The 41039-nt window shown below is 43.5% G+C and carries 48 protein-coding genes and 4 tRNA genes (1 of these 52 running past the window's edge); 7 read left to right on the top strand and 45 right to left on the bottom strand.

Annotated elements, in window-relative coordinates:
- Positions 1-97: 97 nt before the first annotated feature.
- The 11 genes from DEG18_01495 to DEG18_01445 form a co-directional block, all read right to left on the bottom strand.
- Positions 98-1195 (bottom strand): hypothetical protein, encoded by a 1098-nt coding sequence (locus DEG18_01495; GenBank protein ID HBX58268.1) that lies wholly within the window; start codon positions 1193-1195, stop codon positions 98-100.
- 119 nt (positions 1196-1314) lie between these two features.
- A complete protein-coding gene (locus tag DEG18_01490; protein HBX58267.1) occupies positions 1315-4254 on the bottom strand; it encodes a hypothetical protein in 2940 nt (979 codons plus the stop codon).
- 109 nt (positions 4255-4363) lie between these two features.
- Positions 4364-4434 (bottom strand) — tRNA-Trp (locus DEG18_01485).
- A 17-nt stretch (positions 4435-4451) separates the two neighbouring features.
- Complete coding sequence (gene rpmG, locus DEG18_01480) at positions 4452-4616, bottom strand: 50S ribosomal protein L33 (protein ID HBX58266.1); 165 nt, start codon at positions 4614-4616, stop codon at positions 4452-4454.
- Between the two features lie 25 nt (positions 4617-4641).
- Positions 4642-4714 (bottom strand) — tRNA-Thr (locus DEG18_01475).
- Positions 4715-4737: 23 nt separating this feature from the next.
- Positions 4738-4821, bottom strand: a tRNA-Tyr gene (locus DEG18_01470).
- Positions 4822-5016: 195 nt separating this feature from the next.
- A tRNA-Thr gene (locus tag DEG18_01465) sits at positions 5017-5091 on the bottom strand.
- Between the two features lie 5 nt (positions 5092-5096).
- Positions 5097-5759 carry a hypothetical protein gene (locus DEG18_01460; protein ID HBX58265.1) on the bottom strand — a complete coding sequence of 221 codons (663 nt, stop codon included), beginning with the start codon at positions 5757-5759 and terminating at the stop codon, positions 5097-5099.
- Between the two features lie 9 nt (positions 5760-5768).
- A complete protein-coding gene (gene tsf / locus DEG18_01455; protein ID HBX58264.1) occupies positions 5769-6221 on the bottom strand; it encodes a translation elongation factor Ts in 453 nt (150 codons plus the stop codon).
- Entirely contained in the window at positions 6214-6900 is a 687-nt protein-coding gene (gene rpsB / locus DEG18_01450; protein HBX58263.1) for a 30S ribosomal protein S2, read from the bottom strand. The genes tsf and rpsB overlap by 8 nt, the downstream gene beginning before the upstream one ends.
- Positions 6901-7185: 285 nt before the next feature.
- Positions 7186-7830, bottom strand: coding sequence for a hypothetical protein (locus DEG18_01445; GenBank protein ID HBX58262.1), 645 nt, complete (start codon positions 7828-7830; stop codon positions 7186-7188).
- 278 nt (positions 7831-8108) lie between these two features.
- Between DEG18_01445 and DEG18_01440 the strand changes: the two genes are divergently transcribed.
- The 3 genes from DEG18_01440 (at position 8109) to DEG18_01430 (ending at position 9893) form a co-directional block, all read left to right on the top strand.
- Positions 8109-8375 (top strand): 50S ribosomal protein L31, encoded by a 267-nt coding sequence (locus DEG18_01440; protein ID HBX58261.1) that lies wholly within the window; start codon positions 8109-8111, stop codon positions 8373-8375.
- Positions 8376-8561: 186 nt separating this feature from the next.
- On the top strand, positions 8562-9377 hold the full coding sequence (locus tag DEG18_01435) for a peptide chain release factor 1 (protein HBX58260.1): 816 nt from the start codon (positions 8562-8564) through the stop codon (positions 9375-9377).
- A 9-nt stretch (positions 9378-9386) separates the two neighbouring features.
- Complete coding sequence (locus DEG18_01430; protein ID HBX58259.1) at positions 9387-9893, top strand: hypothetical protein; 507 nt, start codon at positions 9387-9389, stop codon at positions 9891-9893.
- A gap of 44 nt (positions 9894-9937) precedes the next feature.
- On the opposite strand, the gene DEG18_01425 is transcribed toward DEG18_01430, so the two are convergent.
- From DEG18_01425 to DEG18_01395, 7 genes are all read right to left on the bottom strand, one after another.
- Positions 9938-10627 carry a 50S ribosomal protein L25 gene (locus tag DEG18_01425; protein HBX58258.1) on the bottom strand — a complete coding sequence of 230 codons (690 nt, stop codon included), beginning with the start codon at positions 10625-10627 and terminating at the stop codon, positions 9938-9940.
- Between the two features lie 70 nt (positions 10628-10697).
- Positions 10698-11555, bottom strand: a complete 858-nt coding sequence (locus tag DEG18_01420) for a tagatose-bisphosphate aldolase (protein ID HBX58257.1) — start codon at positions 11553-11555, stop codon at positions 10698-10700.
- Between the two features lie 34 nt (positions 11556-11589).
- A complete protein-coding gene (locus DEG18_01415) occupies positions 11590-12831 on the bottom strand; it encodes a hypothetical protein (GenBank protein ID HBX58256.1) in 1242 nt (413 codons plus the stop codon).
- A 6-nt stretch (positions 12832-12837) separates the two neighbouring features.
- The gene (locus DEG18_01410; GenBank protein ID HBX58255.1) at positions 12838-13818 is read right to left on the bottom strand and encodes a hypothetical protein; all 981 of its coding nucleotides are present in this window, start codon (positions 13816-13818) and stop codon (positions 12838-12840) included.
- Complete coding sequence (locus DEG18_01405) at positions 13811-14464, bottom strand: hypothetical protein (protein HBX58254.1); 654 nt, start codon at positions 14462-14464, stop codon at positions 13811-13813. The genes DEG18_01410 and DEG18_01405 overlap by 8 nt, the downstream gene beginning before the upstream one ends.
- Entirely contained in the window at positions 14457-14894 is a 438-nt protein-coding gene (locus DEG18_01400) for a ribose-5-phosphate isomerase (protein ID HBX58253.1), read from the bottom strand. Before DEG18_01400 ends, DEG18_01405 begins: the two co-directional genes overlap by 8 nt.
- A gap of 124 nt (positions 14895-15018) precedes the next feature.
- Complete coding sequence (locus DEG18_01395; protein HBX58252.1) at positions 15019-15942, bottom strand: alkyl hydroperoxide reductase; 924 nt, start codon at positions 15940-15942, stop codon at positions 15019-15021.
- A 66-nt stretch (positions 15943-16008) separates the two neighbouring features.
- Here DEG18_01395 and DEG18_01390 point away from each other — a divergent pair, with 66 nt between their 5' ends.
- Positions 16009-17373, top strand: a complete 1365-nt coding sequence (locus DEG18_01390; GenBank protein HBX58251.1) for a hypothetical protein — start codon at positions 16009-16011, stop codon at positions 17371-17373.
- A gap of 111 nt (positions 17374-17484) precedes the next feature.
- Here the strand turns inward: DEG18_01390 and DEG18_01385 are convergent, their stop codons facing one another.
- Together DEG18_01385 and DEG18_01380 are read right to left on the bottom strand one after the other, a co-directional pair.
- Positions 17485-18099, bottom strand: a complete 615-nt coding sequence (locus DEG18_01385) for a superoxide dismutase (GenBank protein ID HBX58250.1) — start codon at positions 18097-18099, stop codon at positions 17485-17487.
- A gap of 191 nt (positions 18100-18290) precedes the next feature.
- Positions 18291-18521, bottom strand: a complete 231-nt coding sequence (locus tag DEG18_01380) for an NrdH-redoxin (protein ID HBX58249.1) — start codon at positions 18519-18521, stop codon at positions 18291-18293.
- A 117-nt stretch (positions 18522-18638) separates the two neighbouring features.
- On the opposite strand from DEG18_01380, the gene tgt reads away from it, so the two are divergent.
- On the top strand, positions 18639-19829 hold the full coding sequence (gene tgt / locus DEG18_01375; protein ID HBX58248.1) for a tRNA guanosine(34) transglycosylase Tgt: 1191 nt from the start codon (positions 18639-18641) through the stop codon (positions 19827-19829).
- Between the two features lie 259 nt (positions 19830-20088).
- On the opposite strand, the gene DEG18_01370 is transcribed toward tgt, so the two are convergent.
- From DEG18_01370 to DEG18_01290, 17 genes are all read right to left on the bottom strand, one after another.
- Complete coding sequence (locus DEG18_01370; GenBank protein ID HBX58247.1) at positions 20089-20268, bottom strand: hypothetical protein; 180 nt, start codon at positions 20266-20268, stop codon at positions 20089-20091.
- 59 nt (positions 20269-20327) lie between these two features.
- Positions 20328-20711 carry a hypothetical protein gene (locus DEG18_01365; GenBank protein HBX58246.1) on the bottom strand — a complete coding sequence of 128 codons (384 nt, stop codon included), beginning with the start codon at positions 20709-20711 and terminating at the stop codon, positions 20328-20330.
- Positions 20712-21158: 447 nt separating this feature from the next.
- The gene (locus tag DEG18_01360) at positions 21159-22226 is read right to left on the bottom strand and encodes a hypothetical protein (protein HBX58245.1); all 1068 of its coding nucleotides are present in this window, start codon (positions 22224-22226) and stop codon (positions 21159-21161) included.
- 122 nt (positions 22227-22348) lie between these two features.
- Positions 22349-22537 (bottom strand): hypothetical protein, encoded by a 189-nt coding sequence (locus DEG18_01355; protein HBX58244.1) that lies wholly within the window; start codon positions 22535-22537, stop codon positions 22349-22351.
- A gap of 289 nt (positions 22538-22826) precedes the next feature.
- The gene (locus DEG18_01350) at positions 22827-23651 is read right to left on the bottom strand and encodes a hypothetical protein (GenBank protein ID HBX58243.1); all 825 of its coding nucleotides are present in this window, start codon (positions 23649-23651) and stop codon (positions 22827-22829) included.
- Positions 23651-23995: a hypothetical protein gene (locus DEG18_01345; protein HBX58242.1), complete on the bottom strand. Its 345-nt coding sequence runs from the start codon at positions 23993-23995 to the stop codon at positions 23651-23653. Before DEG18_01345 ends, DEG18_01350 begins: the two co-directional genes overlap by 1 nt.
- Before the next feature lie 125 nt (positions 23996-24120).
- Positions 24121-24690 carry a thymidine kinase gene (locus DEG18_01340; protein HBX58241.1) on the bottom strand — a complete coding sequence of 190 codons (570 nt, stop codon included), beginning with the start codon at positions 24688-24690 and terminating at the stop codon, positions 24121-24123.
- A 97-nt stretch (positions 24691-24787) separates the two neighbouring features.
- Positions 24788-25126, bottom strand: coding sequence for an RNA-binding protein (locus tag DEG18_01335; protein HBX58240.1), 339 nt, complete (start codon positions 25124-25126; stop codon positions 24788-24790).
- Positions 25127-25315: 189 nt separating this feature from the next.
- On the bottom strand, positions 25316-25864 hold the full coding sequence (locus DEG18_01330; GenBank protein HBX58239.1) for a phosphohydrolase: 549 nt from the start codon (positions 25862-25864) through the stop codon (positions 25316-25318).
- A gap of 356 nt (positions 25865-26220) precedes the next feature.
- Positions 26221-26991: a disulfide bond formation protein DsbA gene (locus tag DEG18_01325; GenBank protein ID HBX58238.1), complete on the bottom strand. Its 771-nt coding sequence runs from the start codon at positions 26989-26991 to the stop codon at positions 26221-26223.
- Between the two features lie 315 nt (positions 26992-27306).
- Positions 27307-27855 (bottom strand): hypothetical protein, encoded by a 549-nt coding sequence (locus DEG18_01320; GenBank protein HBX58237.1) that lies wholly within the window; start codon positions 27853-27855, stop codon positions 27307-27309.
- 47 nt (positions 27856-27902) lie between these two features.
- Entirely contained in the window at positions 27903-29630 is a 1728-nt protein-coding gene (locus DEG18_01315; protein HBX58236.1) for a hypothetical protein, read from the bottom strand.
- 99 nt (positions 29631-29729) lie between these two features.
- Complete coding sequence (locus DEG18_01310) at positions 29730-30053, bottom strand: nucleotide pyrophosphohydrolase (GenBank protein HBX58235.1); 324 nt, start codon at positions 30051-30053, stop codon at positions 29730-29732.
- Positions 30054-32336 carry a hypothetical protein gene (locus tag DEG18_01305; GenBank protein ID HBX58234.1) on the bottom strand — a complete coding sequence of 761 codons (2283 nt, stop codon included), beginning with the start codon at positions 32334-32336 and terminating at the stop codon, positions 30054-30056.
- A 56-nt stretch (positions 32337-32392) separates the two neighbouring features.
- Positions 32393-33094, bottom strand: a complete 702-nt coding sequence (locus tag DEG18_01300; GenBank protein HBX58233.1) for a DNA alkylation repair protein — start codon at positions 33092-33094, stop codon at positions 32393-32395.
- A 63-nt stretch (positions 33095-33157) separates the two neighbouring features.
- On the bottom strand, positions 33158-33811 hold the full coding sequence (locus DEG18_01295) for a hypothetical protein (GenBank protein HBX58232.1): 654 nt from the start codon (positions 33809-33811) through the stop codon (positions 33158-33160).
- A gap of 68 nt (positions 33812-33879) precedes the next feature.
- Entirely contained in the window at positions 33880-34167 is a 288-nt protein-coding gene (locus DEG18_01290; protein ID HBX58231.1) for a hypothetical protein, read from the bottom strand.
- A 106-nt stretch (positions 34168-34273) separates the two neighbouring features.
- Between DEG18_01290 and trpS the strand changes: the two genes are divergently transcribed.
- Positions 34274-35272: a tryptophan--tRNA ligase gene (gene trpS / locus DEG18_01285; protein HBX58230.1), complete on the top strand. Its 999-nt coding sequence runs from the start codon at positions 34274-34276 to the stop codon at positions 35270-35272.
- 28 nt (positions 35273-35300) lie between these two features.
- Here trpS and DEG18_01280 read toward each other — a convergent pair whose 3' ends face one another.
- The gene (locus DEG18_01280; protein ID HBX58229.1) at positions 35301-35810 is read right to left on the bottom strand and encodes a hypothetical protein; all 510 of its coding nucleotides are present in this window, start codon (positions 35808-35810) and stop codon (positions 35301-35303) included.
- Between the two features lie 130 nt (positions 35811-35940).
- Between DEG18_01280 and DEG18_01275 the strand changes: the two genes are divergently transcribed.
- A complete protein-coding gene (locus tag DEG18_01275) occupies positions 35941-36192 on the top strand; it encodes a hypothetical protein (GenBank protein HBX58228.1) in 252 nt (83 codons plus the stop codon).
- 39 nt (positions 36193-36231) lie between these two features.
- On the opposite strand, the gene DEG18_01270 is transcribed toward DEG18_01275, so the two are convergent.
- The 7 genes from DEG18_01270 to DEG18_01240 form a co-directional block, all read right to left on the bottom strand.
- Positions 36232-36816 (bottom strand): hypothetical protein, encoded by a 585-nt coding sequence (locus DEG18_01270; protein ID HBX58227.1) that lies wholly within the window; start codon positions 36814-36816, stop codon positions 36232-36234.
- Between the two features lie 122 nt (positions 36817-36938).
- Positions 36939-38261, bottom strand: coding sequence for a hypothetical protein (locus DEG18_01265; GenBank protein ID HBX58226.1), 1323 nt, complete (start codon positions 38259-38261; stop codon positions 36939-36941).
- A 148-nt stretch (positions 38262-38409) separates the two neighbouring features.
- Complete coding sequence (locus DEG18_01260; GenBank protein HBX58225.1) at positions 38410-38925, bottom strand: hypothetical protein; 516 nt, start codon at positions 38923-38925, stop codon at positions 38410-38412.
- A 191-nt stretch (positions 38926-39116) separates the two neighbouring features.
- On the bottom strand, positions 39117-39398 hold the full coding sequence (locus DEG18_01255; protein HBX58224.1) for a hypothetical protein: 282 nt from the start codon (positions 39396-39398) through the stop codon (positions 39117-39119).
- 176 nt (positions 39399-39574) lie between these two features.
- The gene (locus DEG18_01250) at positions 39575-39775 is read right to left on the bottom strand and encodes a cold-shock protein (GenBank protein ID HBX58223.1); all 201 of its coding nucleotides are present in this window, start codon (positions 39773-39775) and stop codon (positions 39575-39577) included.
- A gap of 578 nt (positions 39776-40353) precedes the next feature.
- A complete protein-coding gene (locus DEG18_01245; GenBank protein HBX58222.1) occupies positions 40354-40683 on the bottom strand; it encodes a hypothetical protein in 330 nt (109 codons plus the stop codon).
- Positions 40684-40818: 135 nt separating this feature from the next.
- On the bottom strand, positions 40819-41039 hold the 3' portion of the coding sequence (locus tag DEG18_01240; GenBank protein HBX58221.1) for a hypothetical protein. The gene runs 118 nt beyond the window's last position; the window shows 221 of its 339 coding nt (coding positions 119-339); its start codon lies beyond the right edge, outside the window; the stop codon is at positions 40819-40821.

The following is a 41039-nucleotide window of genomic DNA, read 5'->3' as shown; positions in this document are numbered from 1 at the left end:
CTGCCCTAGGGCAGTTTTGTTTTTTAATCGCTTAATTATCAATGCAGCTTCCTCAGTATCATTAATTAAAAACCGAGCGTTAGCTCGGCGTTGTTTTTTATTCAGTTTTAATTTTGAACATTCTTTCGATTTGCATGGAAACAAACTGTCCGATCATCCCACCGTACAGAGTACCCATCGTATACGGAATAAGCATATACATCGGCAAAACTTTTACCACCAACAAGTGGGCCGTTAGGTACCACACACCGTTGGAGAATATAGATGCCCAGAGCAAATAATTTTCATTCTTTCTTTGTCTAGCACGACTCACGTTAGTGAACGATATGCTTTGGGCAGTAGCCGCAAACAGTAGTACCGCTACTGGGGCGATAGTTTCGAATCCAAAGAAATAGAATTGAGGAAGAATGAATAATGTCGTGAAAAGAATTTCGGGAAGAGCAATATATATTTTTCCCGCCTTATTGAGGTGCCCATCAAACGAAGCACCAAACTTCTTTACGATGCCTTTAGCCATCTCAGCGCCGACTATACTGCCGATCGCTCCCCCACCCATCTGTGGCAATAACAGGTACCACGTCATCTGTTGCTCGACTAATATTTTCAGGCTGATGAACTTCACCAAGACCTGAATGAAAGTTGCAACGTAGTGTATAGTATAATTGTTTGCGTTGCGGGTGATGGTGGTGATTGAGAATCCTAAGCTATCAATTAGTGATAGTCCCGCAATTATCAAAACGATCTTCAGGCTGTAATCCCCTACCAGAGACTGACCAATAATTAGTAAGACTAGAAAAATTAGAGATGGCCAAAATCTGACTAGCTGACTAGAACCTTTGTCGGCGATACTACCAACCTTAGCTCCAATTTTATTCTCAATGTATTGAGATAAATTATTACCCTTAAGAGTTCCGTAGCAAGTGCCAACAAGATACGCCGGTAGAAGGACGAGTGGCAGATTATTGATTGTTAGATATCTGAAGGTCGCGAAGAATACGCCACTAGCCAGGAACATCGCGATGATGTGATATAGATTGCTGTCCCTCATCCTAGCCCGAGACTGTAGACCATAGGCAACGTTTTGGAAGAAAGCCATCGCCGCAATAAAAATAATTACTTCGAGCGATGCGCCATACATATAAGCACCCGCTACAGAGGCTAGACCCAAAAGACCCAATACTCGTTTCTGTTCCATACAATCCTCTTTTTCAAATAACCGCTATAAAACTACAGAAATTGTTAAACGGAGTCAATCCTACCATAGAAGCCCACCCAATAGAGTAAACAAAAAGTCCCCATAATGGGGACTATAACTTATACTGGATTCGGGAGGAACGAATCCCAATCGAATTTACGTACTTCTCCATAATACTTATTGAGATGATCCAGCCTGATCGTCCTCGTCAATATGGGTCCTTTATCTGGACCAAAAGCCGGTAAACCGACGAACGATACTCCAGCGTTATTAGGGGCGAAACCATTCTCGCCGTATTGGTCAGTGTGAGTACCCGCACCACCCATGTGGTATATGGTATCAGCAGTATTAACCTGGGCAAGGAAGTGCTTATCACCGTAAATCTTAAGCGTGACTCTACCGGTAGCAATATTAGAGTAGTCACCCCTCTGCTTGTCGTTTCTAACCGCACCCAGGAGAGGATCATTCCAGCTTCCCATGCGCGGCGGAGTCGAACTAAAGGCCAAACCATATTCATATCCATTGCCAGGAGCCTGCACAGTTCCCCAAGCAAAGTATTCGTTACTATATAGCGGCGATCTTACGTATCTTTCGACAAACTCGTGATTAGTCATCCAGAAACTGTTCTGGAGAAGCATCGTACGAAGCTTATCAGCGAATATGAAGCCTTCGGTGAGTCTCTTCTCTACGGTTCGAGCGAAGTGATTGCCCGTTCCAAAGTTGATTATGGCCACATCACGCGAATCGTAAGTGATATCATCTTGGAATTGACTAACGCCCTTTACGAGAATGCCCGAATTTTTTGCTCTTCGAAGCAAGGCATCATAGAAATCGATATTCGGCTCTATCTGCCTCTTGAATACTGCCAAGATCTGATTCTCAGGATAATCGATACCCCTAATTTGGTACTGACTTAGAGTGAACTTCTGCATCTCTTCCATTATCTTGAGCACTTCCTTAATATCTGCTCTCGCTCTGGCATCAGCCAAGGCCTTTTCCCATTTTTTGTGAATCATCAGATAGTCTTGCTCGTGTGGGTCTGGCTGGAATTGAGTCTCGTAGTGATTGCCTTGAGTGAAATCGTCATTAACCGTTAACATGTGTATGGGCATCCTGCCGTTGAACAGTCCGGCTTCGCGCATCATATTGGCTGCAGCTTCAGCTACGCCAAGATGAATCTTGCGGTCATTGTCCCACAGATAGACCTTAGAACGCGATCCCCAGTGAGGATCGGTCGCAGTCTCAACCCATATGTATCTCGTATTTAGATACGGGATCTTGTTTATGGCGGGAGCACTGCCTTTAGCCAGCTTGATATCTGGATCAAGGGCTCCGACAGAAGTAACGTCTGGATCAATTAGGCCATTTATCAATCTAAGTCTGAGTACGCCAGATTTAAACTGTGGATCAAAAATTGCATTCTGAATCGGGTGAGCACTCGAAACAGTGTTGCGCAATCTTCCACGCAAGAAATCGTCGTCAACTGCGATTGGAGCAACCATCATTTGAACAGTATTGCTATTAGTGCGTCCAGAAACTTGCCTAGCCGTAAATCGATAATTGGTAGCATAGGGATGGCACACGACCGATGTTGGCGCCAACTGCTTTCTCAAAAGCTTCGGTCCGTGGGCACCAACGAAGCTCGAAAGAAGCATGTCAGTTACCCGACCATGGCCGGGAACCACAATTTCAATTACCTGATTTCGGAACTTGATAAACGTATTGTTTTTTCCTATTACCTTACAATTGGGAATAGATTCTTCGAACTTCTTCACCACCATCGCAGTGATTATCTTGGCAAACCTGTTCCTATCTTCGGGCCGAACATTGGTGACAATTGTTCTCTGATATTCTCTTCGTAGCTCAGCAATCTTTTTGGCCAGAGCCTTAAGCGTCTTGACGCTTGGCTTAGCCTTGCGTTTCTCGCTTATGAAAGCTCTCTCGGCAATTTTCTTCTCAGCCATTATCTTATCTTGCTTTACAAGGGTAAGATATCTGATTTCCTGATAAGCGGCGCTATCAATTAGATCTGCTTCTTTTTTGCCCAATACTACAAAAACTGGGCCATCAAACTCCGGTTCACCGTTTGGTCGATGCGACACCTTCACCCAACCGTCCATAACATTTGCGTATATTTCAGCAATCGTTTCGTAGACCACTGAATCACGCGGCATGCTTTGGATGATATCCTTGGCTTGCGGCCGATAAGATGGATCCAAAACTGCCAAACTAGTATTAATACCAGAGATAACGGCCCTCCTAATAAAGTTCGGCCCAGCTGAGGCCTTAGTCGTTGATACGTCGATTGTATTCACCAAGATAACGGCCACATCTCCATTTTTTCTGGCGTCGGCCAGAGCGCGCCTCGGAACGTTGTCTTTTATGACTCGGCTATAGGCAATGCCTAGGTTCGCACCATTCAATATGGAGATGGACGGACTTTCGATGCCATCGGCTACAGATATTTCAAACGGATTGTTAATACTCGTCGCTGGAAGTTCGTACGCTTCATCTTTTGCAGACATCCCCCTAATATCCAATCTACCCATTCCAGGCACAAACATAACCGGGTGCTTACTGATAGTAACGCCCGATATTAGCTTAGCCCTTTCTCTGACGAAAGATATCGGAATATTGGGATTGTACTCTGCAAATTTTTCCGGAGTCAGACCATCTCGAATTGAGCTAGTCAAGAGAACTACTAGATTATCAGTCCAGATAAGCTCTTTAGCTCGCTTCTTGAGCTGTGCCTGAGTCAAGCCCTTAAGCTTATCCGGCATCTCTGACTTAAGAATATCCAGGATTTTCGATATCCCCTTCCTAGCCAACTCTCCAGAAGCTATTAGATCTACGAGACGGACATCGTAAGGCTTCGATTTGTCACTTCTCTCGTCCTGCCTCACACGTTTAATATCTCTATTGGTAATAAAATTCCAAGCCTGCTTTATGCCTACACCAAATTCTCTGGCCGTCTCGAAGACTGGCTTATCTTTATCAGAAAGCTTTGCCTCAAAGTCTGAGATCCTTTGCGGATCCCAAGTAGCGAAGAATTTACTCATATATCCTCCAAGTTGTGAACGTTCTGAGCTCATGGTAACAAAGCAAAACAAAAAAACCATATTGACGTCATGGTTTTTTGTATCGGACTAGTAGCTTACTCAGTTTATGCGGGGGCACGAGGACTCGAACCTCGAAATCTTCTTTTGGAGAGAAGCAGTTTACCGTTAGCCTATGCCCCCACCAAAACCGGATAGATTTATCCGGTCATTTTAGCTTCTTTGTGAGGAGTACTTTTCTTACACCATTTGCAGAATTTCTTGTACTCTAACTTTCTCTCGACTTTTTTCTTGTTTCGATTGGCATAATAGTTTGCTCGCTTACAAACCGTACACTTCAATCTAATTAGATTATCTTGCGACATATTTTTTTATTTTAAATTAATAATGAGCCGTTGCGCGGATTTGAACCGCGGACCTACTCCTTACCATGGAGTTGCTCTACCAACTGAGCTACAACGGCAGAGATAACAATTATCACTACTGTGGGGGCGGTAGGATTCGAACCTACGTAGGCCTAAGGCCGACAGATTTACAGTCTGTTGTGATTGACCACTCCACCACACCCCCGTTTTTTTTCAAAAACCCTCTCCTCGCTAATCTTCTGGAGCCGGCAGAGGGATTTGGCTTCGCCTCTCAATCGCTTCCGCTTATTTCGGACTAGCCACCGCCTCGCGGTCTCGCTCGCCCACTGCTCACAAGACATCGCTCCGGCGTTCAAATCTTACCGGAGCAAATAAATTTGCTCCTCACTTACCAACATCCTGGAGCCGGCAGAGGGATTTGAACCCCCGACCTTCGCTTTACAAAAGCGTTGCTCTACCACTGAGCTATGCCGGCACTATTTATTTCTCGGCCGACTCATCTTCCGTAGATTCGTCATGCTTCTTCTTGATCTCATCTGCTCTCTCTAGCAACTTAGCCAGCTTTATTCTAGTTACATCGTCATCTGGATCTAGCTCGGCTGCAGTCTTGTATGATTCTACCGCATCCTCCATATTGCCCATTCTTTCATATAATCCAGCCAATAATTTGTAATTACTCGCCTCTTTCGGATTTTTGGCTATTTCAACTATGAAATCCTGCTCTTCTTTTCTCATTAGATCCATTACGTCAATCGGCTCTAGCCTTTGATCTTCAATCTTCTCCTTTCTACCTTCAGAAGTAGAAGCATTAGTCTCCACTACGACCCCTGCATCTTCGTTATCTACGTATATATCTCTGATCTTTTTTATTGTTGTGTCCATTGCCCGATCAATTCTCATAGATATAACTCTTAACTTTCTGAGAAACTTCTCAGCTTCTATCAGCCACACTTCTTTATACTCCGCCCAATTAATACTTTTGGCACCATTAACTATTTCCGGAAAATAGAGATAAAATAAACTGCCACCGATATCTTGATGCTCGGCTGTCAATTTTTTTAGATAAGTCATTTTACGCCAAACTACGATCGCTATCCCAATGATAGCGACTAGAGCCAAAGATAGTGGGATTATAATGAACATGGGCTTGGATTAAATCTCAAACACTTCAAACCTGCCAACTTGGATATTTTCTCCTATTTTCGCAATATTTGAATTAACTAAATCTCTTATCTTCATTGCCGGATCTTTTATAAACTCCTGCTCCATTAATTCTTCCACATTAGCCGGCTTTGTGGCGGCCACTTGCATAGCGATATCGTGGGCCAGCTCTTTAAAGCCTGCATTCCTAGCTACAAAATCGCTTTCGCACAATAACTCAATCATCGCTCCTTTGTTGAAGCCATGAATGTATGCCTCGACTATCCCAGACTTGAGTTCTCGATCAGATTTCTTATCGGCCATCTTTGAGCCAAGATTCTTTAGTATCTCCATGGTTTTGGCCTCATCGCCACCAGATTCCTCCAAGGCCTTTTTAATCTCGCCAAAAGATAGGCCCGTCGACTCTCTTAATTCTTTTACCTTATTTACGTCGATATTACTCATTTTTTAGTTCTTTTTTTATTGCGCTTATGATCATGTCTACCGACTTCTTCGATCTGTCATTGGCCGGTATCACATAATCTACGGAATCTGGGTCAGAATCGGTATTGGTTATACCGACTATTTTCACACTCATTTTCTTGGCTTCAGCGATAGGCAATGAGCTTTCCTTGAGGGAAGCCACAAAAACTACATCTGGCATCCTCGTAAGCTTCTTTAGCCCTTCAAATTTTACCTTCATCTTAGCTAACTCTCGATTAAAGAGTAACCTTTCTTTCTTGGTAAGCTTTTCGAACATCTCAGACACGACTTGCTTCTCCATTTCTTCGAGTCGTTTTACTCTCGAGTTTATAATCTTAAAGTTGGTTAAAGTTCCTCCAAGCCATCTATCCATTACGTAGGGCATGCCCAAAGAAACAGCTAAGTCTTTAACAGATTCAGTTGATTGTTTGGTTGGGGCCACAAATAGTATCATGCCCCCATCCTTGACGACCTTTTTTAGATACTCAGTTGTGAACTTCAACTGATTCATGGTCTTCAATAGATCTATTATACAGATACCGTCTCTAACAGTAAAAACGTATCTACCCATATTCGGATCGAAGACTGTCTTCTTGCGACCGAAATGCATACCAGCCTTTAGCATGTCCTCGTAGGACAAAGTTATGTTGTTTTCTGACATGATGATTATGCGCTTACGTGGAGCAAGATTGCCTAGTTTTTTACTGACAATCTTTGACCTTGGCGCTCTTGATTAATATGGTCGCCACAACATAATTGTCGTCGCGAACCAGGCCCGTTAAGGCAATGTACAATATATCAAATAAAGCGAAGGATGACAACTCCCCTTCCTTTCAGAAAGATGGCGGTCTTTTTGGCTTCAAAGACCGCCATCAAATTTTTAAACAAAAAAGCCCCGCGCTACGGAAGCGCGAGGCTAATCCGTGGCCGCGGGGCCAAATGAAATCTACTTCTTCTCTTTCTCTGGATCTGGTCGCTGCCAACTGGCGCCGACCAAGAACATCCAGCTCTTCGTATTGATGTTTCTGGACACGCTACCTGAGACCGAGATGGTCTTGGTAACGTTCTGCTTGTAGGCCACTCCGGGGATCGCATTCCAGGGATCGTCGAGGAAATCGAGAGCTCCGTACGAGAAGCTCAGCGGCCCGATGCTCATCGAGACCGATCCCAGGTATCCGTACTTAATGGCCTCTGGATTGGGCGGCTTTCCGTCGTAGCGCCACCCCGTCGGCTCCCATTGGCCGAAAAAGAAACACGGCCAGTGGAAAGTGCTCACGGAGACCTTCTGGCCGCCAACCTTGCCAATCGGCAAGTCCACGGACACAAGCGGTCCCGCCCAAGGCGCACCCTGCATGTAGCCCACGGATCCAGCCACGAATACTTCAGCCGGCCCGACCTTGACCTTCGGTCCCCAGAGGACCCAGGCCTGTTCCTGCTGGAACACCACCTCCAGCTTTCGCTCCTTCTCATTCTCGAACTGGATGGTACCAGTCAGGCCCGATGCTAGGGCATCCTGGCCAGACGTGACCGACCCGAAGGTCGGTTTGTAACTCTGCGCCGACGCCAGCGCCGGCACGAGAAGAACGATCATCGCGACAAGTACGGACAGCTTTCTCACCACTCACCTCCTGTATCGAGTTGACAAATGACAGTTATATATATTATATCATATTCCGGTAGATTTGCAAGTTCTTCGTTTCTGGAGGAAAATTGCTGATTCTGAGAGGCTCTCAGAGCGCGACTGGCGCGAGAAAGAGGGTGATTTTCAGTAGAAAATACAACCCGTACTCTCAGAATCATTAATTTCCCTCCGAGATTGACTTTCGGCTGATAATGTAATAGACTGTGTATGCTAATTTACTAACTATTATGAGAAAAGAGATACATCCAAAATATTTCCCAAACGCTGAATTTAAGTGCGCCTGTGGCAACAAATGGACCGGCGGATCGACCATGGAAAAAATAGAAACCAACATTTGCTCCAAGTGTCACCCATTCTATACCGGTACCGAGAAAATCGTTGACACCAGAGGAAGAGTCGATAAATATAAAAAGAGGCTCGAGAAATCAGCCCAAAAGTCAGCTGAAAAGGTTACTCACAAATCAGCTGTGCCGAAAAAGAAGAAAGCCAAATAGCCATACACGGTTCGGAATTATCATTTTTTCCGACCGATAGTCGAGCCGCTCCTGCGGCGGCTCGCTGTCTACACGCTCGGCCCTCGGAAGATCCAAGCCCTCGGGCCTGCGCGAGTTCTACAAAAATGACAATTCCAAACCCTTGATGACGGGTCTTTTTATTAGCGCTATAATAAATATATCATCATGTCAGATACACAATACGACTGGAGACAACACGTGCAACCAGCGACGCCCAAGCCAGGCAATCCCAATAACGAAGCTATCATCGAAATACGCGCCGGTGCAGGAGGAGATGAGGCCGGACTTTTTGCCGGAGATCTTTTGAATATGTACAAAAAGTACGCGGCTAGCCAGGGCTGGAAATATGAGCTACTCGATCAAAACATAACCGGAGTTGGCGGATTTAAGTCTGTAGTTTTTGAATTGAGAGGCCAAGCCGTATTTACGAAGATGAAAAATGAATCTGGCGTCCACAGAGTTCAACGAGTGCCAGATACAGAGAAGAGTGGCAGAGTCCACACCTCGACAGCTACAGTTGCCGTTTTACCCAAAGCAAGCGAAACAGATTTACATATAAGACCAGACGAGATAGAAGTCAGTTTTTCTAGAGCCGGTGGTCCAGGTGGACAGAATGTAAACAAGGTTGAATCAGCCGTCAGAGTGCTTCACAAGCCAAGTGGTATTGTCGTTTCGTGCCGAGAAGAAAGAACGCAACACGGCAACAGAGAGAAAGCCATGGCCCTATTAAGAACGAAGCTATTAGCCATTAAAATCGCCGAGTCTACTGGCAATATAACCGAAGAACGAAGAAAACAAATAGGCAGTGGCGATAGATCCGAGAAAATAAGAACATACAACTTCCCTCAAGACAGGATAACCGATCATAGAATAAAAAAGAGCTGGGGCAACATAGCCAAGATATTAAATGGCTACATGGATCAAATAACCGAAGCCCTGGATCGCCTAGACTCAACAGTCGAGACTGAAGTCATTAGATAAAAAAGAAAAATGGAGAATAGCCAAAATATTAAAATAGATTTGAAGAGTCCAATTTTTCAGCCTAGACCAGGCTGGGGCGGGATACTAAAGAATTGGGCCAAGAATAATATCTATTCGTCGTTAATCCCCATCCTCGTCATAGCTGGAGTCTTATCTGGTATACACATCATGTCTCGAAAGTATTCAGAATTCGCTAATAGAGAGATGGGCGCCACGCTAGCCGCGATTTCCAAGCCAACCATTGAATTAACCGCTCAAAAAGGTCAAGGCGTAGCCCATCTAGCTAGACAGGCACTCGATACCTATCTAGCAGACAATCCTGGTCAGCAATTATCAATTGGTCAGAAAATTTTTATAGAAACCTACCTTGCCAATTTATATCAAGATAGGCAAATCCAAATCGGCGACAGAATAACGTTTCAAAAAGACGACATGATCATAGCCATAGAGAAATCTAGATCTCTGACCACGGGCCAATTGGCCGAATGGGAGAAGTATAATAAGAAGAATAACTAGAAACATAAAACCCCCGNNCGGGGGTTTTATGTTTCTAGTTATAGTTATTCTTTAGCTTCCGTCGCCTCTGCTCCTTCTTCGGTCTCGTCAGCCTTCTCTCTCTTTATTTCCTCAACGTCCTCGACTGATACAGTTGTCTGTTCTAATTCTTTTTCAAGTTGTTCCTCAGTCTTCGGAGCTTGGACTATGGCGATCGTATCTTCCATATTAGCGATTATCTTAACACCGGCATCCACCTTGATATCACCTACGGCTAGATGATCTCCGATATTAACCATACTCGATATGTCGATTTTAATCTCGTGTGGTAAGTCTTGAGGTAAAGCTTCGACCTCGATTTCGCTGATATTCTTGACTAATATTCCACCCAGATCTTTTACAGCGGCTGACTCCCCCTCAAACTCAACCGGCACCATGGCTTTAATTTTTTCATCTAAATTAACTTTATAAAAATCTGCATGTACAACCGTATCTTTGATTGGATCAATAACAACATCATTGATAATGGTTGGATAGGACTTGCCTTCGAGGGTCAAATAAACCAAGGTCGATTCTCCAGCCAATTTAAGAGTCCTGTTGAAATCTTTGATTGGAACCTGCAAGGAAATTGATTCCTGTCCCCTGCCATAAAGAACGCCCGGAACCAAACCTTCTTTTCTGAGCTGGCTGACCTTAGCTCCAGTAACTTCTCTTTTCTGAGCTGATAATTCGATTTTGTCTTTTACGTGTTTCATATTTCCTATTTATATATGTATAAAAATTAGCCTATAGATAATAACACACAACCCTGGCTAAATCAATGGCCTATAGGCCAAGAAATAATTTAGTTTTAGCCATCACCACTTTTTTGACTTCTTCGTCGGCGGCGGCAAGATATTTATATGGAGTCACTTCTCCCGGCTGGGCATGTATGGCGTCATCTATACCCTCCTTATAGGCCACTCGCAATTCGGTATTAAAATGAATATTTGATATACCAGCTTCTATCGCAGCTCTGATATCGTCATCATCAAGACCAGACGCGCCATGCAAAACATAAAAGACACTCGGCATTGCGCTAATAATGTTTTTTAGATGAGCAATGTCGAGCCTCTCTTCTTGCTGAGTCACTATTCCATGAATATTCCCGAAAACAATGGCTAGCCTGTCTACTCCTGTTTTCTCTACGAAGTCTTTAGCCTCTTCTGGCTTGGTAAAATCTGCTGGACTTATCTCAATTTTATCTTGGACTTGAGATGAGCCTTTCATGTATCCTATCTCGCCTTCAACCGTTATGGCCATATTTAAAGATTTGGCATAATCGACAACTTTCTTAGTTACATCAATATTGTCAGAGTTAGAAAGATGAGAGCCATCCATAATTATGGAGTCGTATCCGGCATCCATGGCTTCTCTGCATTTTTCGAAGCTTTTAAAATGATCTGCGTTCAGAAACACTGGGAACTCAAGATCAATTCTAAGCGCCCCGACCATGGCTACAGCCTCTCTCAAGCCGATAAAATTGGCTTCCCCCTCAGATGTACCCACCATCACGGCTTCAGCTCCAGATTCCTTGGCTCCAAGTATAATTGTCTTGAGAACATCCTCGGTGACAAAGTTAAAATGGCCGATAGCTTGGCCCTTCTCCCTCGCCCGTTTTAAATAATAATTTAAATTCTCCATATTGTGTCCTAGGAAAGCTCATGCTCACTTTCCTCTATAGTTCAATGAATCCGTTAGTGATATTCTTATTGACTAATTCGTTAAGCTTATCTCGGCCCATATAATCAATAAATATTTTATTCCACAAAGCTTCTTGCTGATGATATGAGTATTTGACCTCACCCTTTTTAACCAAGGACATCACCGAATCTATGAGCTCAAAGCTCACAAGGCGCTCGCTAGCGCCATCTTTGAAGTATGAACTCACGAAATCAAGACCGTGCCAATAGCCCATATTCATTCCTCCGCCTTCGACGCTAAGTCCGCCTAAATCATGACCAACCTTGAACCAATGCTCCGCTTCTGGATTGACGTGCGGCTCAAATAATCTAAAGTCTAGCTCGTTATCTTTCGCTAGATATCTTTGAACGATACGCCAGTTTATATGGCCAGTACTAGGCACTGGATCTGGCGAAATATCACCCCTAAGTAAAGACTTAAATTTATTTATAAAATCTTGGTCCTTAGCATAGCCACGAAAGAGATCTGAGTAAAACGGTACCTCGTGTAAATAATGAAGTAGCAACGTAAACATTCTTGTCGTTTCTCCTGGAGTGTCTATTGGCAAGGGAATCACGAAGATAATACCAAATTCTTTTAAGTGGCTAAGGTTGTGATATTTTTTCTCAAGGAAGCTATTTGCGACTTTTAACCATTCCCCGCCTAGAATTTTTATATCCACTTCCCTCTCTTCAAAATCTTCAGGCGTCAATTCGCCATAGGCCACATCAAAGAAATTATGCATCCACTCCGTACTTTGAGTGAATCTTAATGAGCTAACTACGGAAGCAAAATCCTCTTTGGCCAGCAGCTGAGCCACCGTAGCGTGTCCGAAGTAACTGAGTAATTTATCGGGCTTAAATTTGTCCAATAGCTCAACGGCCTTCTCTTTCTTTATGAAGAAGCCCTTTGGTGGCGTGAATAAATTGAGTGCCGCCTTAGTTAATTTAACATCCGCTTCTTCTGGCTTAGATAAATCAGGCTCGTCTAATAGTTTAAAAAGATGCTGATCGAGGTGCATTAATCTTTCCATCAAGACCTTATAGACCACTTCCGCTTCAGAATCTTTGTGTAGCCCAAGCTCATTAAGCGTTCTCTCGACTAGGGTCTCATTCTCGTTAATTATTTTATCAATGATTCCGGCCTTACCGGTCAACGCTGTCATTCTCTGATCTAAGTCGGATAGTACCTGTGGTGGCGTCCTTAAAATCTTTGATAATTTGTCGTATGAGTCCATTTATTTTTATTTTATTTCAACTTTGACATCAACCAGATCGAATTTACCCGTATCACCAATTCTCAAGATCCCCTCTTTACCACCGTAATGCTGAACGACTGCCGTGGCGTTGGCAGTGCCAAGCTGTATGGCCCTAGGTATGTCGCTAGATCTTATATACTCCGACACAAACCCAGAGAAAAAAGCATCTCCGGCACCAGTTCTTTCAATTACCGGAGAATCTGGAATCCCAGCAGAATATATATTCTTACCATCAGAGACGGAGACTCCGCCCGGACCTTTCGTCATTATAAATATGCCATCTATGATTTCGTCCATAAAATTAAATAGCTTCCTCTCGTCGCTAAATGGTATTCCCGTTAAATTGGCGGCCTCTTCTTGATCCATGGATATGATTCTACAGTTCTTCAGCAGAGGCTTAATCACTTCTAGTCCCAGGGCCAGTTCTTTGGTGCCCGGATTCATCGCTACGCTAATGCCCCTAGATACAGCCCAATCAATACTTTTTTTAAATAAATCGAAGTGCCCACCCAGACTATTTAGCGACAACCATTTAGTATCGAGAAGATTGAAATCTATTTTATCCACATCAAAATGCTGGCCCTCACCCTTGTATGACAATATCGTCCTTTCGCCACCTTCTGAAACCAAAATAACAGAATAAGCAGTATGATCGTCATCATGTTTCTGAAAATATTCAGTATCGATATTCTCCCTATTCAATTCGTCCAGTAGCTCCTGGCCATTGAAATCATTTCCGATCACGCTGACGCAGGCCGTCTTAAATCCTTGGCGAGCAAAAGTAGTTGCGGCATTAGTGCCACCTCCACCAGAAGTGAAAATCATACTATCGATAGCTATCTTTGACCCAAATCCGAAACACAGCGCCTGACCAGTCGTGAACTCGTCACTCTTGGTAGGTTTTATTTTCTTCACGTCTAGAAAGACATCTTTAGTGGCTGAGCCTATGACAACAACGTCATGCATATAGAGTATTATTTATTGATTTATTTAAATCGTCTAGAGATTTTTTGATATCTTCACTCTTTAAAAAATAAGTTCCCATGATAAATATCGAGACTCCCGCTTTGACTAACTTCTCTATATTGCCCAAATTAACTCCGCCGTCAACCGCGATTGTTTTATTCGGATATATTTTTTTTACTTCCCTAATGTTGTCTACCACTTGATCTAGAAATTTATTACCGTAGAAACCAGGATCAACCGTCATCAATTGCACATAGTCTACTTTGTCGATCACTTCCGATAATCTATCGATTGCAGTCGTAGGGTTAACTACGACCCCAACTTGCTTACCGGCTTCATGTATATACCCGATCATTTTTTCACAAGTTGGCAAACCGTTCTCCAAATGAATAAAATATCTATCAACTTTCGTCTCTAGCCACTGCTTTATCGTTTCGCCAGGCATAGATACCATCAAATGGACATCAAAGCTGAGATCAGTTTCGATTCTGGGGATTTCTTCATATCCACTTATGGTCCTGGTTGGCGTGAAGTTTCCATCAGATATGTCTATGCTCACGCGATTAAAGAATGGCTCGTATTTACGGATAAAGCCTTCTAGCTGATCAAACGACTTGGCTATTATCGATGGGATGATCTCAATCATGTATAGTATTCAATTGACTGACTCGATCGTGGTATTTTTCTTCAGAAGAAAAGTCTGTGTTTAAAAAAGTTGAAACAATATCAAGAATCTCCACCTCCGGAGTATGGTCAGCCGCTAAGGCCAAAATGTTAATATCATCATCTTCTCTAGCTGATCGTATTTGGTCCACATCAATCGCTAGACCAGATCTGACATTCTCATGCCTGTTAGCTACAACGTCTACTCCCACCCCAGATCCGCAAATAATAATTCCACGGTCATCAAAATTCACAATTTTCTCAGCAACCAGCTCTGCGAAATCTACAAAACTGTCATCTAGATTTAACTCAAATGCGCCCACGTCCTCATAATCAAATTCATTCTCGGTTAACCAAGTTTTAATTTTTTCCTTAAACTCGAATCCTCTGTGATCTGCTCCAATATAAATCATGTCTTCATCAGATTAGAGCATGACTTTCTCGAGTACGGGTTGTATTTCTCTACTGAGAAATCACCCTCTCTCTCGGCGCCGTCGCGTCTGCGAGGGCCTCTCGAAAGCCACACCCCAATCTGATTCATTTCTCAGTTACTAAGCGGTTAAGATACTCAACTGCTGATAATGCTGCAATACAGCCCTGCCCGCAAGCAATAACAATCTGCTTATAAGCCACATTCGTGACGTCTCCAGCGGCAAATATCCCAGGCACATTGGTTTCGCATCTAGCGTTGACCTTGATCTGCCCATAAGCATCCTTCTCAACATCATCAGGAGCAAGCGATGAGTTCGGAATCTGTCCAATATGAACGAAGACCCCCTCGACGACAAGATCTATAGTATTTCCATTCTTGTCTTTATATCTAATCCCATTAACAAACTTATCACCCACAATCTCCGTGGTCAAAGCTTCGTAAATAATCTCAACGTTGGATCTCTTGGCTAAATTTTCTATGAGAACCTGTTCGCCCTTAAAGCTTACGTTCTTATTTATTACATAAACCTTACTGGCGATATCCGACATCATTAATCCAGACTCCATGGCCGCATTGCCGCCTCCAATTGTTGCCACGACCTTCCCGCCGAATAGCGGCCCGTCGCAAGTCGTACAATAGGTGACGCCCCTCCCTCTGAAATCTTTTTCACCCGGGACATTAAGCTCCCTTGGATGGACACCCGTAGATATAATGACTGCCTTAGCTTTAATCTGGTCGCTATCTATCTCTAATGAAAAAGTCCCATCATCGGCTTTAGTTATTTTCTTAACGTAAACACCTTCTCCAATCTCAGAGCCATAAGATGCTAGATGCTCTTTAAATAATCTCGCTAGCTCTATACCATCAGTCTTGGGCATACCCGGCCAATTGCCAATCTCCCCAGATGTAGCCACTTCGCCACCAAGGTCTTTAGCTATTAGCTTAAACTTCAAGCCGCGTCGCGCCGCATAGATACCAGACGTAATACCAGCCGCCGACCCACCGATAATAATTAAATCATGAATCATATAAATAAATTAATACTTCTCAATCGAAACTTTATATGCTTTGTATTTTAGTATATCATAATCATAATGAGCAATAAATGGCTAATTCTCACAATCTTAAGCCTTAGCGTTGCTACTCGTTTTATATTCTTTGGGCACCCAAGCCAAACAGTTTTTGATGAAGTCCACTTCGGCAAGTTTGTGTCGGCATACTACACCCATGAATATTATTTCGACATTCATCCACCTCTTGGAAAATTAATTATAGCCGGTTTCGGCAAGCTCGCCGGCTTCAGCCCAGAATATAGCTTTTCCCAAATTGGTGAGAAATTTCAAGATAATAGATATATGGCGCTCAGATTCTTGCCGTCTCTGGCTGGAGCCTTGCTACCGTTGATTCTATTCTTTCTAGCCCTAGAGATAGGCTTTTCAAGACGAGCGGCGCTACTGGCTGGCCTTCTTCTGGTTTTTGAGAATGGAATAATCACTCAATCTCGATTTGTATTAATGGATGCTTTTCTCCTCTTGTTTGGATTCTCTTCATTACTATTCTATTTCAGATATCGTAACCACAATAAGTCGATAAATTTATTCTTGGCAGGAATCTTCGCGGCATTCGCGATCTCAATTAAGTGGACCGGGCTAACTTTTTTGGCCATAATAGCTATCCTTGAATTAATAATGCTTCTAAAGAAATACAAAGGGCGCCTTTGTATAAAGGCGCCCTTTGTATTGGTGGCTAAAAATTTAGTGTTTCTGCTTTTCATCCCCTTCCTAATATATTTCTCAGTCTTTGCTATCCACTTCTCGCTTCTGAATAAATCGGGTGATGGTGACGCCTTCATGAGCCCAGAATTCCAAAAAACATTGCTAGGCGATGCAGGTTATGATGATCCGCAGGTTAAGAAGCCCACCATGATAGGAAAGTTTTCTGAGTTAAATTATAGGATGTACACAGCCAATAAGACACTTGCCTCTAGTCACTCGTACAGCAGTAAATGGTATACCTGGCCATTCTTAATTCGGCCCATATATTACTGGGTATCTAGTGAAGCCAGGATATATTTCATGGGCAATCCGATCATTTGGTGGCTATCAACCATGACAATGCTGGCATTAATACTTCGAACCGCACAACACGCGATCACCAACTCAAAGACAATAGTAAGAGATAGGAAAAAAGAGTTACTCCTCATCGGTGCCTTTGCGATCAATTTTCTTCCATTTATATTCATCGGTAGAGTTATGTTTCTGTATCACTATCTTTCGGCAATAATTTTTGCGATCCTAGCTCTCGCCTACACGCTAGACAATGAATCTCCCCGAAAATTAATTATAGCCGTTATTGCTTTGTGCGTAGTCTCATTTGTATATTTCAGTCCCCTCACTTACGGGTTGTCAATGAGTAGGACAATTTACGAGAGTCACATCTGGCTCCCAAGTTGGGAATAGAAACAAGCAAACTAAAAAGAGCCTATCCAGCTCTTTTTAGTTTAAATCTATTCGAGTAATTGCCGCTTCCCTCGACGGCAAGCTAGCTTCATATAATATCCACATACATCGCTAGTCCAGCGTATATTCTTTCGCTTTTTGATATATTTCTTCGATCTTGTCCCAGTTTAGGTTATCAAAAAAGTAATTTATATATGCCTGCCTATCTGAGCCCGTATCTATGAAATAAGAATGCTCATAAACATCTAGCGCTATGATTGGAACTGCACCCCAGATACCACCATGGTTCTGAGCATCGCAAGTAAAGATTCTTAACTCTCTTTCGTGCATATCCCAAGCCAATATGGCCCAGCCCCTTGCGGCCATGCCACACGCTGATAAATATTTTTTAAACTCATCAATTGATCCATATCTACCAACTAAATTCTCTACAATCTCCCCCTTCGGTTTACCATCGCCGCCCAAAATATGGAAATAGTTTTCGTGTAAATAGACGCCATTATTGGCGAAACCTTCGGCAACCTTTAACCCTCTCAATTCCGAAAATGTCTGATTACCATCGGCCTTGCCACTTTTTCTAAGCTCGCCCAGCTTCTCCTTTATTTCATTGGATTTATTCACATAGCCGGCATACAACTTGCCATGATGAATCTCCACGGTCTTTTGAGATATCCCCCGCAGAGTATCTGCGGCATATTCTAATTGTTTTATTTCTTTCTTCGGCATCTTAATATTGGAGGTCGGTCGGGCGTGGATGTGATTTTCAAGAGGCCCGCGCAGGCGAGACGGCGCCGTCTCGGAGGGATGGTGCTTTAGCCCATCCTCCAAGTCTCTGTAGCGAGAGGGTGATTTCTCAGGAGAGAAATACAACCCGTACTCGAGAAAGTCATATCCATGCTCGGCTTTGCTCTTCTTGACTATCCTAGCATCTCGTCGATCTTGGAGCGATCGAAGCCAATGATTAATTTGTTGTCTATATCTATTACTGGTACACCCATTTGCCCGGTCTTATCAATCATCTCCTGTCTCTTGACTATGTCGCTCATTACATCAAATTCTTCGTATTCCAAACCCTTACTTTTAAAATATTCCTTAGCCATATGACAATAAGCGCAGGACGGTGTCGAGTATATTTTTATCTTCGCCATTTGTTTTTATTTAATTGAACCCATGCATTATACCACAAGACGAAAAGAATTATCCACATTATCAGATTACGCATTATCATATGGTGATTTACTCGCAAATAAGCTATACTAAGCGCCATGTTTAAAGTCATAAAGACCGACGATAAAACCAAGGCTAGACTAGGCGTATTAACTACGCCTCACGGCGTAGTTAATACGCCGTCTTATGTTTTTGTTGGCACTTATGGCAGTTTCCGCCACCTAAAGCCTGTAGATCTCAAGGCGACCAACCTTCAGCTTATCATTGCTAATACTTTTCATCTTTGGGAAAAGGCGACTAAGAATAAACTTAAGGAAGGTTTCATTCACAAATCCTTCGGCCAATCTGCCAGCTGGCAAGTGCCAATCATGACCGATAGCGGTGGTTTCCAGGTATTGTCCCTAGCTTTCGGTGATAAGAATAAGGTTAGTAAATTCATGTCCGACGACATTAAAACCGACATGTCCAATGAACGTACAAAAATAAAAATCACCGAGAAGGGTGTTTATTTTTGGTACAACGATAAAAAATTATTCCTTGGCCCCAAACTCTCGATGGATCTCCAAAGAAAGATCGGCGCGGATATCATCTTCGCCTTTGACCATATCACATCACCACACGATAATTTCGCCTATAATAAGAAAGCGGTTGAGCTAACTAACAAGTGGGCCCATATCTGCCTGAAAGAACATGCCAAGAACCAAAAAGATAAAAAAAACAAACAAGCCCTATTCGGCATAGTTCAGGGTGGCATCTATCCAAAACTTAGACAGAAGAGTGCCAAATATATTGGCTCCCTTCCCTTTGAGGGTTTTGGCATCGGTGGCTCATACACTAAAAAACAGATCTCGGAAATACTAAAATGGGTTATCCCCTATTTGCCAGAAGAAAAACCTAGACACCTCTTGGGTGTTGGTAAAATCGCCGATATATTCGAAGCTGTTGAAAACGGCGTCGATACTTTCGACTGCGTCATTCCTACCCGCGAAGCTCGTCACGGCAAGCTCTATATTAAAACTGGCTATATCGACATTCGCAAAGGCAAATACAATGGTGATAAAAAAATTATCGAAAAAGGTTGTGGCTGCTTTACCTGCTCGAAAGTTACTCGAGCTCAGATTAGAGAATTAATCAAAAGCCCTGTCCGCGAAAAAAATGCAGTTGGCCAGCGCTGGTGCCTGATGCATAACATGTGGTTTTTCAATAAACTTCTTGAAGACATTCGTAAATCAATTTCTAAGGGCAGGTTCTCAGAATTTAAAGACAAGACGCTCGCTAGGCTTAGCTAATCACCTGCTCGACATGCGAGAAAATCCCAGCGAGATTTTCTTGCTAATTTCCTCGGCTCGCTCGTCCCACTAGGTGGGACACCTGCCCGCTACAGAGACTTAGAGGATGGGCTAAAGCGCCATCCCTCCGAGACGCCTCCGGATTGTCTCGCAAATGATTAGCCTCACCTTAGTCTCATTAAAATAAAAAACGCCCCGGCACGAGATGCGAGCAGGACGCTCTCTCGTACCGAGGCTAGGCTGGACTGATTCTCGACGATCAGTCGCCACTCAGACGAATATTCACTCGAGCCAGCTCTTCGGCTTTGCCGATCAAGAATCTTGCTCGCCGACGCATCGGTTCGACTTGATAAGTTGACCATCCGCCATCTTCGCTCTCACGAGCCCACTGCAGAAGCAATCGAGCCTCTGCCCTCAGAAGCTCGATTGCTTCTATCATCGGACGTCGAGGCTCCAGTGAATGTGCCATATCCTTCTCCTTGAAAGCCGCGGAACGAACTACTGGACCGGGATCTTGTGGCAGACACGAATAATTGCGCGACCAATTCGATCCGCCTGACCGAAGTTCTGACAGAAGACCGCATCCCCCGCCCTCACGTCATCGACAGCGCCAACTGCCCCGAACATGAAGCCATCCCTGTCGCGTCGGACTTTCAGTCCGACGATCTTGTGTTCTCCGACGAGAGGGATCACTTCGAAGACCTTGCCTTCGAAATCATACTGATCGCCTTCGTCGATGAACCTGACCTCGTCACCGACAGTCTGCTCGCTCACCCCACCCGCCGAATACAACCGATACGAAAGCAAGGCAGCAGCGACCACGCCGATCATCGCGATGACGAGTAGCAACTCGATCACCGTGAATCCCTTATTGCTCTTCATCGTTTCGTCTCCCTAGCGCCACATGGGCGCGAATCGAGTTACCAGATAACGACACTAACCCTGTATCTATATTATACCAAATTCCGAGGATTTTGTAAAGGCGACCCGGGCCGTCAAAATACTGCCTTTTTGCTAATTATAAAAGCCCCACCATCGGGACTTGTGTCGCCAATGATGGGGCTGACCAGGTGAGACCCCGAGGAGGGGGTCTCACCTGGTACCCACGACTACATCGTGTAGCCGCTCTTCTCGCCCTTGCCGCGGCGATTGTGTCGCCGCGCCGCCTGCCGCCGTGCCCAGCTGTTGCCGCGCAGACCGTCGCCGCTGGAAATCCGATGAAGGTGCTTCCGAACACGAACATCACGCTTGCGAGCCATAGGGCCTCTCTTTCCGCGCTTCATGCGCATACTGACTATCTCTATATTATATTACTTATCAGTGCAGACGTCAAGCTGACTTCGCAGAGGCTTGCGATCTCTGTGCCGCCGCCAGCCTAACTCTTTCGTTCAGTTTCCCAGATTGGACGTCTTTCAGAAGCTGGGATTCAACGGACGCCCCACCAACGAGAACCTCGAGTTCGTCCTGAATCTTCCCCTCTCGATCCATCTGACTGAATCTCGTATGGACAGCCTCAATAATGGCAGAGGCCGGAAATACTTTGAACACTGCAACAATCGCCTCGATTTGTGCCTCCACTTTCTTTCTAGCACTCTTGAGGTCGCCGAACTCATTGATCAATTCCTGAATCAAAGGCTCAGCGTATTCCCTTACGTTCGTCTCGGCATATAACGCATCCGCGCTTCTGATAAGATCTTCGTGGCTGGATCCGTTCTTCTGCTCGAATGCAACCATCAGCTCCCTGATTTCGAGCATCCCCTTCAGGAGATTGAGAAGGCTCGTCATTCGAGATTTGAAATCAAACGAATCGATGTCTTGCTTTTTGAGAATTGCCAGCGCCTCATCTAAGGCGTCCTGGCATACTTTGACAACCTCTTTCGGTTCGTGCATTCTCTTGCTCTTAGCCTCGGCGCGGTATTGCTTGTAATTCGCGATGTTGGCGGTGAAATCTCGTCGAACAAACCTGAGCAATCTCCTGATCTGTCCAAAGACTGATTTTACTGAAAATTTTGCCAACTTTCCAAGCCCATAGACAGCCCACCCCGACGCATAAATCAAAGCACCGTTGAGTATCATCTTGAATCCGACGTCACGATCAAATCCTGGGAAAGCGATATCCGCGGAATTACCCGATGGAGGCGCTTGCGTAATACCTGAAATCAGGAGCATAGCCATAAGATAGAAGAACGAAACAACGACGAATCCCACCCAGCTATCATCATAGTCATAGTCATCAAAAAAACCAAATGTAATTATCCTAGCCGATCTTTTAGCAACTCCGACTATGCTATTCACGATAGAGAAACCGGCCAATCCAAAGAATATTGAGCTCCAAATTCCTGGCACATGAGCCAACCATTGCCAAATAGAGCCAACTACCGATAGGACTTCTGTCATGCGCCACCTCATTTTCAAGTAGCGATTTGCGACAACAAATTAACACTTTTTCGCTAATGCGTCAAGAATACCCTAAAGCCGCCTTGAAGGCGGCTTTAGGGTATTCTGCTCTAATATAAAGACTAAGCTACCTTTTTCATCTTAGAAAAGACGTATATGTACAATATGTCCAAGATGCCGAGAGTGTTGACTAAGAGAAGCACAACGAACCAAACTTTGTGCTGTTCTCTAGCGGCTTTCCAAAGAGCCGTACCCTTCCAGAACAGTGACCACGCAACTGCGATCACGAAAATGACACCGATAAGCGGCAAGAAGGCGACTCCTACGCCCTTCTCCCATCCTACTCCTTTGCCAGCTTCCATTAAATTAGCAAATAAATCCATGTATTTTTATTTTTGTTATTTTAATTATGAAAACTCGACCTAATGTGATTGTAACATGAGCAGTTAAGAATGTTAATTTTGAGAGGCCCGCGCAGGCGCGACGGCGCCGTCTCGGAGGGATGGTGCTTTAGCCCATCCTCCAAGTCTCTGTAGAGAGAGGGCGATTTCTCAGTAGAGAAATACAGCCCGTACTCGAAAAATTGATATTCTTAACACGCTAATAGCCTCTGAGCTTCTTCAGCTTTTTAATATCATCCTCGACGCCATCATGATCGGTCTCCAATATCATATCGACTTCTGGAAATTGCGCCATCAAACTTACAAATCCCTCCTCCCCGATCTCGCCCTTACCTATATGCTCATGACGATCTTTTTTCTCGCCTAAGCCAACCATCGAATCGTTGGCATGGATTAATTTTATTTTCTCTAAGCCAACTGTATTTTTTATTTTCCCCATGACCGCTTCAAAACCATCTTTGGATTTGATATCGTATCCCGATGCAAACATGTGAGCCGAATCAAGACATATGCCAATCTTATCACTCGTATTATCGAGAATGTATCCTAAATCTTCGAATGTACTACCAATCGTATCGCCCGCTCCGGCTGATATCTCAAGTAAAAAAACTGTCTTCCCTCTGTAGCCATCAACAATCTCTTTGATACTTTTGACTACTACATCAAGAGCCTCTCCTTTGTTTTTATAATCCTTAGCGCTACCCAAATGAGTCATTACATATTTGGCACCAATTAAAGAACCTCTCTCAAGCTCCTCTCGAACAACACGCACAGAAGCTTTTCTAACGTTTTCCTTGACTGAAGCAAAGTTAATGTAGTATGGCGTATGAATATAATAATTTTCTTGATTCCATTTCTTCGTCTCAGATTTAAATTCCGAGATTAGTTCTTCTGTTAACTCAGGTGCCGCGCCGCCCTGCGGTGAGCGCGTAAATAACTGGAGAATCTCGCACCCCAAATCCGCCGCCCTCTTCGGCGCATTTTGTATTCCTCCCGCGATTGATACATGACATCCAATTTTCATTATATTATTCCCTCAGCTCTTAATTCTTCAAGTATATCACTTGGGATGGGAATTTCATCTCGGACTGGGCTTATGCCTGGATAACGCCAAGCCGTGATTATAACTTTCTGTTGAGACTTTGGCCGACTAGCATACATGGCCCAGATCTCCGTTGGCTTAGTCTTACTGCCCGATGGCTGCATCACGGCAATCGTGTCTTCGGCAATGCCGTTCTCGCTCCTTTTGGGATTGCGCATTATTCTCTTAACCTTATCCGGCGTTAAGCCATAATAAAGCATCTTGCGCATAACGTGATTAGTCCAATGATATCTCTTATCGTTTTTCGGAAACTTGAATAACTGCATACGACTATTCTACATAATATTACATATTAAAAAAGTACCCAATCGCGCTTCGCAACTGGGTACTTCCTAACACTCAATCAATTCATTCTTGAGTTGAGACTAATGGATAGGTGTCTCTAGCGCACCTATACCGATGGCAAGACGTGGCACTTCTCGCACCTTGGCTCATACTGAACATCCCCAACTTCAATTTGCGAAGATGTCCCCGATAATTTTTGAGTAAAGCGTGCACCGAGATGACGACACTTCGAACAAACGGCGGTCTTTTTAATCACGACGTCTGCCAATGCTAGCAAGTTAGGCATGATTAGGAATGGCCTTTTCCAAGCATCTAGGTCCAGACCCGACAGCCAAACCGGAATATCCAAATATTTAGCCGCATAGAGCATTACATCATAAAACCAACTATCAAAAAACTGGCATTCATCCGCGATTATAATCTCGGGATTATATCTTCTAATCAAGCTTCTCAAATGCTCCTCGTCTTTTACCTCCATGGCCGACAATTCTTTCGTTAAAACGGGCTTCCCGCCATCCCACTTTCTAGAGGCTATGGCGCCGGTAGTTCTCTTATCAATCGCGGGCTTAACAACGAGAACTTTCATCCCAGCAATTAGATATTTATTGGCTTCGCCAATGATCTCTTCAGACTTACCAGATCGCATTGGTCCAACCACAACGGTGACGTCTGCCACTTCCTTACCCCTTTCAAAGGTCTGGGACTATTATATGCGATTCGTTTATAAAAACAAAACACCGGCCCTTTCGGGCCGGTGTTTCTAAAGACAACGATTAGTAGTCTCTGCCTCCGCCAAAACCTCTGCCACCGCCTCGGTTTCCGCCACCCATGCCTCCACCGAAACTGCGCCTTGGGGGTTTGTCGGTCATCGGTCTAGCTTCGTTTACGACAAGCTTTCTGCCGTCGAGTTCCACGCCATTGAGAGTCTCAACAGCCTTGGCAGCCTCTTCGTCACTAGCCATCTCAACGAATCCAAAACCTCTGGATCGGCCAGTCATCTTGTCCATAAGGACAGATGCTGATTCAACGGTACCAGCCTGAGCAAAAAAGTCTCTGAGCTGAGCATCGTTGGTGTTATAGGAAAGATTCCCTATATATAATTTCTTAGCCACTTATATTTTATCTGCGAGATCAACGCGTGGCATATAATTAGCCACTCATCTTTGCGCAAATATATCTATTTATTTGTAGGACGACCTCCCGCGCCCCCGCTAAGAAACTTAGAGAGACTATCGAGAAAACCTACTGTAAACCTATTATAACATACTTCTCGCCAAAATAGCAAATGCCTCGATATCCATCTACAAACCTAGCTGATCTGAGATAGATTGCATGGCTACAAGGGAGATCTCTGCGAATTTTTCCAACGATAAGTCGATCTGCTCACAAACCCTAATACAGTCACGATTCGCACCCTTGGCAAAACTCTTTTCATGGAAACGATTGACTATACTCTCTGATTTGACGTCAGCCAATTTTTTAGATGGCAGGACTAGTGCCGCGGCAGTGATAAGGCCCGACATCGGATCCGCGGCCACCAGTGCTTTCTCGAATCTAGTCTCGGCTGGGATACCGTGCATAACATTATGAGTTAAAACTGCGCGAGCAATCTCTTTCGAAAAACCCGCCTCCTCAACATATTTAGATCCTAAGATTGAGTGCTTATCCAATTCCTTATTTGTCTCCTCGTAATCAATATCGTGCAATATTCCAGCCACCTCCCAATCCTGTTCATTCTCGCCGAAATGTTCAGCTAAGGCAAACATAATAGCACCCACGGCTAGTGAGTGCTTCTTCATGTTAGTATTCACTATTTTCTCATTCAACAATTTTAAAGCCTTCTCTCTCATGTCGTTATGCTTGACCGACTTGGAATATGGCTTTCTCGAGTACGGGCTGTATTTTTCTGTTGAAAAATCACCCTCTCCCTACAGAGACTTGGAGGATGGGCTAAAGCACCATCCCTCCGAGACGGCGTAGTCGAGCCTGCGCGGGCCTCTCGAAATCCACATCCCAAGTCTTAGCATTGTTAATTAAACGAAGGCCCAAGCCTACAGCGAGAACTCTCGCAGGCCCGAGGGCTGAATCATTATTCTCTATCAGAGTTAATAAAGGATAGGATCTTCCGAGGGCCGAGAGTGTAGACAGTGGACGCCCGCAGGAGGCGGACAACTATCGGTCGAGTCGTAGGCTTGAGGCGGAGCGGCTACTTTACTTTAGCCAATTCCTCATCGATGATCATCTTGAATTGTGCGAATGGATAAGCTCCGGACATTACTTGCGAGCCTATGAAGAATGCTGGCGTGCCTTCTACCCCCTGAGCGGTGCCGTCACTCAAGTCTTTGGCAATTTCATTCTTGAATTTGCGCGTATCTAAGCACGAGTTAAATGTTTTAGTATCTAAGCCTATCTCGCCAGCCCATTTCTTAATTTCATTAAGAGTATACTGAACTGTACCTTCACCTTTTTTGACTTGTTCCGCGAATATCTTATCGTTCATCTGCCAATACTTACCCTGCTCATCGGCACATTCAGTTGCCTCGGCCGACGGATTGGCCATAGGATGTATAGATAATGGATAATCTCTGTATACGAAATTTACTTTGCCAGTGTCTATATATTCTTTCTTAATCTGAGGAAGAGTATCTTGCCAGAATTTTCTGCAATAAGGACACTGAAAATCACTAAACTCAACAATCGTTAGTTTAGCCTTTTTTTCGCCAAGTATAGTGTCATCATCAATTAAGCTAGCCGACGAAGGCAATTCTGCAGCTTGGCCACTATCGTCAAGAAGCCCCTTGAATCCACCATTCGAATAAATTACTGCTAGACCTATTAGTAATCCAGCGATGACAATCGCACCGGAGATTATCATTGTGTTCGGGCTAATTCCATCCCAAAATGGCTTGGGTGGAATATCCTTGAGTGACGCCCCGCTGTCATTCCCAATTGGCAAATTATTATTTATTTCATCCATACTTTTTTAGATTAATTTACTAGCATTAATTTTAGCAGATGGACTTGCAATTTACAAATAAAAGATTGATACTTAGCCAAGAATACTTCACAAAAAAGCAAGGATAAGGCGATGACCGACGAGAACAAAAGATTATCAGGGTGGCTAGCTTTCGCATTAATAGTAGTCATGTTCTGTTTCTGGCAAGGATACTACCAGGCCCTCTACCGTGGCATAAGGTCATACTTCTATTACACTCCTCCAATAGTTACGGTCGAATCTGGCTCTTTACCAAATCCCAGCCCTCAATAAATTAAAAACCGGCGTCAGCCGGTTTTATTTTTCGAAGATAACTCTCGCTTTATTTCGACCTATTAGATTCACCAATCCTTCTACGTCGACATTGCGCATTCTTATGCAGCCCCTCGAAATCGAAGTACCGATAGATTTCTCATCATTCGTACCGTGAATCGCAACAGCGCTAGGCATCACACCGGGCTTGATAAAATCTAGCCTGATAATTGCCCGACCCATAGCATTTCTTGGATCACCAAACTCTAATACTTTGGGCAGGGCTATGCCCCTTCTTTTAAGATAATACTCTCTAGTCAACTCTGTTGGATACCAGCGCGGATTCATTTCGAAATTTCTTATCAACGCCTCTACTGGTAGGTTCTTGGGCATAACCGCTGGCGTGGCTATATCGAAGTTGGCAATTATGATATCGCCATCATATACATCCAGCCTAAACTCCGACAACTTTATTCTAATAGAAAGACTACTTTCTTGAGCTAACGTGACCTCGCCCAGAGATAACGCCAGAAAGAACATAATACCAACAGTCATGTTCCTCATATAAATCGCCTCTTTTGAAGATGCTGGCATAATTATAATAGATTGTGAACAAAATAAAACCGGCACTAGCGTGCCGGTCAGGACATTTGAATCCGTAAACGACGAGCAACGAAGCCGCTTAGGTGGGCTTCGTCCACTTTACCAAGTTCATTCTTGAGGGTATCAAATTCTTTCGGAGTCACAATAATAATCTCTTTCGGAATATGATATCTATTCACGGCTATATCTGCAAGTCGAGTCTTTATTCTTTCAGTAACGCCGCTATCTTTTGGGTGATCGTCCTTGAAGGCGATTACCGCCGCAATAGCTTCACCAGACTTTTTGTCAGGGATAGTCGCTAGTGCTACGCCATATATGCCGTCTAATGCTTGTATATACCTCTCAACGTCGCAGTGATATATGTTCTCGGCGTTTATGGTGGCCATGTGCTTCTGTCGGCCGGCGAAGAAAAGCTGACCATTTAATACGTAGCCCAGGTCACCAGTCTTCAGCCAAATCTCGTCATCAATAGTTGCTAGAGCTCCCGCCGTTTCGCTATCGTTATCCCAATAGCCCTTCATAACCTGAGGACCATTGACCCAAATGATGCCGACTCCACCATCATTAATCTCCTTATCGTCAAAATCTATGATCTTCACCTTAGTGCCTGGGACTAGGGTACCTATCATGCTTCCACGCGTATTGTTTGGCTGTATACTTCCTGGCAAGCAAACCGAAACAGCCGGAGATGCTTCTGATAGACCATAGGCACGAAGGATCTTGACCTTAGTAAAACGTTGGAAATCTTGAACAATAGATTCATCAATAGGCCCAGCACCGCTAATGCACAGCCTAAGAGATGCCAACATATGAGCTAGATCGAACTTATTATTTAAGGCGGCCACATCTTTGAAGACTCTGTTTATGCTCGGGAAAATTGTAATCCTGTGCGACTTAATTCTTTTAACGATATCTTTAGGATTTATAGTTGGAATGATTACCAACGGAGATTTCAGACCGATGAGACAAGCATTGATGCAGACGGCTAGCCCATAGATATGAAAGAACGGTAGCGTTCCCAGCATAACTTCTTGACCTTCTTTGACGAAAGGACTAATTATCTCCATCATTTGCCACATATTCGATAGAATATTTCTGTAAGTAAGAACTGCGCCCTTCTGTAATCCGGTAGTTCCTCCCGTATACTGGATGATTGCGACATCGTCGGGGTTAAAATTGACCTGAGGATATTTATGGTTACCTTCAACGATATCGGTGAAGGTTTCGTAAATTCCAGAGATATTAGCTCGCCGATTATTTTTCCATGCAATAAGTCTAGCAGCTGGCCGTAAGGCCGCAGGGATTCCGTCAATAACATCGACGACGACTATGGTCATCGGCCAGTTCGGCTTTATCTTCATTAAAACTGGATACAGAAAATCGGCTACAAAAATTAAACTTGGCCTAGAGTCCATTATTTGATGGACTATCTTTTCCGTGGGCATTATTTCATTAACGCTCTGCCGAGCCTCAAGACGCTCCTTGATTGTAATAAAATTGATAGGCACAACCGTTCTCCCGGCCGATAATGTCGCCAGGTAAGCTATCACAAACTGTGGACAGTTGGGCAACATAATGGCCACTCGGGAACCAACCTTAGTCGCATCGGAAACATAAGCAGCAACATTACCCACGGACCAGCCTAGTCGTCGAAAGCTCATAGCATCGCCAGAAAAATATATACCGATATTCAGATCCTTTTCCTGGACCACCTCGCCAAGAAGATCAGCCACGGGCCTAATGTTTGATTCGTTAAGATAACGCATGGCAAGCTCCTACTTGTAAATGATCTGGGGAGAATATAGAACAATTGGAGAGAATAGTAAAACGCCGCCCCGCTAAGCGGGGCGGCGTTTTACTCGCTATTATTTGCTCTTTTTCTCGAAATATTTCTGTTTTAAATATTCCATGTTAATCAGAAACTCTTTCTCAATATCAACTCCCAACTCATCTGATATTACCAGGACAGACCAAAGACAATCGGCTAGTTCATGTTCTATCTTCTTGAGAATCTCCTTGCTCGGTCGCCTTGAATAACTACCCAAAAATTTAACCAGATCACCGACATCGCCAACGAAAACATCAGAATAATCTTTAACTTTAAAAACAGGCCTACCCTTCTTTCGATTCAGTTCGGCATAAGCTGATTTTATCTCCTTAGTTATTTTAGACAGTTTTTTTATATCCATTTAGTTAATCCTTAGATGATTCGACAATTTTACATAAATCTCTCTAGCGTCAGCCATGTTGAAAGAGGTTCCATCTGTTTTATAGTCCATGGTTAAGTAGCCGACCTTCCTGGCCTCGGCCAAGTCTGGGATTAAGTCTCGTATCTCTCTATCGATATCGGCGACTCTATCCGTATTTTCATCCAGTACCGAAACCGATAGCCGCTTTTTGGTCGGATTAAATTGAATCATGATTCTGAAACCGGAGAGCATGCCAAATTCAAACGGGTACTCATCGGTTTCGTATAGAGCAAAGATGCCAGATGACTCAACTGGATTTGTGTCTAAACTCTTTTTATAAATATCAATTGATTCTAAATCGGAACGAAGGATTAACTCTAGTCCCCTATCAAGTTGCTTATCATACGTCAACTTTCTGAGTGGCGCCATTGTCGTATCACCTCCGGCCTCAAATTGACCATAGAATGACTTCCATGATGTCTCGTAAAATTCACGATCTAAATGTGAAAACCATATCGGGCCGTACTTGTGGGCCGTTAAGATAGCCTTCTTATTCCTTTCTAAGATCAGCGGTAACTCTTTGCCCATTAGAATCATGGTCATCACTAAAGTCCCCATATCTTGGGTTCCTTCATCTAGTAATCTCTGTTCAACGTATCCGACCATATCTTCTTTTGTTAATTGCTCACCATTCAGAAGCAATTCCGGCGCTATGTTCTTTCCTAGCGATTCAGTAATGAATTTTTCCAAATGAGCATATCTCATCCCTCCCTCTATATCCACGAATTTACCATCAAGTTGCAGCTGAAAGAGCTTTTTCAAAACTTGACCCATCTCTGGACCCGGCTTAAGGCCCAACTCAATTAACATCTTGCCAGATATAATTGATTGAGGCTTTGATTCTTTAATGGCAAGCTCATCGGCTTTCTCAAGTATTTCAGGACCGAGGAAAGGATACCTACTAAGCCCCATCAAATCGGCTTCAGTTAATAATACCGCCTCCTTTATAGTCGCTGGAGACAATTTATCGGCCAAGCGTCGCACGCCATGATCTGTCACTTCTCTCGTCATTAACGGCTTCATGTGATTCTTAACTAATGCGGCCACTCTCGTTATCAGATCTTTTGGAATATTGAAATTGCTTAGCAGGCTTTTGGTAGGCTCAACACCGGCATCATCGTGGTCATGAGATATAATACGACCATTTTCATCAGTCGTCGTTTTCTCTGGTTTTCCCAAGTCGTGACATAAGGCGGCCAGCATTAAAGTCTTAGCAGCCACCTGATCCAGGCCTTCTCTTCTACATATTTCAGATGCAGTATCTAATACTATTTTCACATGATTCCATACGTCGCCCTCAGGGTGATACTCAGGATTCTGCGGCACACCAACTAACGCGGCTAATTCGGGGTGCAATTTTTCAATGACTCCCAGCCATCTCATGGCCTCAAGTCCGATACTGGGCCTATCGGATTTTAATAATAATTTTATCCATTCCTCTCCGACTCTTTCCTTGGGCAATTGCTCTACGCTCATATCCCTACAAATTTTTACGGTTTCGAGGTCGATACCAAAACCAAATCTTCCAGCGAATTGCGCCGCCCTCAATACCCTAAGCGGATCATCGGCAAAAGTCTTGGGGTCAACAATCTTGATAGTTTTTTCTTTTATATCCTCTACCCCACCATAATAATCAATTACTTCGCCAGTCAACGGATTAAGCAGCATGGCGTTTATTGTAAAGTCTCGCCTGCGCGCGGCATCTACCATTAACATATTTGGATCCCCCTCAACATCAAAACCTCTGTGCCCATCCCCAGTTTTTGAATCGCGCCTAGGGATAGCTATATCTAATTCTCCTATTTTCAAAACTCCGAACGACTGACCAACTTTATTCACTACGCCAAGATTGGAGAGCTCAGATTCAAGTACGGCCAATTCAACACCATATATTTCTAAGTCGATATCTTTCGATGGTCTACCCATCCCCAGCTTAGCCATAACCGCATCGCGGGCATAGCCGCCGGCCACCATAGCCACGCCGCCCAGCTCCTTAACTCTTTCAGACACTTTTATTGCCAATAGCAGGGCCTCCTTCTTCTCCTGGTTATCTTCTCTAGCGGCTAGAGTATGAAAAGAATCGCAATTTTCCATTTGCGCTCTGGCCATTATTTTTTCTAACTCAGCCTTCTTCTGAGCATCCGCCAGTAAATCAAAAAGTTCCCGCTTACGTAGATCTTCCGGTTTTACCGGATCATATTTTTCGAGATTTCTTCTCTCCACTCTCTAATTCTACACTACTTTAATGCCCTATCAAAAATCCCAAGAGAAAGCCCTGGCTATCTAGCCAAATATTTTATCCTCAACTTCTCTGGAAACTTCTCAATGGCATAGCGCAGCATCGTTCTTGGCATTTGCTTATAGTGTTTTTTTAAAAATAGTTCTTCGGTCGACCTCGATCTATTCCCAACTTCGCGTAGCATCCAACCCACGGCCTTATGAATAAGATCGTGATCATCGCCTAATAAAATCCTAGCTATCTTTAGGGTTTCTGAGAATTTATTTTTTCTAATAAAAGAATAAGTAGAGATTATAGAAATTCGTCGATCCCATAAGTTCTCGGAAATAGCTAGCCTATGTAAGGCTTTTTTATTTCTACCCAACAGATAATCTCCGACAATTTTAGGAGCCGACAGATCTACTAGATCCCAATTATTGATAGATCGACGGTTCGAAATATAAAATTTACATATCGTATGCTTGCCAGAATTATCAGCCAATCCGTAGGCATTAACCAAAATCAACAAGGCTAGAAGCCTTTCTTCATGAATTTTAGAATGTAGCAGTCTCTCTATGCTGGGCAGACTAAGTCCCTCGCTGGCCACGGCGATTTTTCTTATTTCCGGCACAGTAACACCCAGAAATAAATCACCATAACCATATTCACCCTTAGCTGTCTTGAAAAACCCTTGCAATATTTTTGCCTTAATCGGGTCCGCTTTGACCCTTAATCGTTTTTTCGCATCGTTCAGGCTAGGCATGAGATTTACATTATATTATCAAACTTACGATTTGAGCAACTAAAATCCGCCAGAATAGGCGGGTTAACTATTGGAGCCAAACACTTCATTTAGCGTATACGGACGAGGCTTGCCCGATCTAGTCTTACTTATATATATTACCTTTATCAGTCTCTGCAGATTCTTCTTCTTAAGTGCTGTCACGAGATCATCTTTAAACATTCGGCTGTTCATCAACGATTTTATATTACCGTAATCAGCTATCGAACAAGCTAACAATTTGTGATTGATCTCTTGTCTAAATTCGTTACTATACGCCCTACAAGTCACATAGTAATTACCGTATCGCTCTGCTTTAGATATTTCTATTGGGCTCCGCTCGATCATCTGCATAGCTGCGCGCATAGCTTCATCGGTTATTCTAAATCTAAACCGAGGTCCAAGGATTGTAATCACCTCATGATTGATCCTATCTTGAACGGCCACCAAGTGGAACCGGTCATCTATGCTATAAAAAAGGCGATGCTCTTTCTTGGTTCCATCTTCGTAACCCACTGGCACGTAAAGGCCAGTATCTAATATTCTAATCATCTCTGGAATGGTTATTATCGACGATCTTTCCCAGGCTCTTCGTAAGCCATGATCGGAAAAGAAAGTCTTTATCCCCAAAGTGCCACCTATTCCCTGGTCAAGACTAATCACGGCGCTTCGTGTCGAAGCGTTCATGGTCACACCCATCCGTTCCGTCTGTTAATGATCTACTACCCTTATATCAGAACGTCGTGGACGTGTAAATAAAACCGGCATTAGCCGGTTGCCCACTCTCTCTTAACCAAAATTCTATTCTCGCATGCGGCACAATCATAAGCATCATGCGCTGGCCTATGTTCGGCAAATTTTGCTATTTCACCACAGCAATCGCAAATGACCTCTCCTCGCTCGAAAGCCAGTCGCCTAGTAACCAAGCGGAGATCGGCTGGACTTATAGTCACGCCACCAATTACAAGATTCTTGTTTAAGTGCGGGATACACCCAATGTATTCATCGTCTTGATATATCGTCACCGTTCTGCCAGTTTTATCAAAACGGATCATGATGACACCTTGCAAGGAGATCTAAATCAATATTATCACAATTTTTAACTTCCTAATATTTTATACATAGACCCGACAAGTATTTAGTGGTAACATTTAACGTATTATGAGTAAACCAGAATATAAAGTAGATATATTTACAGGAATCAGGCCAACAGGTAATTTAACAGTTGCAAACTATCTAGGTGCCGTTAAACCTATCGTTAAGCTCCAATCTCAAGGCTACAGACCTCTAGTTTTTGTCGCCGATATACATGCCCTCACCGACAATGAACCAGCACTTGTTAAGAAATACACCAATGAGGTAGTAGCCGATTATATCGCTCTAGGCTTAGACCCAGACACAACTACTATATACATACAGTCGGCCATTGCAAATCAAGTCAGCTCATTAACTCTGATTCTCTCGAGATTAATATCAGTGGCAGAATTATTAAGAGTGCCCACGCTTAAGGAGAAACTAAAAAGCACTCTCCAACCAGAAAATGCCAATGCCCTACTCTTGCTATACCCCGTGCTTATGGCCGCGGACATTTTAATAAATCGAGCTAAAGAAATTCCTGTCGGCGAAGATCAATTGTCACACATAGAAGTCACTAGAGAACTCGCCCGTAGATTCAATAAAAACTACGGCGAAGTATTTTCCTTACCCAAAGCTCATCAAGTCGAATCACTTAGGATCTTATCCCTCAAGGGAGACGGGAAAATGAGTAAAACTTCGCCAGAAACAGCAATATTTTTAACCGACTCACCAGACGAAGTAATCCAGAAAATTAAAAAAGCCGAAACGGCTTTTGAAGGTCAAATGAGCAATGCCCTTAAAAATCATATATTCTTGGCAAAAGAGCTATCTTCCGATGAGAACGAGCACAAAAAAATAGATATTATTATTGGACGTCATTTAAAAGGCGAGAAAGTCATGGGTGAATTCAAAGACGCCTTCTCTGATATTGTAAATTCTTTTCTAGCCACATTCCAGACAAATAGAAAGAAGATAACCGAGAATCCGGATTATATAGAAAGTATTTTAGAGAAAGGGAATGCTATCGCCAGGTCAAATGCCGACGAGACCATGGCCGTGGTTAATGCCACCATGTACAAGTAATTAAAAGAGCCACATAGTGGCTCTACCCTTATAGGTTATACTCTGTTAGTAGCCAATCGGATATCATCCCACCGCACCTAGAAACAAAATCCTCTTTTTGTTCCAATGTCATCGGGCGGAAGCCGCATACTACTCCGCGACAATTAGAGCTTCCGCACTTGCACTCAAATGGTGGATGCTCTTCTTCGGTCATGGCATAATCCCAAGTGACTTCTTCTCCGGCTTTTATTCTTTTCATTGAAACTACTTTGAACAAATCGACTATACCGCAATTTGGGTTACAAGAATGAGCTATGTATCTGGCGATACCATCGACTCGCCCATCTCGCCACCAATGCTTCCTAAACTGTATAGCATGTCTGCCAGAAAAAAAATCATCCACTGGTAACGATGCGGCATTTTCTGACCATCTAATTTCGGCAAGAAATTCCCCTATAACTTCACCGGGCTCGATATCTTCAATGGCAAAGACACCAAATCCATATATAGGCGTAGGTCGTCTTTCGACTTTGCGGCTATCCATAACTACTCCTAGCATTGTTAAGTGTCTATGTAAAAAAGTACCATAACTACAGCCCTCGTCAATAAACGCGAACTCAGCACAGTCAATTTACATACTCGAAAATAAGATATAAAGTATAGGCAGAACATTCACATCGGAGGAGTACATGAGAATCTATCATGGTGGCGAGCTTGCTAAGCGAAGCTACTATCTTAACGTAAAAAAATGGGAACTTATTCCTCTTGAAGATGGTTCTATCATCGAAGGAGAACCCAAGCAGATCTTTTTTAGACTCAGCCTCATTGAGACGTTATTTTCTGCACCTTTGCTAGGCGCCGTATACGTAATATTCCTACCCATTGCCGGATTCGTAGTTCTTGCAAAAGTATTATGTACGAGAATGAGAAAATGGCTATAACACCCTTTCGGGTGTTTTTTATTCCGTATATAAGCTAAATTATTTTTTATAGACCACTACTCGGTTTTTGCCATTTTTCTTAGCTTCGTACATGGCATCGTCCGCACTATCGAGCATCTCCGAAACACTTTTCTCATTATCGTGCTCTTTCACGCCGAAACTGGCACTTAAATTGATCGAGTGCCCCTCTTCTGTTTTTATGACGCATCGTTCAATCGCAACTCGCAATTTCTCAGCAACATGCCTAGCTAGTTCAGCGCTTGCACCCAACAAGCCGACGACAAACTCCTCTCCTCCCCACCTACCAAACACGTCACCACCGCGTAACTGTTCGGCAAGTACACTAGATACGGTCTTCAATGCAATATCACCGATTGCGTGGCCATATGTATCATTAATTTTCTTAAAATCATCCAGATCAATAAATATAACCGCATACGGAATCTGATTATGCGTTCTCCTTTCGACTAATGTATCGCCAAGAGAAATACTTTTAAATTGCTCCTCGGCCTCTTTTGAGAACCCCCTCCGATTTAATATGCCAGTCAGCTCATCGTGATAGACCAGCTTAGTTAGACGCTTAAGCTCTTCTTCTAGGGCTTCGATTTTGTCTTCGATTTTCACGTAAAGATATTAATCTATATAACTAATTTACCAGTAATTATCGTTATTTCCAAATAATATTAAGACAAACAAAAATACCACCTCGGTGGTATTTTTGTTTGTCTTAATTAGTCATGGCAAGCCTATCTACTCCCACCATAGCTACATTGCTTAGCAACGCCGAATATCGGATCTCCGAATACGGCGTTAGTACAGGTGACACCGCCAGATAAAGTTCTATAATAATAAACCCCATTCGCTCCGTACCTAACTAACTGAGTTCCATAAAAATTACAATAACCATTCTCAGCGGCACAATATGTCCAGTTATTCTGAGCTCCCAATACGCTACCAGAGCCAACGGTCACAGATATTGCCGCACAGCTACGGGCCGACGAACAGACAACGATAGCACTAGATCCATTGGTCAAACCGGTTATCGTCAAGGCTCCTCCGCTCAAGCTAGATTGCACTACGCTCGTATTAGAATTATAAGCAACATTGTAATTAGTAGTATCCCCTCCATAGACTGACACATTCATAACTTGTCCAATCGATAGAACTGGATTCACCTGGCTGAAAGATACGGATGAGTAATTGTTGTTATTCCCATATCCAACTGATACGTATAAGACTGCGCACTGGCCACCACTCTGGCAGACAGTGATATTATCACTACCGTAGCTAACACCATAAACGGTCATAATATTCCCGCTTATCGTGGCAGTGGCAATATTAGGATTAGAGTTACTCGATATATAATAGCTTCCGCTACCATAAATGCTTATCGTGGCACTGCTTCCAGAATTAATAGAAACGCTATTTTGTCCCAATGACACCTGGCTATTATAACCAGTACCACTGGTATTTATGTTTATGTAAAGATTGGCACAGCTAGTCGTGCTTCCCGAAGAACAAATTCTGAGCGTATCTGAGCCCGTATTCTGCCCCACAAGAGTAAGCGTATTCCCGCTTATTGAAGCCTGATACAAATTTGGCGAACCAGGGTACATACTATAAGGCGCAGATCCGCCAGAGACTGTCACGTTAGTAGATTGCCCGATAGTTAAAGAGATGCTCGTCTGACTGACAGATGGCGTCCCGCCATAATTATAGCCATATGAATATGGCCAATTAGCACTTGAAGATTGCTGATTATTAACTACGACGTAAACCGAACTTCCAGAATTTATATTGTATGTCGATTTATTAATAGTAGTCGATAGATAGCCACTGTAATTGGTCGATCCAATATATTGAGATTGGACACTGTAGTAGCCTGATTGCTGATAATACAAAACCACGCTTGAATTAGCATCACCATACACACTTATTTGAACCGAGTCGCCGCTACCAGTCGGATTGATTGATAATGTTGGCACCGAAGCGCTGGCGATTAACGAATTACTAAAGATTCCTCCTGTAATAACGACCAAGATTAATAGGAATACTGCTGTGTTTTTCATGTTTTTGTTTAATTTATATAGCCATAGACTACACTAATAGCCCACATTTTACAATACGTGTCCATAAATGAGCCTAAAAAGTAAAAATCCCATGGTAGACGGAGCTCGAAGCTTCGTCTACCATGGGATTGAATAGACCCCGCGCTGACTAGTTGCGGGCCTTGGATCCAGGCACCAAGATCTGAGGCGTGTCGCCCACAGACGCACGCACAACCTTGAAGTCGACGCCCATGGCATTCAGTGTCTGGCGCAAACCGTCGAGTTTCGGTTCGCTCTTCCTCGCCACCAACTCGAAGCCGATGCAAACGAGCAGCTCTCCCTTGTCGTTGGCGTCCGGGAATTCGATCTTCACCAGACCCCAGAAGAGATCCTTGACGAACTTCAGCTCCGCCTCGGCGGCGCGGACCTTCGCGTGGAACTCCTTGTGTTCCGACGTGTGTTCGTGGGGCTCAAGGCCCTCGTCGGCGTCACACAGGTGGATACCCTCCCTGACCATCGCCTTGATCTGGTCGTACTTGCGCCCGATGAGGACACCGAGCCTCTTCAGCCCATCCGGCAAGACACCGATGACCACGTCATCGAAATTCTTGCCGCTATTCGGCTCATCATCGGACCCGATGATGAGAGCCTCGGCTTCGGCCATCAACCGTTTTAGTCTTTCCATAATTCCTCCACTACTTTTTAGGCATCTGGCCTCTGGTAGTAGTCACCCAAGTTGCTTACGAACCAACACGAATCACGGCCGCATTATACCACGTTATTTCTATATTACAAGCGGCTCGCAATGAAATAAAAAATCTGGCCATAAACTGCGACATACTACCAGTTAAACATAAAACCACCTAGGCAAGGTGGTTAGCGAGCAGAATAGGTGATGGCAAGATAAACAGTAAGAGTGAGGACAATAGCCATAAGCAATGAGAACAATATGGCTCGAGCGATAAGTTTTTTATGATTATCGCAACTCTCCCTACAAGGCTCACACGTAATGTTCGCAAACATGCGCAATATTAGATTCGCCGCCGAACTATATCTCTTTTGAGCAAAACACTTAATCGTCATATATAGATACGCGACTACTAAGCAAACTAGGAATGTGATCACCATGAAAGGTGCTAAGGCCATGCCAGTCTCCATGCCAATTATCTAGATATATCCTAATACTATCACGAGAAGAATCAATAAGGCTCACCTAAACATAAAAGCCGTCATATCCGACGGCTCCACTAATCTTGTATAGATACTACTATCTCGACGAATTTTAGATAATAAAAAACCAGCCCCCGACTGGGGGGCTGGTTTTTTAAATCGGTTTACTGAGCCTTTGCTACATTCTTAGCGCTAGGTCCCTTGTCGCCATCAACGACATCAAAGGTGACGCTATCGCCAAGTCTCAGCTCGGCATAGGTTACGCCTACCAAATCGTTAGAGTGAAAGAAAAGATCTTTCGTTTCACCTTCGCGAGAGATAAATCCAAAACCTTTTTCCGTAAGTGTCTTAATTGTTCCAGTCATTTTTTTAAATTGTATAACTCTTTTTATTTTTTTAGAAACCCGACCACGTCTCTTTGTATATCAATAATGCTCCATTTATCTTATTTTGTCAATTGTCTTGACTATTTGAACCAAAATCAACAATAAAACGCCCTAAAAGGCCGTTTTATTTACTTAAAAGCTAAAGTCTATTTCCGTCTTTTAGCGGCTATCTTAGCTAACAGAAGCGCTTTTGCCGCAAGACGTTTCTTAGTCTTGTGAGAATGCGACTTCCTGTTCAGACTGCTCAATGCTCCTTTTCGTTTTGCCATAATATCAACAGTCTACCGTTTTTTTAAATTATTGGCAACCGTTGGCGATTAAAAAATCACAGCAGATAAATTTCGACTGGTTGCCAAAAAAACTATGCCAACTAAAATGGCAACGGCCACAATAATTAATAGAATGCCTAGCGAGTTAGATCTTAGCCAGTTTTTCATTAAATATTAACTACTCAGTATGTACATAATTCTATCACAAATATAGAAACAAAAAGACCCTGCATGCAAAAGGCAAAGCCTTTTGCATGCAGGGCACGGACCCCATCAACAAAAAAGAGATTACTCTACTGGCAGAATCTCATGCAATTTTCCATTCTTAACTCCTAGGCTTTTCAGGCCAGAACGAAGCGGTTTGCCACGTCGAACCGCTTCTCGAAGAAGTTCTTGTGCAGTCTCATCATCTCCTTGAGCTCGCAGAGAATCATTCTCCATTATTACAAAGTCTTCACCTTTTAATCTAGAGTAGGGCCCCGATTCTTCAACTTTCAATACTAGAGGTTCTTCCTCAATCACTTGAGCGATGTACCTGCTGATCGCTCTAGTAATCATTATCACCAAAAAACTTCCTACACGCCTTGAGGCTCTAGGAGCAATTGGCTTATGTGCCATAAGTCTTCTCGAAAGAAGGATTTGCGATTGTCTTCATAATCTTCGCCTTCCACGATAATGAGCTTAAACTAAAATACCACCTACGTGGTATTCGTCAAGTCTATCGTTACGCTTTCGAGGGCGTAATGCCTCTCGTTAGCTAGTCAGCACCCACTGACCATCAGCTAATGAGGCTTGCGGGCCTGCCGGTCCGCAATAATCATCTCCAACATAGACGCTATGAATTTCCGTCTCTGCCGCTTGATCACCGCTCGGATAAACTCCTTTCCTTATATAAAATATCTCCAGAGACTCGCCTTCTCTTGTTCCTGGAGCAATCGCATCGATTCGATACAAATTACCCTTAGCGTCTAAAC

The sequence above is a fragment of the Candidatus Yanofskybacteria bacterium genome, assembly GCA_003514055.1.
Classification (GTDB): Bacteria; Patescibacteriota; Minisyncoccia; order 2-02-FULL-40-12; family GWA2-44-9; genus UBA12115.
This window is presented reverse-complemented; position numbering and strand designations above follow the sequence as displayed.

Excerpts from the sequence above, each read along its gene's own strand:
- DEG18_01495 (HBX58268.1), bottom strand. The coding sequence starts at position 1,195 with ATGGAACAGAAACGAGTATTGGGTCTTTTGGGTCTAGCCTCTGTAGCG.
- DEG18_01490 (HBX58267.1), bottom strand. The coding sequence starts at position 4,254 with ATGAGTAAATTCTTCGCTACTTGGGATCCGCAAAGGATCTCAGACTTT.
- rpmG (HBX58266.1), bottom strand. The coding sequence starts at position 4,616 with ATGTCGCAAGATAATCTAATTAGATTGAAGTGTACGGTTTGTAAGCGA.
- DEG18_01460 (HBX58265.1), bottom strand. The coding sequence starts at position 5,759 with ATGTTCATTATAATCCCACTATCTTTGGCTCTAGTCGCTATCATTGGG.
- tsf (HBX58264.1), bottom strand. The coding sequence starts at position 6,221 with ATGAGTAATATCGACGTAAATAAGGTAAAAGAATTAAGAGAGTCGACG.
- rpsB (HBX58263.1), bottom strand. The coding sequence starts at position 6,900 with ATGTCAGAAAACAACATAACTTTGTCCTACGAGGACATGCTAAAGGCT.
- DEG18_01445 (HBX58262.1), bottom strand. The coding sequence starts at position 7,830 with ATGATCGTTCTTCTCGTGCCGGCGCTGGCGTCGGCGCAGAGTTACAAA.
- DEG18_01440 (HBX58261.1), top strand. The coding sequence starts at position 8,109 with ATGAGAAAAGAGATACATCCAAAATATTTCCCAAACGCTGAATTTAAG.
- DEG18_01435 (HBX58260.1), top strand. The coding sequence starts at position 8,562 with ATGTCAGATACACAATACGACTGGAGACAACACGTGCAACCAGCGACG.
- DEG18_01430 (HBX58259.1), top strand. The coding sequence starts at position 9,387 with ATGGAGAATAGCCAAAATATTAAAATAGATTTGAAGAGTCCAATTTTT.
- DEG18_01425 (HBX58258.1), bottom strand. The coding sequence starts at position 10,627 with ATGAAACACGTAAAAGACAAAATCGAATTATCAGCTCAGAAAAGAGAA.
- DEG18_01420 (HBX58257.1), bottom strand. The coding sequence starts at position 11,555 with ATGGAGAATTTAAATTATTATTTAAAACGGGCGAGGGAGAAGGGCCAA.
- DEG18_01415 (HBX58256.1), bottom strand. The coding sequence starts at position 12,831 with ATGGACTCATACGACAAATTATCAAAGATTTTAAGGACGCCACCACAG.
- DEG18_01410 (HBX58255.1), bottom strand. The coding sequence starts at position 13,818 with ATGCATGACGTTGTTGTCATAGGCTCAGCCACTAAAGATGTCTTTCTA.
- DEG18_01405 (HBX58254.1), bottom strand. The coding sequence starts at position 14,464 with ATGATTGAGATCATCCCATCGATAATAGCCAAGTCGTTTGATCAGCTA.
- DEG18_01400 (HBX58253.1), bottom strand. The coding sequence starts at position 14,894 with ATGATTTATATTGGAGCAGATCACAGAGGATTCGAGTTTAAGGAAAAA.
- DEG18_01395 (HBX58252.1), bottom strand. The coding sequence starts at position 15,942 with ATGATTCATGATTTAATTATTATCGGTGGGTCGGCGGCTGGTATTACG.
- DEG18_01390 (HBX58251.1), top strand. The coding sequence starts at position 16,009 with ATGAGCAATAAATGGCTAATTCTCACAATCTTAAGCCTTAGCGTTGCT.
- DEG18_01385 (HBX58250.1), bottom strand. The coding sequence starts at position 18,099 with ATGCCGAAGAAAGAAATAAAACAATTAGAATATGCCGCAGATACTCTG.
- DEG18_01380 (HBX58249.1), bottom strand. The coding sequence starts at position 18,521 with ATGGCGAAGATAAAAATATACTCGACACCGTCCTGCGCTTATTGTCAT.
- tgt (HBX58248.1), top strand. The coding sequence starts at position 18,639 with ATGTTTAAAGTCATAAAGACCGACGATAAAACCAAGGCTAGACTAGGC.
- DEG18_01370 (HBX58247.1), bottom strand. The coding sequence starts at position 20,268 with ATGATAGAAGCAATCGAGCTTCTGAGGGCAGAGGCTCGATTGCTTCTG.
- DEG18_01365 (HBX58246.1), bottom strand. The coding sequence starts at position 20,711 with ATGAAGAGCAATAAGGGATTCACGGTGATCGAGTTGCTACTCGTCATC.
- DEG18_01360 (HBX58245.1), bottom strand. The coding sequence starts at position 22,226 with ATGACAGAAGTCCTATCGGTAGTTGGCTCTATTTGGCAATGGTTGGCT.
- DEG18_01350 (HBX58243.1), bottom strand. The coding sequence starts at position 23,651 with ATGAAAATTGGATGTCATGTATCAATCGCGGGAGGAATACAAAATGCG.
- DEG18_01345 (HBX58242.1), bottom strand. The coding sequence starts at position 23,995 with ATGCAGTTATTCAAGTTTCCGAAAAACGATAAGAGATATCATTGGACT.
- DEG18_01330 (HBX58239.1), bottom strand. The coding sequence starts at position 25,864 with ATGAGAGAGAAGGCTTTAAAATTGTTGAATGAGAAAATAGTGAATACT.
- DEG18_01325 (HBX58238.1), bottom strand. The coding sequence starts at position 26,991 with ATGGATGAAATAAATAATAATTTGCCAATTGGGAATGACAGCGGGGCG.
- DEG18_01320 (HBX58237.1), bottom strand. The coding sequence starts at position 27,855 with ATGCCAGCATCTTCAAAAGAGGCGATTTATATGAGGAACATGACTGTT.
- DEG18_01315 (HBX58236.1), bottom strand. The coding sequence starts at position 29,630 with ATGCGTTATCTTAACGAATCAAACATTAGGCCCGTGGCTGATCTTCTT.
- DEG18_01310 (HBX58235.1), bottom strand. The coding sequence starts at position 30,053 with ATGGATATAAAAAAACTGTCTAAAATAACTAAGGAGATAAAATCAGCT.
- DEG18_01300 (HBX58233.1), bottom strand. The coding sequence starts at position 33,094 with ATGCCTAGCCTGAACGATGCGAAAAAACGATTAAGGGTCAAAGCGGAC.
- DEG18_01295 (HBX58232.1), bottom strand. The coding sequence starts at position 33,811 with ATGGGTGTGACCATGAACGCTTCGACACGAAGCGCCGTGATTAGTCTT.
- DEG18_01290 (HBX58231.1), bottom strand. The coding sequence starts at position 34,167 with ATGATCCGTTTTGATAAAACTGGCAGAACGGTGACGATATATCAAGAC.
- trpS (HBX58230.1), top strand. The coding sequence starts at position 34,274 with ATGAGTAAACCAGAATATAAAGTAGATATATTTACAGGAATCAGGCCA.
- DEG18_01280 (HBX58229.1), bottom strand. The coding sequence starts at position 35,810 with ATGCTAGGAGTAGTTATGGATAGCCGCAAAGTCGAAAGACGACCTACG.
- DEG18_01275 (HBX58228.1), top strand. The coding sequence starts at position 35,941 with ATGAGAATCTATCATGGTGGCGAGCTTGCTAAGCGAAGCTACTATCTT.
- DEG18_01265 (HBX58226.1), bottom strand. The coding sequence starts at position 38,261 with ATGAAAAACACAGCAGTATTCCTATTAATCTTGGTCGTTATTACAGGA.
- DEG18_01260 (HBX58225.1), bottom strand. The coding sequence starts at position 38,925 with ATGGAAAGACTAAAACGGTTGATGGCCGAAGCCGAGGCTCTCATCATC.
- DEG18_01255 (HBX58224.1), bottom strand. The coding sequence starts at position 39,398 with ATGGAGACTGGCATGGCCTTAGCACCTTTCATGGTGATCACATTCCTA.
- DEG18_01250 (HBX58223.1), bottom strand. The coding sequence starts at position 39,775 with ATGACTGGAACAATTAAGACACTTACGGAAAAAGGTTTTGGATTTATC.
- DEG18_01245 (HBX58222.1), bottom strand. The coding sequence starts at position 40,683 with ATGGCACATAAGCCAATTGCTCCTAGAGCCTCAAGGCGTGTAGGAAGT.